The following is a 44,414-nucleotide window of genomic DNA, read 5'->3' on the forward strand; positions in this document are numbered from 1 at the left end:
CGTTGTGAAAAAAATTATCTTATTGCTCCTCATTGTCATCGCCCTTGCCGCTGGCGGTGTATACTGGATGAAGGCGGGTAATCCGAATGCGTTGCGACATATCGTTCTCGACCAGTGTGTGCCGAATCAGATCCAGAACCGTAACCCTGCACCCTGTGCGCAGGTGAAAACGGATGCAGGCTATGTGGTATTTAAAGATCGCAACGGGCCGCTGCAATACCTGCTGATGCCGACATATCGCATCAACGGCACCGAGAGCCCGCTGCTGACCGACGCTCATACGCCGAACTTTTTCTGGCTGGCGTGGCAGTCGCGCAGCTTTATGACCCTGAAGCGTGGATCCGAGGTGCCTGACAGCGCCATTTCGCTGACGATTAACTCGCCGACTGGCCGCACGCAGAACCATTTTCATATTCATATATCCTGCCTGCGCCCGGACGTGCGCGAGAAGCTCAACGCGGCACAGGGAGAAATCAGCACCCAGTGGCTGCCTCTTTCGGGGGGGCTGGAAGGACATGAGTATCTTGCTCGCCGCGTGACGGAGAATGAACTGGTCAAGCGCAGCCCGTTTATGATGCTGGCGGAAGAGCTGCCGGAAGCGCGCGACCATATGGGGCGTTTCGCGCTGGCAATGGCGCAGCAGTCGGATGGCTCTTTTGTTTTGCTGGCGACCGAGCGTAACCTGCTCACGCTTAACCGCGCGTCAGCGGAGGAACTGCAGGATCATCAATGCACTATCCTGAAGTAACCCCACCATAAATCGCGTTTACTCGGGCTGCCTGTCACCGTAGACTTGCTGAAAAATTCTACAGGAGACAGGTATGTCGCTCTGGTTAACGTATCCTCTGCTGCTGCCCTCACTGATCGTTGGCGTCACCATCGTGCTGTGGGCGACGTCGCTATTGCCGGAATTTATCACCGCGCTGCTGTTCTTCACGGCGGCGATGACCGCCAGAATCGCTCCGCCGGAGGTCATCTTCGGCGGTTTTGCCTCGTCTGCTTTCTGGCTGGTATTCAGCGGCTTTGTGCTCGGCGTGGCGATCCGTAAAACCGGACTGGCGGACAGGGCCGCCCGGGCGCTGTCGGCAAAGCTCACCGACTCCTGGGTGTTGATGGTGGCGAGCGTGGTGCTGCTGAGCTACGCGCTGGCGTTTGTGATGCCGTCGAACATGGGACGTATTGCGCTGCTGATGCCGATTGTCGCGGCGATGGCAAAACGCGCCGGTATCGCCGACGGCTCCCGCGCCTGGTTCGGGCTGGCGCTGGCGGTGGGGTTCGGGACTTTCCAGCTTTCGGCGACGATCCTGCCTGCAAACGTCCCCAATCTGGTGATGAGCGGTGCGGCGGAAGGCTCGTACGGCATCCATCTGAACTATGTCCCGTATCTGCTGCTGCACACGCCGGTGCTCGGTATCCTCAAAGGCCTGATTCTGATTGGCCTCATCTGCTGGCTATTTCCCGGCAGCCCAAAACCGCCGAAGGAACAGGCGCCGTCTGATCCTATGGGGCGGGATGAAAAGCGTCTTGCCTGGCTGCTGGCGGTGGTGCTGGGGATGTGGGTCACGGAGAGCTGGCACGGCGTAGGGCCGGCGTGGACGGGGCTGGCGGCGTCGGTCATCGTTATGCTGCCGCGAGTTGGCTTTATCACCGGGGAAGAGTTTTCTGCGGGGGTGAATATGCGTACCTGTATTTACGTCGCGGGCATTCTTGGGCTGGCGATCGTGGTGACGCAAACCGGTATCGGAACGGCCGTGGGCGAGGCATTGCTTCGCATTATGCCGCTGGATGCAGACAGACCATTCACCAGTTTCCTGGCGCTGACCGGTATTACCACGGCGCTCAACTTCATTATGACCGCCAACGGCGTCCCAGCGCTGTACACCACTCTGGCACAGAGTTTTTCGGACGCGACCGGTTTTCCGCTGCTGTCGGTGATCATGATTCAGGTGCTGGGCTATTCCACGCCGCTGCTGCCGTATCAGGCGTCGCCGATTGTGGTGGCAATGGGGCTCGGGAAGGTGCCTGCAAGGGCGGGGATGGTGCTCTGTCTGGCGCTGGCTATCGCAACGTATCTGGTACTGCTGCCGCTGGATTATCTCTGGTTTAGTTTGCTGGGGAAAGTGTAGTTCGGTGCGAGCGGTTTCCCCTCACCCCAACCCTCTCCCTAAGGGAGAGGGAGGAGAAGAGCGGCGGGTAAGCGCAAGCGCCACCCGCCACAAAGGCAATTACGCCTGTTTAGCCGCTTCTGCTGCCTTAACGATCACCGCGAAAGCGTCAGCTTTCAGGGATGCACCGCCAACCAGCGCTCCATCGATGTCTGGCTGGGTGAACAGCTCAGCAGCGTTGGAGGCGTTTACGGAACCGCCGTACTGGATAATCACTTGCTCAGCGACTTTCGCGTCGGCTTTAGCAATGTGGTCACGAATGAATTTGTGAACCGCCTGAGCCTGCGCAGGGGTTGCAGATTTGCCGGTACCGATCGCCCAGACTGGCTCGTATGCGATTACTGCGCCTTCGAACGCTGCCGCGCCCTGGGTTTTCAGCACTGCGTCGATCTGACGTGCGCACACTTCTTCGGTTTTGCCCGCTTCGTTTTCCGCTTCGGTTTCACCGATGCACAGAACCGGGATCAGACCCTGCTCTTTCAGCACGGCAAATTTCTTCGCGATGAACTCGTCGGATTCTTTGTGATAGGTGCGACGCTCGGAGTGGCCGATGATGATGTATTTCGCGCCGATATCTTTCAGCATTTCAGCGGAGGTTTCACCGGTGAACGCGCCAGACAGGTTAACGTCAACGTTCTGCGCGCCCAGAATGATGTGGCTGCCGTCAGCGGCGTGTTTAGCCAGATCCAGGTACATATCCGGCGGAGCGATAGCAACCGCGCAGCCCGTCACGCCAGCCAGCTCTTTACGCAGGTTCGCAACCAGTTCGTTTACCATGTGGCGGCTGCCGTTCAGTTTCCAGTTACCCATCACTAAAGGATGTCGCATTTCAATTCTCCACGCTAAATAAGCGAATTAAGGAATATGGCCACCCTGTCGGGCAGCATGGTCTGTGAATCAGTATAGAGATTTTCCCTCGAAAGGCTTTGCTTTTTGTCATTAATTCGCCCCGCCGAGGGTGTCAGATAGTGCCAGCTTAATCGGTTCAACAGCGAAGGTCAGTCCTTTTTCACCGTTGTCCGCCACAACATAGCGGATCGCGCCTTCGGTATCGGCGTAATAACGCTTGTTTTTCCCGGCGGTAAGGAGTTTTTGCAGCTTTTGCTGGCTTTGCTTTTTCGTCAGCGCAGGGGTAAAGGCCTGCAGTACCGCGCTCATGTACTCCAGCGCTTTCGCCTTAGCGGCTTTCTGCTCTGGCCCCTGTATCGGCAGCCAGGTGATTTGCATGCTTTTGATTTTTAACGTACCGCGCTCCAGCGCCGTGGAAGCATACAAATTCTCGTTAATCTTGCTTGCCGCACGGGTCAATGTGGGGGTATCGCGTGAGCCATCAATGGCGCGAAACTCATCCAGCGGCAGCGTGGGGTTGGTCTGATTAAAGGTTTCACGAAACTGGCTGATGGACTGATCGAAGGACGGTGCGCCCGCCAGCAGATAGGGTGCTGTGGTCGGGGCTGTGGTTTCGGCGGCGTGCAGGGGATAACCCGCGCTGAGCAGCGCTAAACACAGGAAAAGAGAACGTGCCGAACTTTTCATCAACATTGCCCCTGGCCGTAAGTGCTCATGATTAAAACGATATCTGGTCGGCTTGTCAAAAGGTCACAACTCCAGGGTAAAATACGCGCTATACGATAATAAGGAACCTTACATGACCATACAGCAGTGGCTGTTTTCATTCAAAGGGCGTATTGGACGCCGTGATTTCTGGATCTGGATGGTGACGTGGGTTGTCGCCATGCTGCTTCTGTTTTTCGTGGCTTACAACGCCTGGCTGAGCACGCAAACGGCGGCCTTCGCGCTGGTCTGCCTGCTATGGCCAACGGCGGCGGTTGTCGTAAAACGGCTGCACGATCGCGGGCGTTCCGGCGCGTGGGCATTTCTGATTATTCTGGCGTGGATGCTGGTGGCGGGAAACTGGGCGATGCTGCCGTCCATCCTGCCGTGGGTTGTGGGCAGGCTGCTGCCGTCGGTCATCTTCGTGATGATGATTGTCGATCTGGGCGCGTTTATTGGCACCCAGAGCGAAAATAAATACGGTAAAGACACCGTCGAGGTGAAATACCGCTGATCACCAGTAGTGTTCGGCGGTCATATGGCCCGGTCGGCGGCGAAGATGTTTCGTCATCTGCCGGGTATCCTTCAGAAGCTGCTGCGTGTCCCGCACCATCTGGGGGTTGCCGCACAGCATGACGTGGCTGGTTTCAGCGTTCAGCGGCAAACCCACCGCGTCTTCCAGGGCTCCACTCTCAATTAACGCCGGCACGCGGCCGGTAAGCGCTCCTGCTACGGTTTCACGGCTGACCACCGTCTGAATCTTTAACTTCCCGCCGTACTGCTGTTCAAGCGCCTGCATTTGCGGCAAATAGCTCAGGTCTGCGGCGTAGCGCGCAGCGTGAACCAGCACGATGTTTTTAAAGCGCTCCAGATCTTTGCCGTACTGCAAAATAGAGAGATAAGGGCCGATGGCCGTACCGGTTGCCAGCATCCAGAGCGTGTCGCAGTCAGGGATCTCTTCGAGCACAAAGAAGCCTGCTGCTTCACTCACAATTTGCACCTCGTCGCCGGGCTTAAGGGCGGCAAGGCGCGGGCTGAGCTTACCGTCAGGAACGGTGACCAGATAGAACTCGAGATCCGGGTTATCAGGCGCGTTAACGTAAGAGTAGGCGCGCTGCACGCGCTCGCCGTCGACATCCAGTCCCAGCTTCGCAAATTGCCCGGCTTTAAACGGGTGAACGGGAGCATGTACGGTGAGACTAAATAGCGCATCGGTCCAGAACTGTACCTTTGTGACTTTACCTGTTACCCAGTCCGCCATGATCTTCTCCTGTGCTGTTTCTCTGTTCTATCTTCCGTACTTGTGGTGGTAATTTCCAGCCCGTCAGGGCCGGAAAGCTCTATCGATCAAACGGTTTTACAGAATGTGCGTCTGCACGTCCGGGTCTTTGCGGTCGAGATAGTGGATAGACTGGATGCGGCGAATGGTGCGTGATTTACCGCGGATCAGCAGCGTTTCAGTGGTGGCCATATTGCCCTTGCGGGTGATGCCGTCCAGCAGATCGCCTTTGGTGATGCCGGTCGCCGAGAAGACAACGTTATCGCTACGCGCCATCTCGTCCAGAGCCAGCACTTTATTGGCCTCGATGCCCATCGCTTCGCAGCGCGCCAGCTCGTTTTCCCCGATACGGCGGTTCTCTTCGCTGTCGCCTTTCACCTCATGGCGGGGCAGCAGACGGGCCTGCATATCGCCATCCAGCGCGCGGATCACTGCCGCGGAGACCACACCTTCCGGCGCGCCACCGATGCCGTACAGCACGTCGACTTCGCTGTCCGGCATGCAGGTCAGGATCGAGGCGGCAACGTCACCGTCAGGAATAGCAAACACGCGCACGCCGAGCTTTTGCATCTGCGCGATGGTGGCGTCGTGGCGCGGTTTCGCCAGAATGGTGACGGTGAGTTCGCTAAGGGGTTTGCCCAGGGCTTTGGCGATGTTGCGCAGGTTCTCTTCCAGCGGCAGGCTAAGGTCGATTGCGCCTTTCGCGCCTGGACCGACAATCAGCTTTTCCATGTACATGTCCGGCGCGTTCAGGAAGCAGCCCTTATCGCCGACGGCCAGCACCGCTAACGCATTGGCCTGACCCATCGCCGTCATGCGGGTGCCTTCGATCGGGTCAACCGCGATATCCACGGCATCGCCTTTGCCGGTACCGACTTTTTCACCGATGTAGAGCATCGGCGCTTCGTCGATCTCGCCTTCGCCGATCACGATGGTGCCGTCAATGTTGACCTGGTTAAGTACAATACGCATGGCATGGACGGCTGCGCCGTCTGCGGTATTTTTGTCGCCACGGCCCAGCCATTTATAGCCTGCGAGGGCGGCCGCTTCGGTGACGCGGGAAAACTCGATAGCAAGTTCACGTTTCATGAGGTACTCGTGCAATCAAAAGGAATTGCACGAAGTTTATCACAGAGTGGGTAAGGTGCGGTCTGTACTCCCCTCACCCTAACCCTCTCCCCAAAGGGGCGAGGGGACTTAAAACACCCTCTCCCCTTTGGGGAGAGGGCCGGGGTGAGGGGGATTACTCTTCGTGCTCTTCCCACGCCAGGGCGCGTTTCACCGCTTTTTTCCAGCCGCTGTAGCGGAAGTTACGCTCGGTGGTTTCGATGCCCGGGCGGAATTCGCGTTCGATAACCGCTTTTTCCTGCAGCTCGTCCAGGTTCTGCCAGAAGCCTACCGCCAGACCGGCAAGGTATGCCGCGCCCAGCGCCGTCACTTCACGCACTTCAGGGCGCTCAACGCGGGTGCCGAGAATGTCGGACTGGAACTGCATCAGGAAGTTATTCGCTACCGCACCGCCGTCCACGCGCAGGGCGTGCAGACGAATGCCGGAGTCAGCCTGCATCGCTTCCAGCACGTCGCGCGTCTGGTAGGCGATGGATTCCAGAGTAGCGCGAATAATGTGGTTAGAGTTCACACCGCGCGTCAGGCCGAAAATTGCGCCGCGTGCATACGGGTCCCAGTACGGTGCGCCCAGACCGGTGAACGCAGGCACCACGTACACGCCGTTGGTGTCTTTCACTTTGGTCGCGAAGTACTCGGAGTCGAACGCATCGCTGATCAGCTTCATCTCGTCGCGCAGCCACTGAATGGATGCACCCGCCATGAACACCGCACCTTCCAGCGCATAGTTCACTTCGCCGCGCGGGCCGCAGGCGATGGTGGTCAACAGGCCGTTTTCTGATTTCACCGCTTTCTCGCCGGTGTTCATCAGCATAAAGCAGCCGGTGCCGTAGGTATTCTTCGCCATCCCTTCCTTGACGCATAGCTGGCCGAACAGCGCCGCCTGCTGGTCACCGGCGATACCGGCGATAGGAATACGGGTGCCGCCTTTACCGCCGATGTTGGTCTGGCCGTACACTTCGGAAGACTTACGCACTTCAGGCAGCATCGCGCGCGGAATGTCCAGCGCGTCCAGCATCTTGTCATCCCACTCAAGGGTGTTGATGTTGAACAGCATGGTACGCGAGGCGTTGGTGTAGTCGGTCACGTGAACGCGTCCCTGGGTCATCTTCCAGATAAGCCAGGTATCGACGGTACCGAACAGCAGCTCGCCGCGTTTAGCACGCTCGCGTGAACCTTCTACGTGGTCGAGGATCCATTTCACTTTGGTGCCGGAGAAATACGGGTCAACCACCAGACCGGTGGCGCTGCGCACGTACTCTTCCATACCGTCGCGCTTCAGCTGTTCGCAGATCTCGGATGTACGGCGGCACTGCCAGACGATAGCGTTGTAAATGGGCTTACCGGTTTCGCGTTCCCAGACAATCGTCGTTTCACGCTGGTTGGTAATACCAATCGCGGCAATCTCGTCGGAACTGATATCGGCTTTCGCCAGCACTTCGACCAGCGTGGAGCTTTGTGATGCCCAAATCTCCATCGGGTCGTGTTCTACCCAGCCTGGACGAGGATAAATTTGCTCAAATTCGCGCTGTGACACGCTGACGATGTTCGCGTCATGATCCATTACGACAGCGCGGGAGCTGGTAGTGCCCTGGTCGAGCGCAACGATATATTTTTTTTCGGTCATGGTATGTGTCCCGTAGTCAGATTACAGCGAAGCTTTTTGTTGTGCGGTAGAAGTCGTTTCCTTCTCCTCTTCCACACAGGTGTCGCACGGTAAGTGGCGACCAATTAATTTGCGGTAGCTAAACGCACCCAGCGCAGCCCCGACAACCGGCGCAAACAGCGGTACCAGGAAGTAAGGAATGTCTTTGCCACCGGTGAAGGCGACGTCGCCCCAGCCAGCGATAAAGGCGAAGGCTTTTGGTCCGATATCACGTGCCGGGTTCATCGCGAATCCGGTCAGCGGGCCCATGGATGCGCCAATCACCGCAATCAGCAAACCAATCAGCAGGGGTGCCAGCGGGCCGCGCGGAATGCCGTTTCCGTCGTCGGTCAGCGCCAGGATAACGCCCATCAGAATAGCGGTAATCACCATTTCAACTGCGAACGCCTGCACAAAATTAATATGCGGGTTTGGATAGGTTGAGAAGATACCTGCCAGATCCAGACTTTCGACACTGCCGCGTACCATATGATGCGTCTGTTCGAAGTCGATGAAAAGATTGTAATAAAGCCCGTAAACTAACGCCGCTGCGCAAAACGCGCCGGCAAACTGAGAAAGAATGAAAGGAACAACTTTGCGTCCGTCAAAGCACGCGAACAGCCACAGTGCGATTGTCACCGCCGGGTTAAGATGTGCACCAGAAACCCCTGCAGTCAGGTAGATGGCCATCGCCACGCCCAGACCCCAGATGATACTGATTTCCCACTGACCAAAACTGGCACCTGCCACTTTCAGTGCAGCGACACAGCCCACTCCGAAGAATATCAACAACCCGGTACCAAGGAACTCGGCAATGCACTGGCCTTTTAAGGTTGATGTCTGACTCATAATCGGAATCCTGAAGAAATTGATGTTTATTGTTAGCATGGCCGCCCGTGACAGCCACGATGCCCTGTAGACATAGTGTTAATTTATCGTTAACGAGCAAAAACGAGAAATATCGAAATCAAAATGTGTGGTCTGTGTCAATAAAATGAGCGTTTTCGCGCCATAAAGCACATTTTTGCATCAGTACAGGAATGTGAGCTGAATCATTTCATTAACGAATCAGTTAACAATTTAGGGGTATATGATGCGAACACACCAGGACCAGACCTAAAAGTGTTGCAAACCGCGATCTGCGCGGTGTGTCGCTGGACACAGAGCGCCGCGCTCCATACAATCGACGGTATATGTCGTGCGCGTTTATGTTAAAGCGTCGCCTTGCAATTCAGGAGAGGTAGCATCATGTCTTTAGAAGTGTTTGAGAAACTGGAATCGAAAGTACAGCAGGCGATTGACACCATCACCCTGCTGCAGATGGAAATTGAAGAGCTGAAAGAGAAGAACAACAGCCTGGCGCAGGAAGTTCAGAACGCTCAGCACGGCCGCGAAGAACTGGAGCGCGAAAACAACCAGCTGCGCGAACAGCAGAACGGCTGGCAGGATCGCCTGCAGGCGCTGCTGGGACGTATGGAAGAGGTCTAATTCCCTACGGGATGAATTGAACAAGCCGGGTAGGGCGTCGCCGCCACCCGGCTTTTTTTATGGTTTGATGTCAGTCGGCGATCACCATAAAAAAGGCCGCCAAAGGCGGCCTTAACGCTACTTGTCCTGCGCTGTCATAGCAAAAGCAACGAACACATTGGGTTCATCACTCTTTACAACGAGTACGCTGGCGACAATGAACGCGATACATAAATAGCGTTTCATTATGCGGTCCCTGCAGCTAACCGCTCCACCGTTCACCACCGGTGATAAGCCGGTGGACACAAGCCCTGGTGTTAGCCTGCTTTACGGTAGTGAATACACCTTTCCCTGGACCGATGCCCATTTGCGAGATGGCGGAAAGGGACGCTTCATCATAATGAGCATCAACCGTGGAGTTAAGGTATTCATAGACAATTAGGATTTTATAAAGGTTCTGAGGGGTTGCCCAAGGCTTGGACGAGAGTATGATGAAACTCCCTGGTGTTAGCCTGCAAAACTTCCCAACGGACCGCGAATCCCGAGGGGACAAAAAAACCGCCACATTGCTGTTGGCGGTTTTTTTATGGTTCTCGCTGACGGATTTACTACTCGATATCCAGCGCGTCTTCCGACAGGATAATGCCGGTATTATCGGCGTAGAGATGGTCCCCGGAGAAGAAGGTCACGCCGCCGAAATTGACGCGCACGTCGCTTTCGCCGATGCCGTCACCCGCCGCCCCTACCGGTATGGCCGCGATGGCCTGAATCCCGATATCCAGGTCTTCCAGATCGTCCACCTGACGCACGGAACCGTACACCACAAGGCCTTCCCACTCATTCTGGACGGCAATGCCGGCCAGTTCAGCATCAATTAATGCACGGCGCACGGAACCGCCGCCGTCGACCACAAGAACGCGGCCGCGGCCATTCTGTTCGAGCAGATCGTACAGCAACCCGTTGTCCTCGAAACATTTCACCGTGACGATTTGACCGCCAAACGACGACCTCCCACCAAAGTTGGAGAACAGCGGTTCAACGACGTTGACATCTTCCTGGTAGATGTCACAAAGCTCGGAGGTATCGTATTTCATAGGTTTAACGCTCAGTTGCTGCGAATGTGTTCAGTATATCGTGCGAAATGCGTTGTTGGCAAAATCATCAATTGTTAATTGATATTTGTCAGCTAACGCAGCGTCTGGCTTAAAACAATCCCGATGACGAACAACAGGTTAGTCAGCAACGCGCCTTTTACAGTACGTTCCAGCATTGGCGGCATGGCGGACGGGCTGAGTTCACGCATCACAAAGCGGGCCTGCTTAATCAGCAGCGGCGCGGCAAGCACAAACAGCCAGCCCCACAGGCTCTGCAAGGAAATCAGGTTAAACAGCGCCAGGCAAACCAGCGCGCCAATGAGCAGACAGGCGTGATAGCGGCGCGCATTGACCGGCCCCAGACGAACCGCCAGGGTATTTTTGCCGTTCTCGCGATCGCTGTCGATGTCGCGCAGGTTGTTGATGTTGAGCACCGCCGTCGCCAGCAGGCCGCAGGCGGTCGCGGGCAGGAACAGGGCAGGGATCACCGTATGCGCCTGCAGGTACCAGCTTCCCATCACGCTCAGCCAGCCGAAGAACACCAGTACGGAGATATCCCCGAGCCCAATATAACCGTAAGGACGCGTGCCGACGGTGTAGGTGATGGCTGCGATAATGGCCAGTAAACCCAGCACCAGGAAGCCAATGAAATCGCTGGTGGTCTTAGACGCCACCGTCACCAGCGCCAGGCCGGATACGCAGATCAGCGCTACGGTGATAATCAGCGCGCGTTTCATCTGCGCCTGGGTAATCACCCCTTTCTGCATTCCGCGCAGTGGCCCTATGCGGTCCGGCTTGTCGCTGCCTTTTACCGCGTCGCCGTAGTCGTTGGCGAGATTAGAGAGAATTTGCAGCAGGCCGGCGGTAATCAGTGCCAGCGCGGCGACCAGCGGATCAAAATAACCCTGCCACCAGGCAAGGGCGGTACCGACGATAATTGCGGCAAAGGCCAGAGGAAGCGTTTTAGGGCGCAGACTTTCGAGCCACGCCTGAGTACGGCTGATGTCAGTCATAAGTATTTAGCCAATAAAAATGGGGGCATTAGCCCCCATTAAACGTGATGAGAATCCAGTAACCGCGATTATAGGATAAAACGGCTCAGATCTTCATCTGCCACTAACGCATCCAGATGTTTACTCACATATTCTGCGTCAATGGTAACGGTTTGACCGTTAAGGTCGCTCGCGTCATAAGAGATATCTTCTACCAGGCGTTCCAGCACGGTATGCAGGCGACGCGCACCGATGTTCTCGGTGGTTTCGTTGACCTGCCATGCGGCCTGGGCAATACGCTTGATACCGTCTTCGGTGAACTCGAGGTTCACACCTTCGGTCGCCATCAGCGCTTTGTACTGTACGGTAGCAGAGGCGTTCGGCTCGGTCAGGATACGTTCGAAATCTTCGGTCGTCAGCGCCTGCAGCTCAACGCGGATAGGCAGACGCCCCTGCAGTTCGGGGATCAGATCCGACGGGCTGGCAACCTGGAACGCCCCTGAAGCGATAAACAGGATGTGGTCCGTTTTCACCATGCCGTGCTTGGTGGAGACGGTGCAGCCTTCAACCAGCGGCAGCAGGTCGCGCTGAACGCCTTCGCGGGATACGTCCGGACCGGAGCTGTTGCCGCCGCGCTTACAAATTTTGTCGATTTCGTCGATAAACACGATACCGTGCTGCTCAACCGCGTCGATAGCGTCCTGCTTCAGCTCTTCCGGGTTTACCAGCTTCGCCGCTTCTTCTTCAATCAGCAGCTTCATCGCGTCTTTGATTTTCAGCTTACGCGCTTTCTGCTTCTGGCCGCCCAGGTTCTGGAACATGGACTGGAGCTGGCTGGTCATCTCTTCCATGCCCGGAGGCGCCATGATTTCCACACCCATTGGCGCGGCAGCGAGATCGATCTCAATCTCTTTGTCGTCCAGCTGGCCTTCACGCAGTTTTTTGCGGAATGCCTGGCGCGCCGCGGATGGTTCCGCCTGCTGCTCTGCCTGGCCCCAGTTGTTTTTTGCCGGTGGGATCAGCACGTCGAGAATGCGCTCTTCGGCCATCTCTTCCGCGCGATAGCGGTTTTTCTCGATCGCCTGGACGCGCACCATCTTGATCGCCGAGTCGGTCAGATCGCGGATGATGGAGTCCACTTCTTTACCCACATAGCCCACTTCGGTGAACTTGGTGGCTTCCACTTTGATGAACGGCGCGTTAGCCAGCTTCGCCAGACGACGGGCGATTTCGGTTTTACCGACGCCGGTCGGGCCGATCATCAGAATGTTTTTCGGCGTCACTTCGTGGCGCAGCTCTTCATCAAGCTGCATACGACGCCAGCGGTTACGCAGGGCGATAGCCACGGAACGCTTGGCGTTATCCTGGCCGATAATGTGTTTGTTCAGTTCGCTGACAATTTCGCGTGGGGTCATTTCAGACATGGGAGATCCTTACGCTTTGGAGGTCAATTCTTCGATGGTGTGGTTGTGGTTGGTATAAATGCAGATATCACCTGCAATATCCAACGCCTTCACCGCGATATCACGCGCGTTCATGTCGGTATTTTCCAACAGCGCGCGGGCTGCAGCCTGGGCATAAGGGCCGCCAGAGCCGATGGCAATAAGATCATTTTCCGGCTGAATGACGTCACCGTTACCGGTGATGATCAGCGAGGCGGTTTCATCGGCCACGGCCAGCAGCGCTTCGAGCTTGCGCAGCATGCGGTCGGTACGCCAGTCTTTCGCCAGCTCAACGGCAGCTTTCACCAGATGACCCTGGTGCATTTCCAGTTTGCGTTCAAACAGTTCAAACAGCGTGAAGGCGTCCGCCGTGCCGCCTGCAAAACCGGCGATCACTTTGTCGTTGTAGAGGCGGCGCACTTTCTTCACGTTGCCTTTCATGACGGTATTACCCAGCGTGGCCTGGCCATCACCGGCGATTACCACATGGCCGTTACGGCGTACACTTACTATTGTTGTCACGAGCAGACCCCCTGGTTACAGAATCGGGAAACAGAAGCCCTGAGCCTGTGCTCAGGGCTGAATTAAATGATAGATGGGGGGGATTTCGGGGGTTTCAACCCCCGGAAGCGAGTCGAATGCAGTTTGTGTGGCCGGCGATTTTCAACCGAGAAATGGTGCCATCGGCATTTTCTTTGCCTTTGACCGGACCAATCACCACGCGATTCCAGCCGTTATTGGTGGTAATACGCGAATCAAACCCTTCAAAGGCCAGCTGAGCACGTACCGTTTCCGCCTGCTCTGCGCCTTTGAACGAACCGCACTGTACCATCCAGCGGCGCTCGTCTTTTTTCTCAGCCGTCTGCTTCGGCGCTTCGGTCTCTTTGGTCACCGGCGCGGCCTGCTGCGTTTTCGGCTGCTGCGCGGTGGTATGCGCTGGCGTCTGGAGCAGATCCTGATACGGCTGAGCGGCCTGTTTCTGCGGCTGCGTTTTCGGCTGCTGCTGGACAGGCTGAGACTGCGCCGTACGCGTCGGCTGCTGGTATGGCTGTTCCGTTACCCGCGGCTGTGCTTTCGGCTGCTGCACCGGCTGGGTTTGCGCCCACTGCTGCTGCTGTTGCTGCTGGATCTGCTGTTGCGCCTGACGTCGCTGCAGCGTTTGCTGGCGCTGTGCCGGCGTCTGCTCATTCCACGGTACTTCGTTCAGCTGCGTAGGCTGCTGGCGCATATCGGCCTGCATTTGGGCCAGCAGCTGACGCTGTTCATCCGTCAGCTGATTCGCATTCTGCACTTCACCACCCGCAGAAGGTTCGGTTGGCGCACGCACCCCGGGCTGACGGCTTTCCAGCTCTTTGATATAGCGCCAGCGTTCTTCAGGCTTCGGAGGAAGGCCATTTCCGGCAACCTTACTGGCCTGAAGCGCCTCAGACTCTTCTTTTTTATGGTGCGTGATAAAGTACAGGCCACCAATAAAGGCGACGACTACAGCCGCAGCAATAGCGACCATTGCTGGCGAGACAGCAGGCAGGTTACGTTGCTTTTTCCTTGAGCTACTCTTTTTGCGTCGCGAAGGTGCCGGCTGGCCGCGACGTACATAATCTCGTTGTGCCACTATCGTTTCGCTGTATTTATTCGTTCGTCAGTCCGCCATGTTACTTAAGCGGCGGGGCTTTGACCAGATAAGGGTATCCGAAAGACGTTTACTTTAAGTCAATGCCTGGGTAGTGCCGCGGACAATCAGTTCACAGTCCAGCAACCGCGAGCCGCTGCTAACTGTTTGACCGTGAAGCTGATCCAGCAGAAGCAGCATCGCTTCGCGGCCGATTTGATAGCGTGGCTGAGCGACCGTTGAGAGCGGCGGATCGCAAAATTCTGAAAGCGAAATATTGTCGAATCCGATGATCGATAAATCTTTCGGTATCCGAAGGCCGCGGCGTTTGGCGTACGACAATGCGCCCAGCGCCATCACGTCGCTGTGACAAAATACGGCGGTTGGCGGCTCAGGCAGGTCCAGAAGTTTCTCAAGCGCTTGTCCACCCGCGGCGAAGGTAAAGTCACCGCGCGCAATGTAGTGCGGATCGACGGTGACGCCGGTACGGCGCAGCGCCTGAACGTAGCCCTGCAAGCGATAATGACACAGCGGCATCTCTTCAGGCCCGGCAATACAGCCAATGCGCTTATGCCCCAGCTCCTGGAGATAGTTTACGGCGTTGAACGCGGCGGTGAGGTTATCAATGTGGACCGTCGGCAGCTCCAGCTCTGGCGCAAACTCGTTGGCCATCACCATCGGCGGTAAATTACGCTGCTCTTCAATGCTGGCATCAAACGGCAGGCGGGAGCCAAGCAGCAGCATGCCGTCGATCTGCTTGGTGATAATGAGATCGATGAAGGTTTTTTCCTGCTGGTTCTGGTGAGCGCAGTCGCCAATCAGCACCAGGTAACCCTGTTCCGCTGCCGTAACTTCAATACCGCGGATAATCTCGCTGAAGAAGGGGTCGCAGATATCCGGCACAATCACCAGAATGGTGCGCGACTCATTGCGTTTGACGTTACGCCCCATCGCCTGTGGGAAATAGCCCACTTCAAGCGCAGCCTGCTCTACCCGGTTACGGGTCGCCTGGGAGACTTTATCCGGGTTCATTAATGCGCGGGATACCGTTGCCGTAGAGACTTGTGCTTTCTGGGCAACGTCTTTCATGGTCGCCGGTGCAACCTCTTTCCTGGACTTCAACGTCTTCTCCTCGCCTGAACACCGAACTTCTGACATCACCATTTTTACAGATAGTTAATGGAATCGGTTACAGAATTTTCATAAAAAGTGTGAGGAGCGTTAAATTTTTCGATCCGTCTTCAGCCTTCGATGGGATCGACGTCCAGTACCCACTTCACTTTTCGCGCTTCCGGCAGCGTGTTGATGAGCGCCAGCGTGCCGCTGACGATATGCTGCAGGCGAACACGTGAGGGGTGCTGAAGTAAGATTTGCCAGCGGAAACGTCCGCCGCGTTTTGGCGCGAGTGCCGGCACCGGGCCCAGGATCCACAGCTGATTATCCACCAGCGGGCTGGCCTGCAGGAGGTTTCTCAGCTGCTGCAGGAAAAGCGGCGCCTGCTGGTTGTTGTGATCTTCCGCGCGGATGATGACGTGGCTGGTCCACGGCGGCAGCTGCATGGTCTGGCGTTCGGCCAGCGCCTGCTCGGCAAAGGCGTCATAGCCTTTATGCAGCAGGGTTTGCAGCAGCGGGTGCTCAGGATGGTGCGTTTGCAACACCACTTCGCCCTGTTTACCGGCGCGACCGGCACGCCCTGCCACCTGGGTATAAAGCTGGGCGAAGCGCTCGGCTGAGCGGAAATCTGCCGAAAACAGCGCGCCGTCTACGTCCAGCAGGGCAACCAGCGTGACGTCCGGGAAGTGGTGGCCTTTGGCCAGCATCTGGGTGCCAATCAGGATGCGCGCGCCGCCGCGATGCACTTCCGCCAGCTGCTGTTCCAGCGCGCCTTTGCGGCTGGTGGTGTCCCGGTCGATACGCGAAATAGGCACGTCCGGGAAGAAGGGGCCAAGCGCCTGTTCCAGCTGTTCCGTCCCCAGACCGACCGGCACGATATGCGTTGAGCCACACGACGGGCACTGGCGCGGCACCGGGCGCTGGCTGTCGCAGTGGTGGCAGCGCAAATGCCGCTGGGCCTGGTGGAAGGTATAGTAGTGGTCGCAGCGCGGGCACTCGGCAATCCAGCCGCAGTCGTGGCAAAGCAGGGCGGGGGCGAATCCGCGGCGGTTCAGAAACAGAATGACCTGGTTCCCCGCCTGCAGGTGCTGGCGCATGCGGGTAATCAATGCAGGCGCAAGCCCGGCCTGAACCTGCTGACCTTTCAGATCCAGCACGTGCTGAATGGCCGGACGGGCATTCCCCGCCCGACGCGTCAGGCGCAGCATGTGGTACTTACGCTGGCGCACGTTGTGCAGCGTTTCGAGCGCAGGCGTGGCGGAGCCGAGAATAATGGGAATCTGCTCACTGTGCGCGCGATAGACCGCCAGATCGCGGGCGTGATAGCGCCAGCCTTCCTGCTGTTTATAGGAGCTGTCGTGCTCTTCGTCGATCACGATAACGCCAAGATTTTTAAACGGCGTAAACAGCGACGAGCGGGTGCCGATCACAATCGCCGCTTCGCCGTTTTTGGCTTTCAGCCAGGCGCTGAGGCGTTCGCTGTCGTTCAGGCCGGAGTGCAGCACCTCAACCGGCGCGTTAAAGCGCTCGCGGAATCGGGCGATGGTTTGCGGCGTCAGGCCAATTTCCGGCACCATCACCAGCGCCTGTTTGCCCTGAGCCAGCACGTTTTCCAGCACGCTCAGGTAGACCTCGGTCTTGCCGGAACCGGTGACTCCCGCCAGCAGCCAGGCAGAGAAATGATCGGAGGCGCTATGAATAGCGCCCACGGCAGTGGCCTGCTCGGTATTCAGACGCAGGCGATCCCCTGAAACGGAGAAACTCTCCCGCCAGTCGTAAAGAGCGGGGGCTTCGCTGGCCAGTTCGCTCAGCCCTTTCTTTCTTAAGGCCTGTAGCGCCGTTTCGCTGACCTCAAGCTCGTCGACCTGATGTCGCCAGATTTTTCCCTGACGCAGCGCCGCCAGCGCCTGCTGCTGTTTCTGCGATCGCTTCAGGCTGTTGATGTCCACCGCCTGGCCCTGCTCGGTGGCAAACCAGTACCACATCGGCGCGTGGCTGGCGCTCTTGCCCTGACGCAGCATAATTGGCAGGGCATGGAATAGGACGTCGCCAATCGGGTGATGATAATAATCCGCCGCCCACAGCAGCAGTCGCCAGGTGCTGGTGGAGTAAACCGGCTCGCTGTCCAGCATCTCAACGACCGACTTCAGCTCGTTAAGCGGCAATTCGCTTTTATCGCTGACGGAGACGACGATCCCCACGCGCTGCTGTTTGCCAAACGGCACGGTCACGCGGCAGCCCGCTTTGGCGCTCATGCTGTCGGGCAGCAGGTAGTCAAAGGTGCGGGGAAGCGGAACGGGCAGGGCAACGTGAGCGACGGGCATCGAATCTTCCTGACTTGAAAAGTGGCGCGTTAGTATACACATTAGTAAAAGCGGCGTGCGGATCAGTTTGCATACGTTGGTCAAATTCTGTATGATTCGCCGCCTTTGGTGTACTTTACGCCAAAGAACTTACAATCAACATCGCGTGGTGTCTGGCGTTAGGGCTGGAAGAGCGACGCGGCCTTAACTGAGGTTCTCCCATGAAAAAAGATATTCACCCGAAATACGAAATGATTACTGCAAACTGTTCTTGCGGTAACTCTATCCAGATCCGCTCTACCGTGGGTCACGATCTGAACCTGGACGTGTGCGGCAAATGCCACCCGTTCTACACTGGTAAGCAGCGTGACGTTGCAACCGGTGGCCGTGTTGACCGCTTCAACAAGCGTTTCAGCATCCCGGGCGCTAAATAAGTTTCCCGAAAAAAAGGCACCGCAAGGTGCCTTTTTTGTATCCGCTTCTCAGTATTCCCACGTATCCGGGTCAATACCCAGTTCACGCATGATCACCTTCGCCTCTTCCGGGATTTCATCACTACGCTCTTTACGCAGATCTTCATCGTTCGGCAACGGTTGACCGGTAAACGCATGCAGAAACGCTTCGCACAGCAGTTCGCTGTTGGTCGCGTGGCGCAGGTTATTCACCTGACGACGCGTACGTTCATCGGTGAGGATCTTCAACACCTTCAGAGGAATGGAAACCGTAATTTTCTTTACTTGCTCACTCTTCTTACCGTGCTCAGCGTATGGGCTGATATATTCGCCGCTCCATTCAGCCATGAGATACCTTTAATCCTCTCAGTCATTTATTTAAAGGTGCAAAACCTGTAACCACCCGTTTTGAACCGCAATCTTGTCTAGTTTACCGTAGAGACGATACCGTGGCACGGATATTGCCGCTGCAGCGTGCACTAAAGCATATAATTTTAACGGCTATTTGCGCATTGCTCAATCTATACGCAAAGAAGTTTAGATGTCCAGATGTATTGACGTCCATACTTTCAGTGTTTACTCTGGTGCCTGACTTTTCACCTCATTCGCCAGGAAGCCCTCACCATGACGCGTAAACAGGCCACTATTGCAGTGCGTAGCGGATTAAATGATGACGAGCAGTACGGCTGCGTTGTCCCGCCGATTCATCTTTCCAGTACGTATAATTTCACCGGATTTAATGAACCCCGCGCGCATGATTATTCGCGTCGTGGCAACCCTACGCGTGACGTGACCCAGCGCGCGCTGGCCGAGCTGGAAGGTGGCGCAGGTGCAGTATTAACCAATACGGGGATGTCCGCTATTCACCTGGTGACCACGGTGTTCCTGAAACCGGGCGATCTGCTGGTCGCGCCGCACGACTGCTACGGCGGCAGCTATCGCCTGTTTGACAGCCTGGCGAAACGCGGCTGCTATCGCGTGCTGTTTGTCGATCAAAACGACGAACAGGCGCTGAAACAGGCCCTGGCAGAGAAGCCGAAGCTGGTTCTGGTGGAAAGTCCAAGCAATCCATTGTTGCGCGTTGTCGATATTGCGAAAATTTGTCAGCTCGCAAGGGATGCGGGAGCGATAAGTGTAGTGGATAATACGTTCCTCAGTCCGGCCCTTCAGAACCCACTCGCACTGGGTGCCGATCTGGTATTGCATTCATGCACTAAATATCTGAACGGCCATTCTGATGTGGTGGCGGGCGTGGTGATTGCCAAAGATCCCGACGTTGTCACCGAACTGGCATGGTGGGCCAATAATATTGGCGTCACCGCGGGAGCCTTCGACAGCTATCTGCTGTTGCGCGGCATCCGCACGCTGTCGCCGCGCATGGACGTGGCGCAGCGCAATGCCCAGGCGATTGTCGATTTCCTGAAAACCCAGCCGCTGGTGAAAAAGCTTTATCACCCGTCGCTGCCGGAAAATCAGGGGCACGAGATTGCCGCGCGTCAGCAGAAAGGGTTTGGCGCGATGTTAAGTTTTGAACTGGACGGTGACGAGCAAACGCTGCGTCGCTTCCTGAGCGGGCTGTCATTGTTTACGCTGGCGGAATCCTTAGGTGGGGTTGAAAGCTTGATCTCCCACGCCGCGACCATGACGCACGCAGGTATGGCACCGGAAGCTCGTGCCGCCGCCGGAATTTCTGAGACGCTGCTGCGTATCTCAACCGGCATTGAAGATTCTGAAGATTTAATTGCCGATCTGGAAAATGCCTTCCGGATCGCAGCCAAGGGGTAATCATGAGTGTGATAGCGCAGGCAGGGGCGAAGGGTCGTCAACTGCACAAGTTTGGTGGTAGTAGTCTTGCTGATGTGAAATGTTACCTGCGCGTTGCAGGGATCATGACGGAATATTCACAGCCGGGTGACATGATGGTTGTCTCGGCGGCGGGCAGCACCACCAACCAGTTGATTAGCTGGCTGAAACTGAGCCAGACCGATCGCCTTTCTGCGCATCAGGTGCAACAGTCCTTACGCCGTTACCAGAGCGAGCTGATTGCCGGCCTGCTGCCTGCGGACGTGGCGGACGGGCTGATCAGCGCCTTTACGCATGACCTTGAGCGTCTGGCTGCCCTGCTGGACAGCGGAATTACCGACGCGGTGTATGCCGAAGTGGTGGGCCACGGTGAAGTGTGGTCCGCGCGCCTGATGGCCGCCGTGCTGCAACACCTGGGTGTGGAAGCGGCCTGGCTCGACGCACGTGATTTCCTGCGTGCCGAACGCGCCGCGCAGCCGCAGGTGGATGAAGGGTTGTCCTACCCGCTGCTGCAACAGCTGCTGGTGCAGCACCCGGGCAAACGTATTGTCGTCACCGGCTTTATCAGCCGCAGCAACGCGGGCGAAACCGTGCTGCTGGGCCGTAACGGTTCGGACTACTCGGCAACGCAGATTGGTGCCCTGGCGGGCGTGTCCCGCGTCACCATCTGGAGCGACGTGGCCGGTGTGTACAGCGCGGACCCGCGTAAAGTAAAAGATGCCTGCCTGCTGCCGCTGCTGCGTCTCGACGAAGCCAGCGAGCTGGCGCGTCTGGCCGCGCCGGTACTGCACGCGCGCACGCTGCAGCCGGTTTCCGGCAGCGATATCGACCTCCAGCTGCGCTGCAGTTACACCCCGGATCAAGGCTCCACGCGCATTGAGCGCGTACTGGCGTCCGGTACCGGGGCGCGTATTGTCACCAGCCACGACGACATCTGCCTGATTGAGTTCCAGGTGCCTGCAGGCCAGGACTTCAAGCTGGCGCATAAAGATATCGACACGATCCTGAAACGCGCCCAGGTGCGTCCGCTGGCCGTTGGCGTGCATAACGATCGCCAGCTGCTGCAGTTCTGCTATACCGCGGAAGTGGCGGACAGCGCGCTGAAAATTCTGGATGAAGCGGGCCTGCCGGGCGAGCTTCGCCTGCGTCAGGGGCTGGCGCTGGTGGCGATGGTGGGCGCGGGCGTCACCCGTAACCCGCTGCATTGCCACCGCTTCTGGCAGCAGCTGAAAGGCCAGCCGGTGGAGTTCACCTGGCAGTCGGAGGAGGGCATCAGCCTGGTCGCCGTCCTGCGTAAAGGCCCAACCGAGAGCCTGATTCAGGGTCTGCACACCTCCCTGTTCCGCGCGGAAAAGCGCATCGGCCTGGTGCTGTTCGGGAAAGGCAACATCGGTTCCCGCTGGCTGGAACTGTTCGCCCGCGAACAGGTGACGCTCTCGGCGCGTACCGGATTCGAATTCATTCTCGCGGGCGTGGTGGACAGCCGCCGCAGCCTCCTGAACTACGAAGGGCTGGACGCCAGCCGCGCGCTTGCGTTCTTTAATGATGAAGCGGTTGAGCAGGATGAAGAGTCGCTGTTCCTCTGGATGCGCGCGCACCCGTATGACGATCTGGTGGTGCTGGACGTTACCGCCAGCGAACAGCTTGCGGATCAGTATCTGGATTTCGCCAGCCACGGTTTCCACGTCATCAGTGCGAACAAGCTGGCGGGGGCGAGCAGCACCGATAAATACCGCCAGATCCACGACGCGTTTGAAAAAACAGGGCGCCACTGGCTCTATAACGCCACCGTTGGGGCTGGCCTGCCGGTTAACCACACCGTGCGTGACCTGATTGAAAGCGGCGACAGCATTCTGGCGCTGAGCGGTATCTTCTCCGGCACGCTCTCCTGGCTTTTCCTGCAGTTTGACGGCACCGTACCGTTCACCGACCTGGTGGATCAGGCGTGGCAGCAGGGCTTAACCGAGCCCGATCCGCGCGTTGACCTTTCCGGAAAAGACGTGATGCGTAAGCTGGTGATCCTGGCGCGTGAAGCCGGTTACGACATCGAACCGGATTCCGTACGCGTCGAATCGCTGGTGCCTGTCGGCTGTGAAGAAGGTTCTGTGGATCATTTCTTTGAAAATGGTGAAGAGCTTAACGAGCAGATGGTACAGCGTCTGGAAGCGGCGAACGAGATGGGGCTGGTACTGCGCTATGTGGCGCGTTTCGAGGCCAACGGAAAAGCGCGAGTCGGCGTCGAGGCGGTGCGTCCTGAACATCCGCTGGCGGCGCTGCTGCCGTGCGATAACGTCTTCGCCATCGAAAGCCGCTGGTACCGCGATAACCCGCTGGTGATCCGCGGCCCTGGCGCGGGTCGCGATGTCACCGCTGGAGCCATTCAGTCCGACATCAACCGTCTGGCTAAGCTGCTGTAAATCCTGAATTTCCCTCTCCCTGTGGGAGAGGGTTAGGGTGAGGGCATCAGACCGCACTCACCCTCATCCTGAATTTCCCTCATATTCCCTGAGCAAACCTCACCGTTATTGTTGATTATTTATGTTGACGTCCCTCCGCTTTTCCGTCATTTTTACATCTGGACGTCTAAACGTATAGAAGTTCACAACACAACAAATAACGACATGCGATTGATAGAGGTAAGGTATGAGCTTTTTTCACGCCAACCAGCGGGAAGCACTGAATCAGAGCCTGGCCGAAGTAAACGGCCAGATTAACGTCTCTTTTGAATTTTTCCCGCCGCGCACCAGTGAAATGGAGCAAACTCTGTGGAGCTCTATCGATCGTCTCAGCAGCCTGAAGCCGAAGTTCGTCTCCGTGACTTACGGTGCTAACTCCGGCGAGCGTGACCGTACGCACAGCATCATTAAAGGCATCAAAGATCGTACCGGTCTGGAAGCGGCGCCGCATCTCACCTGTATCGACGCCACCCGCGACGAGCTGCGGGCCATCGCTCAGGATTACTGGAATAACGGCATTCGTCATATCGTCGCTCTGCGCGGTGACCTGCCGCCGGGCAGCGGTAAGCCGGACATGTATGCCGCCGATCTGGTCGCGCTGCTGAAAGACGTGGCCGACTTTGATATCTCCGTTGCCGCTTATCCTGAGGTGCATCCGGAAGCGAAAAGCGCCCAGGCCGATCTGCTGAACCTCAGGCGTAAAGTGGACGCCGGCGCGAACCGCGCCATTACCCAGTTCTTCTTTGATGTGGAAAGCTACCTGCGTTTCCGTGACCGCTGCGTCTCCGCGGGCATCGACGTTGAAATTATCCCGGGCATTCTGCCGGTCTCTAACTTCAAACAGGCGAAGAAGTTCGCCGATATGACCAATGTCCGCATTCCGCTGTGGATGTCCAAAATGTACGAAGGGCTGGACGACGACCCGGAAACCCGCAAGCTGGTGGGGGCGAATATCGCGATGGACATGGTGAAAATTTTAAGCCGTGAAGGGGTGAAAGATTTCCACTTCTATACGCTGAACCGTGCGGAGATGAGCTACGCCATTTGCCATACGCTGGGCGTTCGTCCGGCGTAATAAGCACAAAGCCCTCGTATTACGAGGGCTTTTTAGTTACGCGAATAGTTAAAAGGTATTAGCTATCGAATCTGTGGATTAATTCAACTATAACTTATTGCTAGTGGTGTATATCGTAACGGTAACACTGTAAAAGGGAGCATAGCGATGAGCACGTCAGACGAGACCAATAAAGCGGCATCGGTCGGCAAATGCCCGTTCCACCAGGGCGGAGTCGATCACAGCGCGGGGGCAGGTACAGGCAGCCGCGACTGGTGGCCAAAACAACTCCGCATCGATCTTCTTAACCAACATTCCAATCGTTCTAACCCGCTGGGTGAAGACTTCGACTACCGCAAAGAATTCAGCAAACTTGATTACTCCGCCCTTAAAGGCGACCTCAAAGCCCTTTTAACCGACTCTCAACCGTGGTGGCCTGCCGACTGGGGCAGCTATGCGGGCCTGTTTATCCGTATGGCCTGGCACGGCGCGGGTACCTATCGCTCCGTTGACGGGCGCGGTGGCGCAGGCCGCGGTCAACAGCGCTTTGCGCCGCTGAACTCCTGGCCGGATAACGTGAGCCTGGATAAGGCGCGCCGTCTGCTGTGGCCCATCAAGCAAAAATACGGACAAAAAATTTCCTGGGCCGACCTGTTTATCCTCGCGGGTAACGTGGCGCTGGAGAACTCCGGCTTCCGTACGTTTGGTTTCGGTGCCGGGCGTGAAGACGTCTGGGAACCAGACCTGGACGTGAACTGGGGTGATGAAAAAGCCTGGCTAACCCACCGTGACCCGGAGGCGCTGGCGAAGCGACCTCTCGCCGCCACCGAAATGGGCCTGATTTATGTGAACCCGGAAGGGCCAAACGCCAGCGGTGAACCTCTGTCTGCTGCGGCGGCCATTCGTGCCACCTTCGGCAACATGGGGATGAACGACGAAGAGACCGTTGCGCTGATCGCGGGCGGCCACACCCTCGGCAAAACCCACGGCGCGGGTGAAGCCACGCACGTCGGCACCGACCCGGAAGCCTCGCCGATTGAAGCGCAGGGCCTGGGCTGGGCCAGCACGCACGGCACGGGAATTGGCGCAGATGCCATTACCTCCGGTCTGGAAGTCATCTGGTCGCAAACCCCGACCCAGTGGAGCAACTACTTCTTCGAGAACCTGTTCAAATACGAATGGGTGCAGACCCGCAGCCCGGCGGGTGCGATTCAGTTTGAAGCCGTGGATGCGCCGGAAATCATGCCCGATCCGTTCGACCCGTCGAAAAAACGCAAACCTACCATGCTGGTCACCGACCTGACGCTGCGTTTTGATCCGGAATTCGAGAAAATTTCCCGCCGCTTCCTGAACGATCCGCAGGCCTTCAACGAAGCCTTCGCGCGCGCGTGGTACAAGCTGACCCACCGCGATATGGGGCCAAAATCGCGTTACCTTGGCCCGGAAGTGCCGAAAGAAGATCTGATCTGGCAGGACCCGCTGCCGCAGGCGGTGTTCAATCCGTCGAAAGAAGACATTGAAAGCCTGAAGGCGGAAATCGCTGCCTCTGGCCTCTCCGTGAGCGAACTGATTTCGGTTGCCTGGGCGTCAGCGTCGACCTTCCGCGGCGGCGACAAGCGCGGCGGCGCCAACGGCGCGCGTCTGGCGCTGGCTCCTCAGCGCGACTGGGATGTGAACGCCGCAGCGGTTCGCGCGTTGCCGGCTCTGGAAGCTATCCAGCGCACCACCAACAAAGCCTCTCTGGCGGATATCATCGTGCTGGCGGGCGTGGTGGGCGTTGAGCAGGCGGCGAAAGCGGCAGGCGTTTACGTCAACGTTCCGTTTACGCCAGGGCGCGTGGATGCGCGTCAGGATCAGACGGATATCGAGATGTTTAACCTGCTCGAACCGATTGCCGACGGCTTCCGCAACTACCGTGCGCAGGTGGATGTGTCCACCACTGAGTCACTGCTGATCGACAAAGCCCAGCAGCTGACGCTGACCGCGCCTGAGCTGACGGTGCTGATCGGTGGCCTGCGCGTGCTGGGTGCAAACTTTGATGGCAGCAAGAATGGCGTGTTTACCGACCGCGAGGGCGTGCTGAGCAACGATTTCTTCGTGAATCTGCTGGACATGAACACCCAGTGGAAGGCAACCGACGAATCTAATGAACTGTTTGCCGGAAGCGATCGCGCCAGCGGTGAAGTGAAATACACCGCCACCCGCGCCGATCTGGTCTTCGGTTCTAACGCCGTCCTGCGCGCGCTGGCAGAGGTTTATGCCAGCAGCGATGCCAGCGAGAAGTTCGTCCGCGACTTCGTTGCCGCATGGGCGAAGGTGATGGATCTGGACCGGTTTGACCTGCAGTAACCGTTGTGCCGGGTGGCGTTAACGCTTACCCGGCCTACGGGCAAAAAAATCCCCGCTGTTGCGGGGATTTTTATTCACGCTATTTACTCCCACTCCTGCAGGAACCGCTGCCCATACTGGTCGGCCACCAGCAGCGCCGCATACACCTGATCCGGCGTTACGCCGCCGGGCATGTTGTGGATAGTTTCCCCTTCGGCACAGGAGGCTTCCGCGATCAAACGCATTTTGGCCGGAATATCCTCTTTGATATTTAGCTGTGCCAGCGTGATCGGCAGCCCAACGCTGTGACAAAGCGCGGCGACGGTCTCTATTTCTTCTACCGGCGCGTTTTCCAGCACCAGCTGCGTGAGCGTGCCAAACGCCACTTTTTCGCCGTGATAGAAGTGGTGCGCGTCCGGTACCGCCGTCATACCGTTATGAATAGCGTGTGCTGCCGCCAGCCCGCCGCTTTCAAAGCCTACGCCGCTGAGATAGGTGTTGGCTTCGATAATGCGTTCCAGCGCCGGTGTAACCACATGCTGTTCCGCGGCCAGCATGGCTTTTTCACCCTCTTCAACCAGCGTGTTGTAGCACAGCTCGGCCAGCGCGAGTGCAGCCTGCGTACATTTGCCGCCCGCCATGGTGGTCGCGCCGCTGCGCGAGCAGGCGCGTGCTTCAAACCAGGTTGCCAGCGCATCGCCAATCCCGGCGGCCAGCAGGCGTGCCGGCGCGCCCGCGACCACTTTGGTATCGACGATTACCATGTTCGGGTTGTGCGGCAGCATCAGGTAGCGATCGAACTCACCGCTGTCGGTGTAAATGACCGAAAGGGCGCTGCACGGCGCATCGGTGGAGGCGATTGTCGGGGCAATAGCGACCGGCACGTCCATAAAATGGGCCAGCGCTTTAGCGGTATCCAGCGTTTTACCACCGCCGATACCCAGCACCGCCAGGCAGTCGGCGCTGTCTGCCAGCTTTTTCAGCCGATCGATTTCATTTTGCGAACATTCGCCGCCAAACGGCGCGATTTCGGCGTGCAGTTCGGCTTTTTTAAAACTCTGGCGCAGGGTCTCTTCGGCAAAACCCAGCACAAATTTATCGCCGACAACCAGCCAGCGATTGGCCAGGGGTTTCAGATAGTCGCCGAGACGGGTAAGCACATCAGCGCCCTGGATATATTTTCCCGGCGATTGAATGATACGGTCCATAACAGTTCTCCCTTAGAGGTTGAGGTTACCAAACGCGTTTTTCCAGTCCTGCTCGAACTTCTCTATGGCTGACTCTACCGCTGGCGTGCCGAGCATTTGTTGCGCTACGTCTAAGGGAAGCGTGATTGCCTCGCATCCCGCCAGCAGGCAGTCCAGCGCCTGCCGCGGCGTTTTGAAGCTGGCGGCCAGCACTTTGCTTTCCGGCGCGTGCAGTTCCAGCAGGGATTGCAGCTCCTGGACCATGCGAATGCCGTCACCGCCCTGCGCGTCAACGCGGTTTACGTACGGCGCGACATATTTCGCGCCTGCCAGCGCGGCGAGCAGGCCCTGTGCCGCGCTGTAAACGGCGGTCCCCAGCGTGGCTATCCCTTCTTTTTTCAACGCCTTAATCGCGATGAGCCCCTGAGCCGTCACCGGGATTTTCACCACGATGCCCGGGACGGCGTTACTCAGACGTTTGGCCTCTGCCACCATCCCTTCGGCATCGCGGCTCATGGTTTGAGCAAACAGCGTGCCTTCCGGCCCGATGGCTTTTTGCAGACGCGGCAGCACGTCCCAGATGGATTCACGGCTGGCGGCAACGATGCTCGGATTGGTAGTGACCCCCGCAATGGGGAAGACCCGCGCCAGGCGTTCAACTTCCGCCACGTTGGCGGTATCCAGGTACAGTTCCATTATTTTTCCTTAAGTCAGAAAGGTTGAATAAAGGATAAGACGCGGGCAGGCAGGGCGGATACAGGCCAATTTTGCCAAATACTGGACAAATGTAATGTCCTTAGCGAAGTGCGAGAGCGATCACAATGCTATTTTTTGGCGGTCAGCTCGCTATGATACTGGCGACGATATTCGGAAGGAGAGCGTTCGGTGTGCTTGCGAAAGAGACGGCAGAAGTAATTGCTGTCTGTAAACCCACAGCGTGCGGCGATATCTTTGATTTTAAGATCGTAGCCTTTGAGCAGCTGGCGCGCGTGTTCGAGTCGCGTTTGCGTCAGGTATTCGTTGAACCCCACGTTGCCAATCTTCTGAAAGAGGTGGGAAAGGTAGTTCGGCGAGACGTAGAACGCCTGCGCGACGGATTCACGGGTTAACGCCGAAGCGTGATGTTCTTCGATGAAGCGGCGAATGGCCTCAAACAGGGCGCGGCTGCGGCTGGCGGTGTGGATGTCGCTGCCAAGCAGATCCCGGCAGTGGCTGAGCAAGCTTAATACCACCAGTATCGCGGTCTCTTGCTCATCCGGCTGCATCTGTAATTCGGCTAGCGTCTGCAGAAGAAAAGCACCCGTTCGCGGACCGCGGCGGGCAACCTGGAGCTGCTGCACAAGCGTATTGTCATGCTGTAACTCGATAGTCAGCAGCTGCTTACCGAAATGCATGCTCAGGGCGTTAGACGATGGATGCGTTAAGTGTCCAAAGGATGAAAATATCGCCTCACAGGGGGCATCAAGGGTAATGACGAGGCAGGGAGATGTTCGGGAATGCTGTTCAGACAGCGCTGAGAAATGAATCTGACCCAGCGGTAGCGTGCGGTTTACCAGGTCTGCCAAAATTCGGGTGATATCGGAATGCATGAGAAGACTACCGAAATGTGCCGGGTGGCGCTAACGCTTACCCGGCCTACCAGTCACAGGTCCGGGCAAGCGCGGCGCCGCCGGGCATAGAGTATTAGCCGGTGTTACGCATTCCCGCAGCAACGCCCGCAATCGTCACCATCAGCGCCTGTTCAACGCGCGGATCCGGCTCTTTACCTTCTTCTTCCGCCAGACGCGAACGGTGCAGCAGCTCTGCCTGCAGGACGTTCAGCGGGTCGGTGTAGATGTTACGCAGCTGAATAGACTCGGCAATCCACGGCAGGTCCGCCATCAGATGTGAGTCGTTGGCGATGTCCAGTACCACTTTGATGTCGCCTTCCAGCAGTTCGCGCAGCTCTTTACCCAGCGCCCACAGCTCTGGTTTCACCAGACGCTGGTCGTAGTATTCCGCCAGCCACAGGTCAGCTTTCGAGAAGACCATCTCCAGCATGCCCAGACGGGTAGAGAAGAACGGCCAGTCGCGGCACATGGTTTCCAGTTCGTTCTGTTTACCGTCTTCCACCACTTTTTGCAGCGCGGCACCGGCACCCAGCCAGGCGGGCAGCATCAAACGGTTCTGCGTCCAGGCGAAGATCCACGGGATCGCGCGCAGAGACTCTACGCCACCGGTCGGGCGACGCTTCGCAGGACGTGAGCCCAGCGGCAGTTTACCCAGCTCCTGCTCAGGCGTTGCCGAGCGGAAGTAAGGAACGAAATCTTTGTTTTCACGCACGTAGCCGCGGTACAGATCGCAGGAGATATCAGACAGCTCGTCCATGATATGGCACCAGGATGCTTTCGGCTCCGGCGGTGGCAGCAGGTTTGCTTCCAGGATAGCGCTGGTGTAGAGCGACAGGCTGCTGATGGTCACTTCCGGCAGACCGTACTTGAAGCGGATCATCTCGCCCTGCTCGGTGACGCGCAGGCCGCCTTTCAGGCTTCCCGGCGGCTGTGAAAGCAGCGCTGCGTGTGCAGGTGCGCCGCCACGGCCAATCGAGCCACCGCGTCCGTGGAACAGGGTCAGCTCAATACCGGCTTTCTCGCAGGTTTTGATCAGTGCGTCCTGCGCCTGATACTGCGCCCAGGATGCCGCCATCACGCCCGCATCTTTCGCGGAGTCGGAATAGCCAATCATCACCATCTGTTTGCCCTGAATAAAGCCGCGGTACCAGTCGATATTCAGCAGCTGGGTCATGACGTCGTTGGCGTTGTTCAGGTCGTCGAGGGTCTCAAACAGCGGGGCGACCGGCAGGGCGTAGTCGATTCCCGCTTCTTTCAGCAGAAGGTGAACGCCCAGCACGTCGGACGGGGTCTTCGCCATGGAGATCACATAGGCGGCCACCGATCCTTTCGGTGCGTCCACGATCGCTTTACAGGTGTTGAGCACTTCGCGGGTTTCGTTGCTTGGCTCCCAGTTGCGCGGCAGCAGAGGGCGCTTCGAGTTCAGCTCGCGGATCAGGAAGGCCTGTTTGTCGGCTTCGGACCAGCTTTCATAGTCGCCGATGCCGAGATAGCGGGTCAGCTCGCCCAGCGCTTCGGTATGACGGGTACTTTCCTGACGTACGTCGATACGCACCAGCGGCACGCCGAAACACTTCACGCGGCGCAGGGTGTCGAGCAGTTCGCCGTTAGCGATGATGCCCATCCCGCAGGCCTGCAGTGATTTATAACAGGCATACAGCGGCTCCCAGAGCTGTTCGTTCTGGCTGAGCAGACCCTCTGGTTTTGGCAGGCGCTGACCTTTCAGACGCGCTTCCAGCCAGGCCTGAGTGGCCATCAGCTGACCACGCAGTTTCTTCATCAGGAAACGGTACGGCTCGCTGGCGCCTTCTTCTCCGGCCAGCGCGCGCAGTTCAGGCGTCGCTTCAACCATCGACAGCTCGGAGATCAGCACCTGAATGTCTTTCAGGAACAGGTCGGTCGCTTTCCAGCGGCTCAGCAGCAGGACGTGACGGGTGATTTCTGCGGTCACGTTCGGGTTGCCGTCGCGGTCGCCGCCCATCCAGGAGGTAAAGCGGACCGGAACGAAGTCGACCGGCAGGCGGTAGCCGAGGTTCTCTTCCAGCTGTTCGTTCAGCTCGCGCAGGTAGTTAGGCACCCCTTCCCACAGGCTGTTTTCCACCACCGCAAAGCCCCATTTGGCTTCGTCGACCGGGCTTGGACGATGCTTACGAATTTCATCGGTGTGCCAGGACTGGGCAATCAGCTGGCGCAGACGGCGCATCAGCTGGTTACGTTCGTAGTCGGCAATGTCTTTGTTATCCAACTGCTTCAGACAGTTGTTAACTTCCACCATTTTGTGGATCAGGGTGCGACGGGTAATTTCAGTGGGGTGTGCGGTCAGCACCAGCTCCAGCGAAAGCGATTCCACCGCTTTTTTGATGGTGGCTTCGTTGAGGTCTGGCTGGTCTTTCAGTTTACGCAGGGTGCGGGCAATGACTTCCGGGTTGCTTGCCGCTTCGCCGTTTGGCGAAATGCTGTGGTATTGCTCAGCGGTGTTAGCCAGGTTCAGGAACTGGCTGAATGCGCGTGCAACGGGCAGCAGCTCATCGTTAGAGAGGTTCTGCAAGGTGGTGAGCAGCTCCTGACGACTGGCCTCGTTACCGGCACGGGAAGATTTAGACAGCTTGCGGATGGTTTCAACGCGGTCGAGGATGTTCTCCCCCAACGCGTCTTTGATGGTATCTCCAAGCACTTTGCCGAGCATACTGACATTACTACGCAACGCGGAATATTGTTCGTTCATAAAAACCCAGTCACCCCATCATTTTTGTTTATGCCCAGGCGAAAATCATCTGGACATTATTTTGTCATCTCCCTTTATAAAGCCACGTAAAACCCCCGTCGTCAATTGCTGCGAAAACGGTTCAGCAAACGAATAAATGCGGGCAATTTACGAAATTTAATTCGCATTGCGTCAGATAAGAGATGCTTATGGGAATGTGACGGAGATCATGCGATTTGTTGGCCTCACCCTGACCCTCTCCCACTGGGAGAGGGGACTCTTCGGTGCGGTTTTAATGCCAGCAGAAGTGATGCACAACCTGGGTAATCAGTTCGCGGGTTGGCTTGATGAAGCGGGTTTCCAGATACTCATCCGGCTGGTGGGCCTGGTTGATGGAGCCGGGGCCCAGGACCAGCGTAGGGCAAAGCGTCTGAATAAACGGCGCTTCGGTGCAGTAGTTCACCACGTCGGTTTTCTCACCGAGCAGCTTTTCCACCACCTCAACCAGTTGATGATCCGGCGGGCATTCGTAACCCGGGATCGGCGGATGCAGTTCGGAGACCGTCAGGCGGCCCGGCCAGCGCTCGCTCACCGGAGCCAGCGCTTCATTCAGCAGGCCGTCGAGATCGCTCAGCGTCATGCCCGGCAGCGGGCGGATGTCCATATGCAGTTCGCAGCAGGCGCAGATACGGTTGGAGGCATCGCCGCCATGCAGGCTGCCGAGGTTCAGCGTCGGATACGGCACGGTGAACGCGTCGTAGTGGTAGCGCTCTTTCAGATCGTCGCGCAGGGTCATGATGCGGCCGATGGCGTCATGCATCAGCTCGATGGCGTTCACGCCGCGCGCCGGGTCGCTGGAGTGGCCGGACTGACCCAGCACGCGCACGGCCGTAGAGATATGGCCTTTGTGCGCGCGAATCGGCTGCAGAGACGTCGGCTCGCCGATGATCGCGCAATCCGGGCGAATCGACGTGTTTTCAGAGAAGTAGCGCGCGCCCGCCATGCTGGTTTCTTCGTCGGCGGTCGCCAGAATGTAGAGCGGTTTTTTCAGCTTCGTCACGTCCACGTCACGCAGCGCGTCGAGGATAAAGGCGAAGAAGCCTTTCATGTCGGCGGTGCCCAGGCCATAGAGCTTGTTGTCGTGCTCGGTCAGGGTGAACGGATCGCGCGTCCAGCGGCCATCGTCAAACGGCACGGTGTCGGTATGGCCGGCCAGCAGCAGGCCGCCCGCACCGGTTCCGGTGCTGGCGAGCAGGTTAAATTTGTGGCGTGTTCCGGGAACGGGCTGAACCTCAACGTTAAACCCAAGATCGCTAAACCAACCCGCCAGCAGATTGATTAAAGACTCATTGCTCTGATCCAGCGCTTCTTCCGTTGCGCTGATGGACGGAGTGGCAATCAGGGCGCGGTAGATCTCGATAAATGGCGGTAAGTTCATTTTCATTGTTGACACACCTTAGGTCGTGATAGTATCAATATTCATGCAATAAATGTGAATAAAAATACATTAACGTTGAGCATAAAGGAACCCGATGTTGAATACGCTGATTGTAGGCGCTAGCGGTTATGCGGGCGCAGAGCTTGTAAGCTACGTGAATCGCCATCCACATATGACCATAACCGCTTTGACCGTGTCAGCGCAAAGCAATGATGCAGGAAAGTTAATTTCCGATTTGCATCCGCAGCTTAAGGGTCTTGTCGATCTGCCGCTGCAGCCCATGTCTGACATCAGCGAGTTTACCGACGGCGTCGACGTGGTGTTTTTAGCCACCGCGCACGAGGTCAGCCACGACCTGGCGCCGCAGTTCCTGGCGGCTGGCTGCGTGGTCTTCGACCTTTCCGGCGCGTTCCGCGTGAACGACGGTGCGTTTTACGAAAAATATTACGGCTTCACCCATCAGCATCCGGAACTGCTGGAAAAAGCGGTGTACGGACTGGCGGAGTGGAGCACAGATAAACTGAAAGAAGCGGACCTGATTGCCGTTCCGGGCTGCTACCCGACGGCGGCGCAGCTTTCCCTGAAGCCGCTGATCGACGCAGGCCTGCTGGATCTGAGCCAGTGGCCGGTGATCAACGCCACCAGCGGCGTGAGCGGAGCAGGGCGCAAGGCCGCTATTTCCAACAGCTTCTGCGAAGTGAGCCTTCAGCCGTATGGCGTGTTTAATCACCGTCATCACCCTGAAATCACGACGCATCTGGGCGCGGACGTCATTTTCACGCCGCATCTGGGCAGCTTCCCGCGCGGGATCCTCGAAACCATTACCTGCCGCCTGAAGCCGGGCGTGACCAAAGAGCAGGTGAACGAGGCCTTCACGCAGGCGTATGCGGATAAACCGCTGGTGCGCCTGTACGATAAAGGCGTGCCGGCGCTGAAAAACGTGGTCGGCCTGCCGTTCTGCGACATCGGCTTTGCCGTGCAGGGCGAGCATCTGATTGTGGTCGCCGCGGAAGATAACTTACTCAAAGGCGCTGCCGCACAGGCAATGCAGTGTGCAAATATTCGTTTCGGTTTCCCGGAAACGCAGGCTCTTATTTAAGGTGTGATGATGAACCCATTAATTATCAAACTCGGTGGTGTACTGCTGGACAGCGAAGAAGCACTGGAGCGTCTGTTTACCGCGCTGGTGAACTATCGCGAATCACACCAGCGTCCGCTGGTGATTGTGCACGGCGGCGGCTGCGTGGTGGATGAGCTGATGAAAGGGCTCAACCTGCCGGTGAAAAAGAAGAACGGCCTGCGCGTCACGCCTGCTGACCAGATTGACATCATTACCGGTGCGCTGGCGGGTACGGCGAACAAAACGCTGCTGGCGTGGGCGAAGAAACACCACATCGCGTCCGTCGGCCTCTATCTGGGCGATGGCGATAGCGTAAAAGTGACCCAGCTCGACGAAGAGCTCGGCCACGTTGGACTGGCGCAGCCGGGTTCACCTAAGCTGATTAACACGCTGCTGGAAGGGGGGTTCCTGCCGGTGGTGAGCTCTATCGGCGTGACCGAAGAGGGCGAGCTGATGAACGTCAACGCTGACCAGGCGGCGACGGCACTGGCGGCAACGCTGGGTGCAGATCTGATCCTGCTCTCCGACGTGAGCGGCATTCTGGACGGCAAAGGCCAGCGCATTGCGGAAATGACGGCTGAGAAAGCCGAGCAGCTGATTGCCCAGGGCATTATTACCGACGGCATGATCGTCAAAGTGAACGCCGCGCTGGAAGCCGCACGCACGCTGGGCCGCCCGGTGGATATCGCCTCCTGGCGTCACGCGGAACAACTGCCGGCGCTGTTTAACGGCACGCCGATTGGCACGCGTATTCTGGCGTAATCGATTTAATGCCCGGCGGCGCTCTGCTTGCCGGGCCTACAAGACCGTAGGCCGGGTAAGCGAAGCGCCACCCGGCAGAACTAACGAATAAAGGAAGCATGTTATGGCACTTTGGGGTGGGCGTTTTACACAGGCAGCGGATCAGCGGTTCAAACAGTTCAACGACTCTTTGCGCTTCGACTACCGCCTGGCCGAACAGGATATTGTCGGCTCTGTGGCCTGGTCCAGGGCGCTGGTGACGGTGGGCGTACTGACCGCCGACGAACAATTACAGCTGGAAGAAGCGCTGAACAATCTGCTGGAAGAGGTGCGTCTTAACCCGCAGCAGATCCTCGAAAGCGATGCTGAAGATATTCACAGCTGGGTGGAAGGCAAACTTATCGACAAAGTCGGCCAGCTGGGTAAAAAGCTGCATACCGGCCGCAGTCGTAACGACCAGGTCGCCACCGATCTGAAGCTGTGGTGCAAAGATACCGTTGGCGAACTGCTGGCGGCTAACCGCCAGCTGCAGAGTGCGCTGGTGGAGACCGCGCAGAACAACCAGGACGCGGTGATGCCGGGTTATACCCACCTGCAGCGCGCCCAACCGGTGACCTTCGCGCACTGGTGTCTGGCCTACGTCGAGATGCTGGCGCGTGACGAAAGCCGTCTGCAGGATACCCTGAAGCGTCTGGACGTCAGCCCGCTGGGCAGCGGCGCGCTGGCCGGTACGGCGTATGAAATCGACCGTGAGCAGCTGGCAGGCTGGCTGGGCTTTGCTTCCGCCACCCGTAACAGCCTGGACAGCGTGTCCGACCGCGACCACGTGCTGGAGCTGCTCTCCAATGCGTCTATCGGAATGGTGCATCTGTCGCGCTTTGCCGAAGACCTGATCTTCTTTAACTCTGGCGAAGCGGGCTTCGTCGAGCTCTCCGACCGCGTGACCTCAGGCTCCTCCCTGATGCCGCAGAAGAAAAACCCGGACGCGCTGGAGCTGATCCGCGGCAAATGTGGCCGCGTGCAGGGCGCGCTGACCGGCATGATGATGACCCTGAAAGGGCTGCCGCTGGCGTATAACAAAGACATGCAGGAAGACAAAGAAGGGCTGTTCGACGCGCTCGACACTTGGCTGGACTGTCTGCATATGGGCGCCCTGGTGCTGGACGGCATTCAGGTGAAACGTCCGCGCTGCCAGGAAGCGGCGCAGCAGGGCTATGCGAACTCTACCGAACTGGCGGATTATCTGGTGGCGAAAGGCGTACCTTTCCGTGAAGCGCACCACATTGTGGGTGAAGCGGTGGTGGAAGCCATTCGTCAGGGTAAACCACTGGAAGATCTGGCGCTGGCAGACCTGCAGAAGTTCAGCGCGGTTATCGGGGATGATGTGTATCCGATCCTTGCGCTGCAGTCTTGTCTGGATAAACGTGCCGCGAAAGGCGGCGTGTCGCCGAAGCAGGTGGCGCAGGCGATAGCGGATGCGAAAAACCGGTTGGTTTGATTTGGTTTGAACAGTGCGGGCTGGTGCCCTCACCCCGGCCCTCTCCCACGGGGAGAGGGAGCAAACACTAAAAATGGCAACTTCGGTTGCCATTTTGCTTTTATCCCCGGGCTCTTTTACGCAAAAAAAAGCGGACCACGGGGTCCGCAAAAGTTCACGTTGGCTTTAGTTGTTCGAGTTTTGAGAGAAACTCGCTGACGGTGCGGGGACGTCAAGGGTCAAACACGTGCCGCCTCGTCTATGTGGTGTATTATTCAACAGAATGCTTGATAGGGATAATCGTTCGTTGCTATGCTATCTATCGCCATGAACTATCGTGGCGACGGAGGATGAATAATGAATATTCGTGATCTTGAATACCTGGTAGCGTTAGCCGAGCATCGTCACTTTCGCCGCGCGGCAGATTCCTGCCACGTCAGCCAGCCCACGCTGAGCGGTCAGATCCGCAAGCTGGAAGACGAGCTAGGCGTGATGCTGCTGGAGCGCACCAGTCGTAAGGTTCTGTTCACACAGGCAGGTCTGCTGCTGGTGGATCAGGCGCGCACCGTGCTGCGCGAGGTCAAAGTGCTCAAGGAAATGGCAAGCCAGCAGGGGGAGGCGATGTCCGGCCCGCTGCATATCGGCCTGATCCCAACCGTTGGCCCGTACCTGTTGCCGCACATCATTCCGATGCTGCACCAGACGTTCCCGAAACTCGAAATGTACCTGCATGAAGCGCAAACCCATCAGCTGCTGGCGCAGTTAGACAGCGGCAAGCTCGACTGCGCCATTCTGGCGCTGGTGAAAGAGAGTGAAGCCTTTATTGAAGTGCCGCTGTTCGATGAGCCGATGATGCTGGCGATCTATGAAGATCACCCGTGGGCGAACCGCGATCGCGTACCGATGGCCGATCTGGCCGGTGAAAAGCTGCTGATGCTGGAAGATGGCCACTGCCTGCGCGATCAGGCGATGGGCTTCTGCTTCGAAGCGGGTGCGGATGAGGATACCCATTTCCGCGCAACCAGCCTGGAAACGCTGCGTAATATGGTCGCGGCGGGAAGCGGTATTACGCTGTTGCCTGCGCTGGCCGTGCCACGCGAGCGTAAGCGTGATGGCGTGGTTTATCTGCCGTGCATTAAGCCGGAGCCGCGTCGCACTATCGGCCTGGTGTATCGTCCGGGTTCACCGCTGCGCAGCCGCTATGAGCAGCTGGCAGAGGCCATCCGTGGTTCGATGGATGGCCATTTTGACAGCGCGTTAAAACAGGCGGTTTAAGCCGTTCAGCGCAGCTACCCGATAGGCTTCCGCCATGGTCGGGTAGTTAAAGGTGGTGTTAACGAAGTACTCAATGGTGTTACCACCGCCTTTCTGCTCCATTATCGCCTGGCCGATATGAATGATTTCCGCCGCGCGTTCACCAAAGCAGTGAATGCCGAGGATCTCTTTCGTTTCGCGATGGAACAGGATCTTCAGCGTTCCCACGCTCATCCCCACGATTTGCGCCCGCGCCAGATGTTTAAATTGTGCGCGACCCACCTCGTAAGGCACCTTCATTGACGTCAGCTGCTGCTCGGTTTTCCCGACTGAACTGATTTCCGGGATGGTATAGATACCCGTCGGAATATCTTCGATCAGGTGCGCCGTCGCTTCGCCTTTTACCAGCGCCTGTGCGGCGATGCGTCCCTGGTCGTAAGCGGCTGAGGCCAGGCTTGGGTAGCCAATCACGTCGCCGACCGCGTAAACGTGCGGCAGGGCGGTCTGATACATGCTGTTGACCTTCAGCTGACCGCGGCTGTCGGTTTCAAGCCCGATATTTTCCAGCTGCAGTGAATCGGTGTTGCCTGTACGACCGTTGGCGTACAGCAGGCAGTCTGCTTTCAGCTTCTTACCGGACTTCAGGTGCATGATCACCCCGTCGTCACAGCCTTCGATCTTCTCGTACTCTTCGTTGTGGCGAATCACCACGCCGCTGTTCCAGAAGTGGTAGGAGAGAGAGTCCGACATCTCCTGATCGAGGAACGCCAGCAGGCGGTCACGGGTGTTGATCAGGTCAACTTTGACGTCCATTCCGCGGAAGATCGACGCATATTCGCAACCAATGACCCCTGCGCCATAGATAATGACGTGGCGAGGCTCATGGTGCAGGCTCAGAATCGAGTCGCTGTCGTAGACGCGCGGATGCGAGAAGTCCACGTCGGCCGGATGGTAAGGGCGTGAGCCGCAGGCGATCACAAATTTTTCAGCCGTGATGGTTTCAACCGAACCGTCGTGGCATTCGAGTGCCAGGGTGTGTTCATCCACAAAATGCGCGTTGCCCTGCAAAATTTCACAGTGGTTACGCTCATAAAATCCCTGACGCATGCGTGTCTGCTGGTTAATAACGGTATCCGCGTGATTCAGGATGTCAGCAAAGGATGAACGAAGAAGTCGGGAGTGGTCGCTGTAAAGAGGGTTCTGGTTAAATTCGATAATGCGGCTAACGGCGTGGCGGAGGGCTTTCGAAGGGATGGTGCCCCAGTGGGTGCAACCGCCGCCGACATTATGGTAGCGCTCGATGACCGCTACTCTGGCTCCCTGTTTCACCAGACCCATAGCAGCACCTTCGCCGCCGGGGCCGGAACCAATAACTATTGCGTCGTAATCGTAGGAATGTGGCATGGTAAGGCTTACCTGTTCTTATACATAAAAGCAACAGAATCATAACATCATTGCCAGAGTAACCCAATTATCGTTGTGCTTTTTTCGGGCAGTGGAGCACAAACCGCACGTAAACAATCATTCACAAAGCCAGGCAAACAGATTAATTTTATTCTCTGGTATAGTGCCATCAGGCCTTTGGAAGGATTCAACTATCGTGATGGGCGTAAGAGCACAACAAAAAGAGAAAACCCGGCGTTCGCTGGTGGAAGCCGCATTCAGTCAACTGAGTGCTGAGCGGAGTTTTGCCAGTTTGAGCCTGCGCGAAGTCGCACGCGAGGCCGGGATTGCGCCAACGTCCTTCTATCGTCATTTCCGTGATGTGGATGAACTGGGCCTGACCATGGTCGACGAGAGCGGTCTGATGCTGCGCCAGCTGATGCGGCAGGCGCGTCAGCGTATCGCCAAAGGGGGTAGCGTGATCCGCACCTCCGTATCGACCTTTATGGAATTTATCGGCAATAACCCCAACGCGTTTCGTCTGCTTCTGCGCGAGCGTTCGGGCACATCGGCGGCGTTTCGTGCCGCCGTCGCGCGTGAAATTCAGCACTTCATCGCGGAACTTGCCGACTATCTTGAACTCGAAAACCATATGCCGCGTGCGTTTACTGAAGCACAGGCCGAGGCGATGGTGACGATTGTTTTCAGCGCGGGTGCCGAAGCGCTGGATGTCAGCATTGAACAACGCAAGCAGCTCGAAGAGCGGCTGGTATTGCAGCTCAGGATGATCTCCAAAGGCGCGTACTACTGGTATCGCCGTGAACAAGAGAAACTGGCACATCAAACCGAAGAGTGAAGGTGAGTAATGAAACAGTCAGGTCAGGATAAAGGGACGCTGTTGCTGGCATTGATCGCTGGCTTATCCATTAATGGTACGTTTGCCGCTATTTTTAGCTCAATTGTTCCATTTTCGATTTTCCCGCTTATTGCGCTGGTGCTGACGGTTTACTGCCTGCATCAACGTTACCTGAACCGCACCATGCCGGTGGGGTTACCGGGGCTGGCCGCTGCCTGCTTTATTCTGGGCGTATTGCTGTATAGCACGGTGGTTCGCGCGGAGTATCCGGATATCGGCTCTAACTTCTTCCCTGCGGTACTGTCTGTGGCGCTGGTGTTCTGGATTGGCTCGCGCATGCGTAGCCGTAAGAGCCAGTTACCGGAGTAATGAATTATTTGTAGGGCAGGTAAGCGAAGCGCCACCTGCCAAAAACGCCGGATGGCGCTACGCTTATCCGGCCTACAGATCACCGTGCGGTAAGTAAAACGCCGCACTCCATATGGTGCGTATACGGGAACTGATCGAACAGCGCCAGACGTTCAATCTTGTGCGTCTGGCCTAATGTTTCGAGGTTCTTGCACAGCGTCTCCGGGTTGCAGGAGATGTACAAAATACGCGGGTACGCCTGCACCATCTTCTCGGTTTCGCTGTCCAGGCCACTGCGCGGCGGGTCGACAAAAATCGTCTCACACTGGTAGCTTTTCAAATCGATCCCTTCCAGGCGGTTAAACTGGCGTACGCCGTTCATGGCCTGCGTGAACTCTTCCGCGGCCATACGAACGATCTGCACGTTATCGATATGGTTAGCGGCGATGTTGTACTGCGCGGCAGCCACCGACGGCTTGGCGATTTCCGTTGCCAGAACGCGATCGAAATTACGCGCCAGCGCCAGCGAGAAGTTGCCGTTACCGCAGTAGAGCTCAAGCAGATCGCCCGTTGACCCTTCCGTCGCCTTCAGCGCCCACTCCAGCATCTGCACGTTCATCGCAGCGTTTGGCTGGGTGAAGCTGTTCTCGACCTGACGATACACCATCTCTTTACCTGCCACCGGCAGGCGCTCGTCGATGTAGTCCTGATCCAGCATGATTTTGGTTTTTGTCGCGCGGCCAATCAGGTGAACGTTGATGTTCTGCGCGCGCAGCGCATCGCGCAGCGCTTCTGCCTGCTCGCGCCACTCGTCATTGAGCGCTTTGTGGTACAGCAGGGAGACAATCGCCTGATTGCTTTGCGTGGTCAGGTAGTCAATCTGGAACAGCTTGTTACGCAGTACCGGATTGTTGCGCACGCCGTCCATCATCAGCGTCATCAACTGGTTAATGAGCTCGCTCGCCGCCGGAAAGCTGTCCACGCGAATACGGGATTTCGTCTGCTGATCGAAAATGATGTGGTACAGGTCGTCACCGTCGTGCCAGATGCGGAACTCGGCGCGCATGCGGTAATGGCTGACGGGAGAGCGGAACACCTCGGGAACGGGCGCGTTGAAAGGCGTCATCATACTTTGCAGGCGGACGACTTTCTCTGCCAGCTGCGCGTCGTACTGTTCTGTCGGGAGGTGTTCTGGGGTCATGATGCGTCCTGAATGATAAAGAATTACGCGGGGATTGTAGGCATTGTTCAGGGGATGTCCAGATTTAATGGGCAATAGCTGTCTGGACATCCATACGTGTCTAATTGTAGCATTCTGTTTCCGGTCTCCTGAGAGTGAAAAGGGAATCCAGTGTAAATCTGGAGCTGACGCGCAGCGGTAAAGTCTGGCGGGATGAGCGTTGTAGACACTGTGAAAATGGGAAGTCTTCATCCTTATATAGCCACCTAGCCCGAAGACCTGCCGGGATCACGTCGCATTTGGTTTCATCATCGCGTGCTATCGATGAGGCCTGCGGCATCCTTCTTATATTGTGGATGCTTTAACAATGATTAAAAAAGTATCGCTGTTGACGGCGTTGTCCGTCACGGCATTTTCGGGCTGGGCGCAGGATAGCGCCGACTCGTTGGTGGTGACGGCAAATCGTTTTGAACAACCTGAAAAAACTATTCTGGCTGCAACCTCCGTTGTTACGCGTGCCGATATTGACCGTTGGCAATCAACCTCAGTCCTTGATGTTATGCGTCGCCTGCCCGGCGTGGATACGGCGCAAAATGGCGGGATGGGGCAACTCTCTTCTCTCTTTATACGTGGCACCAACTCCAGCCATGTCCTGATCCTTGTTGATGGGATCCGCCTTAACCAGGCGGGCGTTACGGGGTCGTCCGATCTCAGCCAGTTCCCGATCTCCCTGGTGCAGCGTATCGAATATGTTCGTGGACCGCGTTCGGCAGTATACGGCTCGGACGCGATCGGCGGAGTCGTAAACATTATTACCACTCGCGCGAAGGACGGTACCACGCTGAATGCAGGTGTAGGGTCGCATGGTTACCAGAATTATGGCGGCAGTACTCAGCAAACATTGGGCGACAGCACGCGCGTCACGCTTGCGGGTGATTACACCTATACCAAAGGGTTTGATGTGGTTGCGGACGGCAACAATGGTGGCCTTGCCCAGACCGATCGCGACGGCTTTATGAATAAAACGCTCTATGGTGCAGTGGATCACGCATTCTCGGAGCAGTGGAGCGGATTTGTTCGCGGCTTTGGCTACAGCAACCGTACTGCCTACGACGGTTACTACAGTTCATTTACCCCTGACGTACTGGTCGATACCCGCCAGCTCTATAGTCAGACCTGGGATGCAGGATTGCGCTTCAATGATGACATCTTCCATTCACAGCTGCTCACCAGCTATAGCCACAGCAAGGACTATAACTACGACCCAAATTTGGGCCGCTACGATTCGACAGCCACCCTGGATGAAATCAAACAGTACAACGTCCAGTGGCTGAACTCCGTTGATGTTGGCCATGGAAACATTGGCGCGGGCGTTGACTGGCAGAAGCAGAGCACCGAGCCGGGTACAAACTACGTAACCAACGGCTACGACCTGCGTAACACCGGCGTTTACCTGACCGGGTTGCAGCAGTTTGGTGACTTCACTCTGGAAGGAGCGGTTCGCAGCGATGACAACTCTCAGTTCGGTCGCCATGGCACCTGGCAAAGTAGTGCGGCCTGGGAGTTCGTGGAGGGTTACCGCTTCGTTGCTTCTTATGGTACGGCCTATAAGGCACCGAATCTGGGTCAACTCTATGGTTTCTATGGCAATGACCATCTTGATCCCGAAGAGAGCAAGCAGTGGGAAGGTGCGTTTGAAGGCCTGACGGCGGGCGTGAGCTGGCGCGTCTCCGGCTACCGTAATGACGTCGATAATCTCATCGACTTCGATAATAACCTTCAGCAATATTACAACGTCGGTAAAGCGCGCATTAAAGGTGTGGAAGCGACAGCATCGTTTGATACGGGTCCGTTGACGCATACTGTTGGCTACGATTATGTGGATGCCCGCAATGCCGCAACCAACGAACTTCTGGACCGTCGTGCTAAACAGCAGGTGAAATATCAGCTCGACACGCAGATCTATGATTTCGACTGGAGCCTGACTTATCACTATCTCGGTACGCGTTACGACACTGACTTTGGTGCTTATCCGTCTGAGAAAGTAAAAATGGGCGGTGTCAGCCTGTGGGATGTCGCAGTTTCGTATCCTGTCACCTCACATCTCACAGTTCGTGGTAAAATAGCCAACCTGTTCGATAAAGATTACGAGACAGTTTATGGCTACCAAACTGCAGGACGGGAATACACCTTGTCTGGCAGCTACACCTTCTAATCCGCGTCCCACCGTGCTGGTGTTTGATTCCGGCGTCGGTGGGCTTTCGGTCTATGATGAGATTCGGCATCTCCTGCCGGATCTCCATTACATCTACGCCTTCGATAACGTCGCTTTCCCGTATGGGGAAAAGAGCGAAGATTTTATTGTTGAGCGTGTGGTTGAAATCGTCACCGCGGTACAAAAGCGCTATCCCCTTGCGCTGGCCGTCATCGCCTGTAATACGGCGAGCACCGTTTCTCTTCCCGCCCTGCGTGAAAAATTCCAGTTCCCGGTTGTGGGCGTCGTTCCTGCAATAAAGCCAGCCGCGCGCCTGACGGCGAACGGCATTGTGGGTCTGCTGGCAACGCGAGGCACGGTAAAGCGTCCTTATACCCGCGAGCTGATCGACCGTTTTGCCAACGAATGCCAGATTGCGATGCTGGGTTCGGCTGAGCTGGTGGAGATGGCTGAAGCGAAGCTGCATGGAAAGGCGGTATCACTCGACGAGCTGCGTCGTATTCTTCGTCCGTGGCTGCGGATGCCAGAGCCTCCGGATACCGTTGTGCTGGGCTGTACTCACTTCCCGCTATTACAGGAAGAGTTATTAGAGGTATTGCCGGAGGGGACGCGCCTGGTGGATTCCGGTGCGGCTATCGCCCGTCGTACGGCCTGGCTGCTGGAGCATGAAGCGCCGGATGCGAAATCTACCGATGCGAATATCGCGTTTTGTATGGCCATCACGAAAGAGACTGAGCAACTTTTACCCGTTTTACGCCGTTATGGCTTTGAAACGCTCGAAAAACTGGCGCTGCAGCACGGTTTTGAGCAAAAAAGAGACGGTTGAAAGTTTTTTTTAAAAGAGGGGTTGTCAACGTCTGAGAACTCCCTATAATGCGCCTCCACTGACACGGAACAACGGCTTACAGGCCGCCGGGTTAGTGGGGTTCAGAGATGAACGTCGGCAGAGAAAAGCGAAATTAATCACTTGACTCTGAAGCGGGAAAGCGTAATATGCACACCCCGCGCCGCTGCGAAAAG

The 44,414-nt window shown here is 57.1% G+C and carries 38 protein-coding genes and 1 riboswitch; of the genes, 17 read left to right on the top strand and 21 right to left on the bottom strand.

Annotated features, from left to right (window positions below; genetic code table 11):
* The first annotated feature begins 4 nt into the window (after positions 1-4).
* Together HCH49_RS20855 and HCH49_RS20860 are read left to right on the top strand one after the other, a co-directional pair.
* A complete protein-coding gene (locus HCH49_RS20855; protein WP_033146943.1) occupies positions 5-748 on the top strand; it encodes a CDP-diacylglycerol diphosphatase in 744 nt (247 codons plus the stop codon).
* A gap of 73 nt (positions 749-821) precedes the next feature.
* Positions 822-2,126, top strand: coding sequence for an SLC13 family permease (locus HCH49_RS20860; RefSeq protein ID WP_221703304.1), 1,305 nt, complete (start codon positions 822-824; stop codon positions 2,124-2,126).
* Positions 2,127-2,225: 99 nt separating this feature from the next.
* Here the strand turns inward: HCH49_RS20860 and tpiA are convergent, their stop codons facing one another.
* Together tpiA and HCH49_RS20870 are read right to left on the bottom strand one after the other, a co-directional pair.
* Positions 2,226-2,993, bottom strand: coding sequence for a triose-phosphate isomerase (gene tpiA / locus HCH49_RS20865; RefSeq protein WP_014172206.1), 768 nt, complete (start codon positions 2,991-2,993; stop codon positions 2,226-2,228).
* 111 nt (positions 2,994-3,104) lie between these two features.
* A complete protein-coding gene (locus HCH49_RS20870; protein ID WP_023309692.1) occupies positions 3,105-3,701 on the bottom strand; it encodes a DUF1454 family protein in 597 nt (198 codons plus the stop codon).
* Positions 3,702-3,813: 112 nt separating this feature from the next.
* On the opposite strand from HCH49_RS20870, the gene HCH49_RS20875 reads away from it, so the two are divergent.
* Positions 3,814-4,233 (top strand): DUF805 domain-containing protein, encoded by a 420-nt coding sequence (locus tag HCH49_RS20875; RefSeq protein WP_023293600.1) that lies wholly within the window; start codon positions 3,814-3,816, stop codon positions 4,231-4,233.
* On the opposite strand, the gene fpr is transcribed toward HCH49_RS20875, so the two are convergent.
* The 4 genes from fpr to HCH49_RS20895 all read right to left on the bottom strand — a co-directional run bounded on the left by fpr (position 4,234) and on the right by HCH49_RS20895 (position 8,617).
* On the bottom strand, positions 4,234-4,980 hold the full coding sequence (gene fpr / locus HCH49_RS20880; RefSeq protein WP_029739198.1) for a ferredoxin--NADP(+) reductase: 747 nt from the start codon (positions 4,978-4,980) through the stop codon (positions 4,234-4,236). It lies immediately after the preceding gene.
* Between the two features lie 96 nt (positions 4,981-5,076).
* Positions 5,077-6,087, bottom strand: a complete 1,011-nt coding sequence (gene glpX / locus HCH49_RS20885) for a class II fructose-bisphosphatase (protein WP_023333858.1) — start codon at positions 6,085-6,087, stop codon at positions 5,077-5,079.
* A 154-nt stretch (positions 6,088-6,241) separates the two neighbouring features.
* On the bottom strand, positions 6,242-7,750 hold the full coding sequence (glpK, locus tag HCH49_RS20890) for a glycerol kinase GlpK (protein WP_023309688.1): 1,509 nt from the start codon (positions 7,748-7,750) through the stop codon (positions 6,242-6,244).
* 21 nt (positions 7,751-7,771) lie between these two features.
* Complete coding sequence (locus HCH49_RS20895) at positions 7,772-8,617, bottom strand: MIP/aquaporin family protein (RefSeq protein WP_014885705.1); 846 nt, start codon at positions 8,615-8,617, stop codon at positions 7,772-7,774.
* Positions 8,618-9,016: 399 nt separating this feature from the next.
* Between HCH49_RS20895 and zapB the strand changes: the two genes are divergently transcribed.
* Positions 9,017-9,256 (top strand): septal ring assembly protein ZapB, encoded by a 240-nt coding sequence (zapB, locus tag HCH49_RS20900; RefSeq protein WP_010436935.1) that lies wholly within the window; start codon positions 9,017-9,019, stop codon positions 9,254-9,256.
* Positions 9,257-9,843: 587 nt separating this feature from the next.
* On the opposite strand, the gene rraA is transcribed toward zapB, so the two are convergent.
* The 7 genes from rraA to priA all read right to left on the bottom strand — a co-directional run bounded on the left by rraA (position 9,844) and on the right by priA (position 17,809).
* Positions 9,844-10,329 carry a ribonuclease E activity regulator RraA gene (gene rraA / locus HCH49_RS20905; RefSeq protein ID WP_032662736.1) on the bottom strand — a complete coding sequence of 162 codons (486 nt, stop codon included), beginning with the start codon at positions 10,327-10,329 and terminating at the stop codon, positions 9,844-9,846.
* Positions 10,330-10,421: 92 nt separating this feature from the next.
* Positions 10,422-11,342 (bottom strand): 1,4-dihydroxy-2-naphthoate polyprenyltransferase, encoded by a 921-nt coding sequence (gene menA, locus HCH49_RS20910; RefSeq protein ID WP_023309686.1) that lies wholly within the window; start codon positions 11,340-11,342, stop codon positions 10,422-10,424.
* A 68-nt stretch (positions 11,343-11,410) separates the two neighbouring features.
* The gene (hslU, locus tag HCH49_RS20915; RefSeq protein WP_023309685.1) at positions 11,411-12,745 is read right to left on the bottom strand and encodes an HslU--HslV peptidase ATPase subunit; all 1,335 of its coding nucleotides are present in this window, start codon (positions 12,743-12,745) and stop codon (positions 11,411-11,413) included.
* 9 nt (positions 12,746-12,754) lie between these two features.
* Complete coding sequence (hslV, locus tag HCH49_RS20920) at positions 12,755-13,285, bottom strand: ATP-dependent protease subunit HslV (protein WP_008501802.1); 531 nt, start codon at positions 13,283-13,285, stop codon at positions 12,755-12,757.
* A 94-nt stretch (positions 13,286-13,379) separates the two neighbouring features.
* The gene (gene ftsN / locus HCH49_RS20925; protein ID WP_048978883.1) at positions 13,380-14,375 is read right to left on the bottom strand and encodes a cell division protein FtsN; all 996 of its coding nucleotides are present in this window, start codon (positions 14,373-14,375) and stop codon (positions 13,380-13,382) included.
* Between the two features lie 93 nt (positions 14,376-14,468).
* On the bottom strand, positions 14,469-15,494 hold the full coding sequence (gene cytR, locus HCH49_RS20930; protein ID WP_023309683.1) for a DNA-binding transcriptional regulator CytR: 1,026 nt from the start codon (positions 15,492-15,494) through the stop codon (positions 14,469-14,471).
* Positions 15,495-15,613: 119 nt separating this feature from the next.
* Positions 15,614-17,809, bottom strand: a complete 2,196-nt coding sequence (gene priA / locus HCH49_RS20935) for a primosomal protein N' (RefSeq protein WP_221703305.1) — start codon at positions 17,807-17,809, stop codon at positions 15,614-15,616.
* A 200-nt stretch (positions 17,810-18,009) separates the two neighbouring features.
* Here priA and rpmE point away from each other — a divergent pair, with 200 nt between their 5' ends.
* On the top strand, positions 18,010-18,222 hold the full coding sequence (gene rpmE, locus HCH49_RS20940; protein WP_003862040.1) for a 50S ribosomal protein L31: 213 nt from the start codon (positions 18,010-18,012) through the stop codon (positions 18,220-18,222).
* A gap of 48 nt (positions 18,223-18,270) precedes the next feature.
* Here rpmE and metJ read toward each other — a convergent pair whose 3' ends face one another.
* Positions 18,271-18,588: a met regulon transcriptional regulator MetJ gene (metJ, locus tag HCH49_RS20945; protein WP_007369220.1), complete on the bottom strand. Its 318-nt coding sequence runs from the start codon at positions 18,586-18,588 to the stop codon at positions 18,271-18,273.
* A gap of 276 nt (positions 18,589-18,864) precedes the next feature.
* Between metJ and metB the strand changes: the two genes are divergently transcribed.
* From metB to katG, 4 genes are all read left to right on the top strand, one after another.
* Positions 18,865-20,025, top strand: coding sequence for a cystathionine gamma-synthase (gene metB / locus HCH49_RS20950; RefSeq protein ID WP_033146933.1), 1,161 nt, complete (start codon positions 18,865-18,867; stop codon positions 20,023-20,025).
* A 2-nt stretch (positions 20,026-20,027) separates the two neighbouring features.
* Positions 20,028-22,460, top strand: coding sequence for a bifunctional aspartate kinase/homoserine dehydrogenase II (locus HCH49_RS20955; RefSeq protein WP_221703306.1), 2,433 nt, complete (start codon positions 20,028-20,030; stop codon positions 22,458-22,460).
* 226 nt (positions 22,461-22,686) lie between these two features.
* Positions 22,687-23,574 carry a methylenetetrahydrofolate reductase gene (metF, locus tag HCH49_RS20960; protein ID WP_167819374.1) on the top strand — a complete coding sequence of 296 codons (888 nt, stop codon included), beginning with the start codon at positions 22,687-22,689 and terminating at the stop codon, positions 23,572-23,574.
* A 147-nt stretch (positions 23,575-23,721) separates the two neighbouring features.
* Entirely contained in the window at positions 23,722-25,902 is a 2,181-nt protein-coding gene (katG, locus tag HCH49_RS20965) for a catalase/peroxidase HPI (protein WP_033146930.1), read from the top strand.
* Positions 25,903-25,985: 83 nt separating this feature from the next.
* Here katG and HCH49_RS20970 read toward each other — a convergent pair whose 3' ends face one another.
* The 5 genes from HCH49_RS20970 to argE all read right to left on the bottom strand — a co-directional run bounded on the left by HCH49_RS20970 (position 25,986) and on the right by argE (position 32,826).
* Entirely contained in the window at positions 25,986-27,089 is a 1,104-nt protein-coding gene (locus HCH49_RS20970) for a glycerol dehydrogenase (RefSeq protein WP_008501794.1), read from the bottom strand.
* 12 nt (positions 27,090-27,101) lie between these two features.
* Positions 27,102-27,764 (bottom strand): fructose-6-phosphate aldolase, encoded by a 663-nt coding sequence (gene fsa, locus HCH49_RS20975; RefSeq protein WP_033146928.1) that lies wholly within the window; start codon positions 27,762-27,764, stop codon positions 27,102-27,104.
* A gap of 128 nt (positions 27,765-27,892) precedes the next feature.
* The gene (locus HCH49_RS20980; RefSeq protein ID WP_033146927.1) at positions 27,893-28,657 is read right to left on the bottom strand and encodes a helix-turn-helix transcriptional regulator; all 765 of its coding nucleotides are present in this window, start codon (positions 28,655-28,657) and stop codon (positions 27,893-27,895) included.
* 94 nt (positions 28,658-28,751) lie between these two features.
* Positions 28,752-31,403 carry a phosphoenolpyruvate carboxylase gene (gene ppc / locus HCH49_RS20985; protein WP_023309665.1) on the bottom strand — a complete coding sequence of 884 codons (2,652 nt, stop codon included), beginning with the start codon at positions 31,401-31,403 and terminating at the stop codon, positions 28,752-28,754.
* A gap of 271 nt (positions 31,404-31,674) precedes the next feature.
* Complete coding sequence (gene argE, locus HCH49_RS20990; protein ID WP_023309677.1) at positions 31,675-32,826, bottom strand: acetylornithine deacetylase; 1,152 nt, start codon at positions 32,824-32,826, stop codon at positions 31,675-31,677.
* 88 nt (positions 32,827-32,914) lie between these two features.
* On the opposite strand from argE, the gene argC reads away from it, so the two are divergent.
* The 4 genes from argC to oxyR all read left to right on the top strand — a co-directional run bounded on the left by argC (position 32,915) and on the right by oxyR (position 37,433).
* The gene (argC, locus tag HCH49_RS20995) at positions 32,915-33,919 is read left to right on the top strand and encodes an N-acetyl-gamma-glutamyl-phosphate reductase (protein ID WP_069303420.1); all 1,005 of its coding nucleotides are present in this window, start codon (positions 32,915-32,917) and stop codon (positions 33,917-33,919) included.
* A gap of 6 nt (positions 33,920-33,925) precedes the next feature.
* Positions 33,926-34,702, top strand: coding sequence for an acetylglutamate kinase (argB, locus tag HCH49_RS21000; protein WP_221703307.1), 777 nt, complete (start codon positions 33,926-33,928; stop codon positions 34,700-34,702).
* Between the two features lie 103 nt (positions 34,703-34,805).
* Positions 34,806-36,179 (top strand): argininosuccinate lyase, encoded by a 1,374-nt coding sequence (argH, locus tag HCH49_RS21005; protein ID WP_033146923.1) that lies wholly within the window; start codon positions 34,806-34,808, stop codon positions 36,177-36,179.
* Between the two features lie 336 nt (positions 36,180-36,515).
* Complete coding sequence (oxyR, locus tag HCH49_RS21010; RefSeq protein WP_023309664.1) at positions 36,516-37,433, top strand: DNA-binding transcriptional regulator OxyR; 918 nt, start codon at positions 36,516-36,518, stop codon at positions 37,431-37,433.
* On the opposite strand, the gene sthA is transcribed toward oxyR, so the two are convergent.
* A complete protein-coding gene (gene sthA / locus HCH49_RS21015; protein WP_008501785.1) occupies positions 37,416-38,816 on the bottom strand; it encodes a Si-specific NAD(P)(+) transhydrogenase in 1,401 nt (466 codons plus the stop codon). The genes oxyR and sthA overlap by 18 nt on opposite strands.
* Positions 38,817-39,012: 196 nt before the next feature.
* On the opposite strand from sthA, the gene fabR reads away from it, so the two are divergent.
* Positions 39,013-39,651, top strand: coding sequence for an HTH-type transcriptional repressor FabR (gene fabR, locus HCH49_RS21020; protein ID WP_008501784.1), 639 nt, complete (start codon positions 39,013-39,015; stop codon positions 39,649-39,651).
* A 9-nt stretch (positions 39,652-39,660) separates the two neighbouring features.
* The gene (locus tag HCH49_RS21025; protein WP_008501783.1) at positions 39,661-40,020 is read left to right on the top strand and encodes a YijD family membrane protein; all 360 of its coding nucleotides are present in this window, start codon (positions 39,661-39,663) and stop codon (positions 40,018-40,020) included.
* A 79-nt stretch (positions 40,021-40,099) separates the two neighbouring features.
* On the opposite strand, the gene trmA is transcribed toward HCH49_RS21025, so the two are convergent.
* Positions 40,100-41,200, bottom strand: coding sequence for a tRNA (uridine(54)-C5)-methyltransferase TrmA (gene trmA / locus HCH49_RS21030; protein ID WP_221703308.1), 1,101 nt, complete (start codon positions 41,198-41,200; stop codon positions 40,100-40,102).
* A gap of 104 nt (positions 41,201-41,304) precedes the next feature.
* Positions 41,305-41,481: riboswitch (cobalamin riboswitch) on the top strand.
* 65 nt (positions 41,482-41,546) lie between these two features.
* On the opposite strand from trmA, the gene btuB reads away from it, so the two are divergent.
* Together btuB and murI are read left to right on the top strand one after the other, a co-directional pair.
* The gene (gene btuB / locus HCH49_RS21035; RefSeq protein ID WP_047059189.1) at positions 41,547-43,394 is read left to right on the top strand and encodes a TonB-dependent vitamin B12 receptor BtuB; all 1,848 of its coding nucleotides are present in this window, start codon (positions 41,547-41,549) and stop codon (positions 43,392-43,394) included.
* Positions 43,339-44,220, top strand: coding sequence for a glutamate racemase (gene murI / locus HCH49_RS21040; protein ID WP_221703309.1), 882 nt, complete (start codon positions 43,339-43,341; stop codon positions 44,218-44,220). Before btuB ends, murI begins: the two co-directional genes overlap by 56 nt.
* The last annotated feature ends 194 nt before the right edge of the window (positions 44,221-44,414 follow it).

The organism is Enterobacter sp. Y17 (genome assembly GCF_019730495.1).
GTDB classification, from domain to species: domain Bacteria; phylum Pseudomonadota; class Gammaproteobacteria; order Enterobacterales; family Enterobacteriaceae; genus Enterobacter; species Enterobacter asburiae_B.

What these genes read in the sequence shown, in the direction of transcription:
- HCH49_RS20860 (WP_221703304.1), top strand. Translation starts at nt 822, where the DNA reads ATGTCGCTCTGGTTAACGTATCCTCTGCTGCTGCCCTCACTGATCGTT.
- tpiA (WP_014172206.1), bottom strand. Translation starts at nt 2,993, where the DNA reads ATGCGACATCCTTTAGTGATGGGTAACTGGAAACTGAACGGCAGCCGC.
- HCH49_RS20870 (WP_023309692.1), bottom strand. Translation starts at nt 3,701, where the DNA reads ATGAAAAGTTCGGCACGTTCTCTTTTCCTGTGTTTAGCGCTGCTCAGC.
- HCH49_RS20875 (WP_023293600.1), top strand. Translation starts at nt 3,814, where the DNA reads ATGACCATACAGCAGTGGCTGTTTTCATTCAAAGGGCGTATTGGACGC.
- fpr (WP_029739198.1), bottom strand. Translation starts at nt 4,980, where the DNA reads ATGGCGGACTGGGTAACAGGTAAAGTCACAAAGGTACAGTTCTGGACC.
- glpX (WP_023333858.1), bottom strand. Translation starts at nt 6,087, where the DNA reads ATGAAACGTGAACTTGCTATCGAGTTTTCCCGCGTCACCGAAGCGGCC.
- glpK (WP_023309688.1), bottom strand. Translation starts at nt 7,750, where the DNA reads ATGACCGAAAAAAAATATATCGTTGCGCTCGACCAGGGCACTACCAGC.
- HCH49_RS20895 (WP_014885705.1), bottom strand. Translation starts at nt 8,617, where the DNA reads ATGAGTCAGACATCAACCTTAAAAGGCCAGTGCATTGCCGAGTTCCTT.
- zapB (WP_010436935.1), top strand. Translation starts at nt 9,017, where the DNA reads ATGTCTTTAGAAGTGTTTGAGAAACTGGAATCGAAAGTACAGCAGGCG.
- rraA (WP_032662736.1), bottom strand. Translation starts at nt 10,329, where the DNA reads ATGAAATACGATACCTCCGAGCTTTGTGACATCTACCAGGAAGATGTC.
- menA (WP_023309686.1), bottom strand. Translation starts at nt 11,342, where the DNA reads ATGACTGACATCAGCCGTACTCAGGCGTGGCTCGAAAGTCTGCGCCCT.
- hslU (WP_023309685.1), bottom strand. Translation starts at nt 12,745, where the DNA reads ATGTCTGAAATGACCCCACGCGAAATTGTCAGCGAACTGAACAAACAC.
- priA (WP_221703305.1), bottom strand. Translation starts at nt 17,809, where the DNA reads ATGCCCGTCGCTCACGTTGCCCTGCCCGTTCCGCTTCCCCGCACCTTT.
- rpmE (WP_003862040.1), top strand. Translation starts at nt 18,010, where the DNA reads ATGAAAAAAGATATTCACCCGAAATACGAAATGATTACTGCAAACTGT.
- metJ (WP_007369220.1), bottom strand. Translation starts at nt 18,588, where the DNA reads ATGGCTGAATGGAGCGGCGAATATATCAGCCCATACGCTGAGCACGGT.
- metB (WP_033146933.1), top strand. Translation starts at nt 18,865, where the DNA reads ATGACGCGTAAACAGGCCACTATTGCAGTGCGTAGCGGATTAAATGAT.
- HCH49_RS20955 (WP_221703306.1), top strand. Translation starts at nt 20,028, where the DNA reads ATGAGTGTGATAGCGCAGGCAGGGGCGAAGGGTCGTCAACTGCACAAG.
- metF (WP_167819374.1), top strand. Translation starts at nt 22,687, where the DNA reads ATGAGCTTTTTTCACGCCAACCAGCGGGAAGCACTGAATCAGAGCCTG.
- katG (WP_033146930.1), top strand. Translation starts at nt 23,722, where the DNA reads ATGAGCACGTCAGACGAGACCAATAAAGCGGCATCGGTCGGCAAATGC.
- HCH49_RS20970 (WP_008501794.1), bottom strand. Translation starts at nt 27,089, where the DNA reads ATGGACCGTATCATTCAATCGCCGGGAAAATATATCCAGGGCGCTGAT.
- fsa (WP_033146928.1), bottom strand. Translation starts at nt 27,764, where the DNA reads ATGGAACTGTACCTGGATACCGCCAACGTGGCGGAAGTTGAACGCCTG.
- HCH49_RS20980 (WP_033146927.1), bottom strand. Translation starts at nt 28,657, where the DNA reads ATGCATTCCGATATCACCCGAATTTTGGCAGACCTGGTAAACCGCACG.
- ppc (WP_023309665.1), bottom strand. Translation starts at nt 31,403, where the DNA reads ATGAACGAACAATATTCCGCGTTGCGTAGTAATGTCAGTATGCTCGGC.
- argE (WP_023309677.1), bottom strand. Translation starts at nt 32,826, where the DNA reads ATGAAAATGAACTTACCGCCATTTATCGAGATCTACCGCGCCCTGATT.
- argC (WP_069303420.1), top strand. Translation starts at nt 32,915, where the DNA reads ATGTTGAATACGCTGATTGTAGGCGCTAGCGGTTATGCGGGCGCAGAG.
- argB (WP_221703307.1), top strand. Translation starts at nt 33,926, where the DNA reads ATGATGAACCCATTAATTATCAAACTCGGTGGTGTACTGCTGGACAGC.
- argH (WP_033146923.1), top strand. Translation starts at nt 34,806, where the DNA reads ATGGCACTTTGGGGTGGGCGTTTTACACAGGCAGCGGATCAGCGGTTC.
- oxyR (WP_023309664.1), top strand. Translation starts at nt 36,516, where the DNA reads ATGAATATTCGTGATCTTGAATACCTGGTAGCGTTAGCCGAGCATCGT.
- sthA (WP_008501785.1), bottom strand. Translation starts at nt 38,816, where the DNA reads ATGCCACATTCCTACGATTACGACGCAATAGTTATTGGTTCCGGCCCC.
- HCH49_RS21025 (WP_008501783.1), top strand. Translation starts at nt 39,661, where the DNA reads ATGAAACAGTCAGGTCAGGATAAAGGGACGCTGTTGCTGGCATTGATC.
- trmA (WP_221703308.1), bottom strand. Translation starts at nt 41,200, where the DNA reads ATGACCCCAGAACACCTCCCGACAGAACAGTACGACGCGCAGCTGGCA.
- btuB (WP_047059189.1), top strand. Translation starts at nt 41,547, where the DNA reads ATGATTAAAAAAGTATCGCTGTTGACGGCGTTGTCCGTCACGGCATTT.
- murI (WP_221703309.1), top strand. Translation starts at nt 43,339, where the DNA reads ATGGCTACCAAACTGCAGGACGGGAATACACCTTGTCTGGCAGCTACA.